This is a genomic window from Citrobacter sp. 50677481, from assembly GCF_001463265.1.
Taxonomy (GTDB): domain Bacteria; phylum Pseudomonadota; class Gammaproteobacteria; order Enterobacterales; family Enterobacteriaceae; genus Citrobacter_A; species Citrobacter_A sedlakii.
In genome coordinates this window covers 1-46,581 of sequence record NZ_LNHZ01000024.1, presented here as the reverse complement: position 1 = coordinate 46,581, position 46,581 = coordinate 1, and the positions used below count along the sequence as shown (strand labels likewise).

The 46,581-nt window shown below is 56.2% G+C and carries 34 protein-coding genes, 1 other RNA gene, 1 pseudogene and 1 other annotated feature; of the genes and pseudogenes, 17 read left to right on the top strand and 19 right to left on the bottom strand.

The genetic code is table 11. The features are described 5' to 3' along the window. Window positions 1-98 precede the first annotated feature (98 nt). On the top strand, window positions 99-653 hold the full coding sequence (locus APU02_RS05755) for a recombinase family protein (RefSeq protein ID WP_060569513.1): 555 nt from the start codon (window positions 99-101) through the stop codon (window positions 651-653). A gap of 47 nt (window positions 654-700) precedes the next feature. Here APU02_RS05755 and APU02_RS05750 read toward each other — a convergent pair whose 3' ends face one another. The 7 genes from APU02_RS05750 to smpB all read right to left on the bottom strand — a co-directional run bounded on the left by APU02_RS05750 (window position 701) and on the right by smpB (window position 20,516). Then, complete coding sequence (locus APU02_RS05750) at window positions 701-967, bottom strand: DinI family protein (protein ID WP_060569512.1); 267 nt, start codon at window positions 965-967, stop codon at window positions 701-703. A 271-nt stretch (window positions 968-1,238) separates the two neighbouring features. Next, window positions 1,239-1,602: a transfer-messenger RNA gene (gene ssrA / locus APU02_RS05745) on the bottom strand. Between the two features lie 72 nt (window positions 1,603-1,674). Continuing rightward, complete coding sequence (locus APU02_RS05740; protein ID WP_060569511.1) at window positions 1,675-2,865, bottom strand: HlyD family efflux transporter periplasmic adaptor subunit; 1,191 nt, start codon at window positions 2,863-2,865, stop codon at window positions 1,675-1,677. Further along, the gene (locus APU02_RS05735; RefSeq protein ID WP_060569510.1) at window positions 2,846-5,032 is read right to left on the bottom strand and encodes a type I secretion system permease/ATPase; all 2,187 of its coding nucleotides are present in this window, start codon (window positions 5,030-5,032) and stop codon (window positions 2,846-2,848) included. Before APU02_RS05735 ends, APU02_RS05740 begins: the two co-directional genes overlap by 20 nt. Continuing rightward, window positions 5,029-6,435, bottom strand: a complete 1,407-nt coding sequence (locus APU02_RS05730) for a TolC family outer membrane protein (protein ID WP_060569509.1) — start codon at window positions 6,433-6,435, stop codon at window positions 5,029-5,031. Before APU02_RS05730 ends, APU02_RS05735 begins: the two co-directional genes overlap by 4 nt. A 78-nt stretch (window positions 6,436-6,513) precedes the next feature. Then, complete coding sequence (locus APU02_RS26065; protein ID WP_060569508.1) at window positions 6,514-19,419, bottom strand: BapA/Bap/LapF family large adhesin; 12,906 nt, start codon at window positions 19,417-19,419, stop codon at window positions 6,514-6,516. A 614-nt stretch (window positions 19,420-20,033) separates the two neighbouring features. Then, window positions 20,034-20,516 carry an SsrA-binding protein SmpB gene (smpB, locus tag APU02_RS05720; protein WP_042289030.1) on the bottom strand — a complete coding sequence of 161 codons (483 nt, stop codon included), beginning with the start codon at window positions 20,514-20,516 and terminating at the stop codon, window positions 20,034-20,036. Between the two features lie 169 nt (window positions 20,517-20,685). Here smpB and ratA point away from each other — a divergent pair, with 169 nt between their 5' ends. Next, on the top strand, window positions 20,686-21,123 hold the full coding sequence (gene ratA / locus APU02_RS05715) for a type II toxin-antitoxin system toxin RatA (RefSeq protein ID WP_042288300.1): 438 nt from the start codon (window positions 20,686-20,688) through the stop codon (window positions 21,121-21,123). Next, entirely contained in the window at window positions 21,113-21,403 is a 291-nt protein-coding gene (locus tag APU02_RS05710; RefSeq protein WP_060569506.1) for an RnfH family protein, read from the top strand. The genes ratA and APU02_RS05710 overlap by 11 nt, the downstream gene beginning before the upstream one ends. Window positions 21,404-21,511: 108 nt before the next feature. Here the strand turns inward: APU02_RS05710 and bamE are convergent, their stop codons facing one another. The 3 genes from bamE to nadK form a co-directional block, all read right to left on the bottom strand. Further along, a complete protein-coding gene (gene bamE / locus APU02_RS05705; RefSeq protein ID WP_042288296.1) occupies window positions 21,512-21,856 on the bottom strand; it encodes an outer membrane protein assembly factor BamE in 345 nt (114 codons plus the stop codon). A gap of 149 nt (window positions 21,857-22,005) precedes the next feature. Continuing rightward, window positions 22,006-23,667, bottom strand: coding sequence for a DNA repair protein RecN (gene recN, locus APU02_RS05700; RefSeq protein ID WP_060569505.1), 1,662 nt, complete (start codon window positions 23,665-23,667; stop codon window positions 22,006-22,008). 85 nt (window positions 23,668-23,752) lie between these two features. After that, window positions 23,753-24,631 (bottom strand): NAD(+) kinase, encoded by an 879-nt coding sequence (gene nadK / locus APU02_RS05695; RefSeq protein ID WP_060569504.1) that lies wholly within the window; start codon window positions 24,629-24,631, stop codon window positions 23,753-23,755. Between the two features lie 122 nt (window positions 24,632-24,753). Here nadK and grpE point away from each other — a divergent pair, with 122 nt between their 5' ends. Beyond that, window positions 24,754-25,347, top strand: coding sequence for a nucleotide exchange factor GrpE (grpE, locus tag APU02_RS05690; protein ID WP_042288292.1), 594 nt, complete (start codon window positions 24,754-24,756; stop codon window positions 25,345-25,347). Between the two features lie 60 nt (window positions 25,348-25,407). Here grpE and APU02_RS05685 read toward each other — a convergent pair whose 3' ends face one another. Both APU02_RS05685 and APU02_RS05680 read right to left on the bottom strand, forming a co-directional pair. Further along, window positions 25,408-26,694, bottom strand: coding sequence for an HlyC/CorC family transporter (locus APU02_RS05685; RefSeq protein WP_131729031.1), 1,287 nt, complete (start codon window positions 26,692-26,694; stop codon window positions 25,408-25,410). Window positions 26,695-26,713: 19 nt separating this feature from the next. Further along, complete coding sequence (locus tag APU02_RS05680; protein ID WP_042288288.1) at window positions 26,714-27,505, bottom strand: inner membrane protein YpjD; 792 nt, start codon at window positions 27,503-27,505, stop codon at window positions 26,714-26,716. A 165-nt stretch (window positions 27,506-27,670) separates the two neighbouring features. Between APU02_RS05680 and ffh the strand changes: the two genes are divergently transcribed. The 7 genes and pseudogenes from ffh (at window position 27,671) to APU02_RS05645 (ending at window position 33,271) form a co-directional block, all read left to right on the top strand. Further along, window positions 27,671-29,032, top strand: a complete 1,362-nt coding sequence (gene ffh / locus APU02_RS05675; RefSeq protein ID WP_042288286.1) for a signal recognition particle protein — start codon at window positions 27,671-27,673, stop codon at window positions 29,030-29,032. Between the two features lie 257 nt (window positions 29,033-29,289). Beyond that, the gene (rpsP, locus tag APU02_RS05670) at window positions 29,290-29,538 is read left to right on the top strand and encodes a 30S ribosomal protein S16 (protein WP_012134698.1); all 249 of its coding nucleotides are present in this window, start codon (window positions 29,290-29,292) and stop codon (window positions 29,536-29,538) included. An 18-nt stretch (window positions 29,539-29,556) separates the two neighbouring features. Beyond that, window positions 29,557-30,105, top strand: coding sequence for a ribosome maturation factor RimM (gene rimM, locus APU02_RS05665; protein ID WP_042288279.1), 549 nt, complete (start codon window positions 29,557-29,559; stop codon window positions 30,103-30,105). 43 nt (window positions 30,106-30,148) lie between these two features. Beyond that, window positions 30,149-30,914 (top strand): annotated as a pseudogene (gene trmD / locus APU02_RS05660) (tRNA (guanosine(37)-N1)-methyltransferase TrmD). A 40-nt stretch (window positions 30,915-30,954) separates the two neighbouring features. Continuing rightward, window positions 30,955-31,302 (top strand): 50S ribosomal protein L19, encoded by a 348-nt coding sequence (rplS, locus tag APU02_RS05655; protein WP_000065254.1) that lies wholly within the window; start codon window positions 30,955-30,957, stop codon window positions 31,300-31,302. Between the two features lie 141 nt (window positions 31,303-31,443). Then, entirely contained in the window at window positions 31,444-31,848 is a 405-nt protein-coding gene (locus tag APU02_RS05650) for a DUF2946 domain-containing protein (protein WP_060569514.1), read from the top strand. Window positions 31,849-31,912: 64 nt separating this feature from the next. Beyond that, the gene (locus APU02_RS05645) at window positions 31,913-33,271 is read left to right on the top strand and encodes a PepSY-associated TM helix domain-containing protein (protein WP_060569503.1); all 1,359 of its coding nucleotides are present in this window, start codon (window positions 31,913-31,915) and stop codon (window positions 33,269-33,271) included. A 3-nt stretch (window positions 33,272-33,274) separates the two neighbouring features. On the opposite strand, the gene APU02_RS05640 is transcribed toward APU02_RS05645, so the two are convergent. The 3 genes from APU02_RS05640 to APU02_RS05630 are packed head-to-tail and all read right to left on the bottom strand — an operon-like array spanning window position 33,275 to window position 35,502. Further along, on the bottom strand, window positions 33,275-33,754 hold the full coding sequence (locus tag APU02_RS05640) for an OmpA family protein (protein ID WP_060569502.1): 480 nt from the start codon (window positions 33,752-33,754) through the stop codon (window positions 33,275-33,277). Window positions 33,755-33,767: 13 nt separating this feature from the next. Continuing rightward, the gene (dgcN, locus tag APU02_RS05635; protein WP_042288268.1) at window positions 33,768-34,991 is read right to left on the bottom strand and encodes a diguanylate cyclase DgcN; all 1,224 of its coding nucleotides are present in this window, start codon (window positions 34,989-34,991) and stop codon (window positions 33,768-33,770) included. Beyond that, window positions 34,984-35,502, bottom strand: coding sequence for a YfiR family protein (locus APU02_RS05630; RefSeq protein ID WP_042288265.1), 519 nt, complete (start codon window positions 35,500-35,502; stop codon window positions 34,984-34,986). Before APU02_RS05630 ends, dgcN begins: the two co-directional genes overlap by 8 nt. A gap of 385 nt (window positions 35,503-35,887) precedes the next feature. On the opposite strand from APU02_RS05630, the gene aroF reads away from it, so the two are divergent. The 3 genes from aroF to APU02_RS05615 all read left to right on the top strand — a co-directional run bounded on the left by aroF (window position 35,888) and on the right by APU02_RS05615 (window position 39,108). After that, a complete protein-coding gene (aroF, locus tag APU02_RS05625; RefSeq protein WP_060569501.1) occupies window positions 35,888-36,958 on the top strand; it encodes a 3-deoxy-7-phosphoheptulonate synthase AroF in 1,071 nt (356 codons plus the stop codon). 10 nt (window positions 36,959-36,968) lie between these two features. Continuing rightward, window positions 36,969-38,090 carry a bifunctional chorismate mutase/prephenate dehydrogenase gene (gene tyrA / locus APU02_RS05620; RefSeq protein ID WP_042288259.1) on the top strand — a complete coding sequence of 374 codons (1,122 nt, stop codon included), beginning with the start codon at window positions 36,969-36,971 and terminating at the stop codon, window positions 38,088-38,090. Window positions 38,091-38,235: 145 nt separating this feature from the next. Continuing rightward, window positions 38,236-39,108: an SMP-30/gluconolactonase/LRE family protein gene (locus tag APU02_RS05615; protein ID WP_060569500.1), complete on the top strand. Its 873-nt coding sequence runs from the start codon at window positions 38,236-38,238 to the stop codon at window positions 39,106-39,108. Here APU02_RS05615 and pheA read toward each other — a convergent pair. From pheA to bamD, 4 genes are all read right to left on the bottom strand, one after another. Beyond that, window positions 39,105-40,265 (bottom strand): bifunctional chorismate mutase/prephenate dehydratase, encoded by a 1,161-nt coding sequence (gene pheA, locus APU02_RS05610; RefSeq protein ID WP_042288254.1) that lies wholly within the window; start codon window positions 40,263-40,265, stop codon window positions 39,105-39,107. The two genes, APU02_RS05615 and pheA, sit on opposite strands and share 4 nt — an antisense overlap. Window positions 40,266-40,287: 22 nt before the next feature. Continuing rightward, window positions 40,288-40,412 (bottom strand) — a sequence feature (Phe leader region). Beyond that, window positions 40,364-40,411: a pheA operon leader peptide PheL gene (pheL, locus tag APU02_RS26665; RefSeq protein WP_187375663.1), complete on the bottom strand. Its 48-nt coding sequence runs from the start codon at window positions 40,409-40,411 to the stop codon at window positions 40,364-40,366. It overlaps the preceding feature by 48 nt. Window positions 40,413-40,514: 102 nt before the next feature. After that, window positions 40,515-40,853, bottom strand: coding sequence for a ribosome-associated translation inhibitor RaiA (raiA, locus tag APU02_RS05605; protein ID WP_042288251.1), 339 nt, complete (start codon window positions 40,851-40,853; stop codon window positions 40,515-40,517). Between the two features lie 272 nt (window positions 40,854-41,125). Beyond that, window positions 41,126-41,863 (bottom strand): outer membrane protein assembly factor BamD, encoded by a 738-nt coding sequence (gene bamD / locus APU02_RS05600; RefSeq protein ID WP_012906713.1) that lies wholly within the window; start codon window positions 41,861-41,863, stop codon window positions 41,126-41,128. Between the two features lie 132 nt (window positions 41,864-41,995). Between bamD and rluD the strand changes: the two genes are divergently transcribed. The 3 genes from rluD to clpB all read left to right on the top strand — a co-directional run bounded on the left by rluD (window position 41,996) and on the right by clpB (window position 46,407). Continuing rightward, window positions 41,996-42,976: a 23S rRNA pseudouridine(1911/1915/1917) synthase RluD gene (rluD, locus tag APU02_RS05595; RefSeq protein ID WP_042288245.1), complete on the top strand. Its 981-nt coding sequence runs from the start codon at window positions 41,996-41,998 to the stop codon at window positions 42,974-42,976. Beyond that, window positions 42,973-43,704, top strand: coding sequence for a purine nucleoside phosphorylase YfiH (gene yfiH / locus APU02_RS05590; RefSeq protein ID WP_060569499.1), 732 nt, complete (start codon window positions 42,973-42,975; stop codon window positions 43,702-43,704). Before rluD ends, yfiH begins: the two co-directional genes overlap by 4 nt. Window positions 43,705-43,833: 129 nt before the next feature. Then, window positions 43,834-46,407 (top strand): ATP-dependent chaperone ClpB, encoded by a 2,574-nt coding sequence (gene clpB, locus APU02_RS05585; RefSeq protein WP_060569498.1) that lies wholly within the window; start codon window positions 43,834-43,836, stop codon window positions 46,405-46,407. The last annotated feature ends 174 nt before the right edge of the window (window positions 46,408-46,581 follow it).

Genomic DNA, 46,581 nt, shown 5'->3' with positions numbered 1-46,581 from the left:
GACATCTCGTTTTGCCGCTTCTCCTAATTGAAGGTTTAAGAGAATGAATATTTCCTCCTTGTCTGGCATTGTTTCGGCTTTTGCCTGGAGGGAAAGGTGTGCTTATTGGCTACGTGAGGGTGTCAACAAATGACCAGAACACCGCATTGCAGAGAAATGCGCTCGATAGCGCAGGATGTGAGCTGATTTTTGAAGACAAGATGAGCGGTAAGGCATCCGAAAGGCCAGGACTCAAAAAGGTACTCCGGACGCTATCAGAGGGTGACACGCTGGTGGTCTGGAAGCTCGATCGGCTCGGCAGAAGCATGCGGCATCTTGTCGTTCTGGTGGAGGAGTTGCGAGAGAGAGGGATTAATTTTCGCAGTCTGACTGACAGCATAGACACGTCTACCCCGATGGGGCGATTCTTCTTTCATGTAATGGGCGCGCTGGCAGAAATGGAAAGAGAACTCATTGTTGAGCGTACCCGTGCCGGATTAGCAGCTGCGAGAGCAGAGGGGAGGATAGGCGGCCGCAGGCCAAAACTAACAGATGATCAGTGGGCGCAGGCTGGAAGATTGATCGCGGCAGGGGAAACGCGCCAGCGCGTGGCAATTATTTACGACGTAGGCGTCTCGACTCTTTACAGGAAATTCCCTGTGGGCAGTGCTTAGGCATGATGCAGGCTGCCGGAGCTATATTAGCTGGCAGCCTGTACAAATTAAAGCCCAACCTGGCGAACTGTCGGGAATTCGGACATCAGCCACATATCGGATTCTTCAAACATATCCTCCAGCATGCGGTTGAGCTTTTCCCGATCGCTTTTGCTGGCATCGCTATTCAAGCCGTTCGCCTGCATCGGCTTCACCCTCACTTCGGCATCAGGGAAGATCTGGTGCACTCGCTTCGTCAGCTCTGCCAGGATAATCTCTCTGGCCCCTTCAAGTCCCTCTACATTGCGTTTGTCATAAACCAGTTCAACGAACATAAAAGCCTCCGGAAAACCACTGTGGTTGTATACAGTATTTTTACTGTAAAAATAAACAGTGTCAAGGTGAGCGCAGCGCGAGGAAGGGGAGGGTTTTTGTTACCCTTAGTTACAAATAGAAAAACCCCAGACCGTGAAATCTGGGGTTCTTTTAAAGTGCACGTGCATTTCACGTGCATATTTTTGTCTTTTCTCGGTCTGCGCTCTGTCTGGTCAGAGTCCGTAAGTGGCTGTTTTTATTGCCGCTGTCCGGTTACAGTCCTATCAAAAGTGGTGGAGCTGGCGGGAGTTGAACCCGCGTCCGAAATTCCTACATCCTCGGTACTACATGCTTAGTCAGTCTTTACATTCGCCTGGCACCTGCGGACGGACACGCCACTACCAGACTAGCCTGATTAGTTTTAACGTTTCAACCCCAGGCAGGGCCTCCACGCGATCTCTTTTGGGTTTGACCTCTCTTTGATCCCCGTCTTAAGAGCGGAAGCTAGGGAGAGAGGGCTCTGAGCAGGTTATTAAGCTGCTAAAGCGTAGTTTTCGTCGTTTGCGACTATTTTTTTGCGGCTTTTTACGAGGCCAACCGCCCCTCGGCATGCACCTTGGGTTTCGCGAATCCCGTCGAATCCAGAATCAGCCCCAATGTGTGAAGATAAGTATAACAGACTTGTGACAGTCGTGACCAGCCCCTCATTTTGCTGTCCGTCAGGCAGTTAGCGTTCGCGCAGCGCTTCTTTGGCCCGGTTGAACGGTTTGATTAAATAGTCGACGATGGTTTTTTCACCCGTTTTAATGTCTACGGTGGCGATCATCCCGGGAACGATGGAAAAACGTCGACCCAACTTGTTCTGCAAATAGTCCTGTTCGGTGCGGATAAAGACGCGATAGTAGAAGATCTCCGGTTTGACCTCATCCTGAATGGTGTCCGGCGAAATGGTTTCTACGACGCCCTCCAGCCCGCCGTAAATGGCGTAATCGTAGGCGGTAATTTTCACCAGCGCGCGTTGTCCTGGGTGAATAAACGCGATATCTCGCGGCGACAGGCGGGTTTCAATCAACAGGTGATCGTCGACCGGCACAATCTCCATCATCTCGCCGTTTGGTGGGATAACCCCGCCAATGGTGGTGACCTGGATGTTCTTCACGATACCGCGAACCGGCGAGCGCACGGTCAGGCGCGTTACCGAATCTTCCCGCCCTTTGATGATCGCGGCAAGCATCGCGACCTCCGCGTTGGCTTTGGAAAGCGCCTCGCGCGCCTGGACGTAATATTGTGAGCGCAAGTCGGTCAGCTTCAGCCCGATATCGCTTTTTTGCCGCTGCAGGCGCAGTACTTCAACGTGGCTGGCGGCGCCGCTTTTTGCCAACCGTTCGGTAATCGCCAGCTCTTTATTCACCAGCGCCAGCGCCTCTTTCAGGTCTGACTGCGCATCGGCAAGCTGGGCGCGGCGGCTGTTATAAAGCCGCGTTTCCGAGGCGAGCAGTTCCGGCCAGTCTTTCAGCTCGTCGGAAAAGACCAGCGGTTTGTCGCTCACCTCTGCGGTCAGACGCTGGCTGGAGGCCAGCGACGCGCGATAGCGGGCGGCACTTTCGCCGACGTTGGATTCGGAACGTGTCGGGTCAAGGCGCGCCAGCACCTGACCGGCCTGCACCTGATCGCCCTCATGCACAACCAGTTCCGCGAGGATGCCGCCGTCGAGCGACTGCAATACCTGTTCACGGGAACTGGGGATCACTTTCCCGGTGCCGGTCGATACTTCATCCAGCACGCCAAACCATCCCCAAATCGCCAGCATCAGGCACAAAATGCCGGTTAGCCAGATGATCCGGCTGGCCCCTGAAAATTCTCGCTCGCGGCTGTCGTCGAGTGCGTCAAGCGTAGGATCAGGCTGACTGGTTTTCATTTTTCCACTCCCGTGCGTTAGCCTGTGCGGCCATTCGACTCTGTCCCAGCGCCTGGGCTTTAGGCGCATCCATGACCAGTTGCCCTTCTTTGAGCACGATCACCCGCTCCACCAGTTCCAGCACCGGTACGCGATGGGTGGCAACAACCAGCGTGCGATTGCCGAGCCACTGCCCCAGACGTTGAATAAACTCGCGCTCGGCATGCTCGTCCAGCGAGGCGGTGGGTTCATCAAGCAGGACGATATTTGGCGAACGCAGTAGCATCCGTGCGAGCAAAATCGACTGGCGTTGCCCGCCGGAAAGGCCCGTCCCCCCTTCCATAATCGGATGATCCAGTCCTTTTGGCAGACGTTTTACGAAGTTCGCCGCACCGCAGATCGCCAGCGCGGAAAAAATCTCGTCATCGCTGGCGTGCGGCGCACCCAGCGTCAGGTTCTCGCGCAGGGTGCCAAAGAACAGGCGGGCGTTCTGACTGAGCAGGCCAACGTTGCGGCGCAAGTCCGACATATCAATGTGCGGCAGGCTGATGTTGTCGAGACGGGCATCGCCCTCAACCAGATCCACGCCGCCCGCCAGCGCCTGTAGCAGCGTCGACTTCCCCGCGCCGTTGCGCCCCAGCACGGCAATGCGCTCACCGGCGGCAATCTCCAGCCGGTTAATGCGCAGCGGTACCCGCTGATCTTCGCTGTGATAGCGAAACTGCGCGTTCTCAAACAGATAATGGCCGTGGAAGATCTCCTGATGTACCAGCGTCTCGTCACGCTGGGTCTCGGTGGGCAGTTCCATAATGCTGTCCAGCCCCTTTTTGGCGGCCTTAACCTGCTGCCAGCGAGCCAGCACCCCACACAGATTGCCCATCGGGGCGATCATTCTGGAGGCGAGCATCGAGGCGGCCACGACCGAGCCGGTGGTCAGCGTGCCGTCGATCACCAGCGGCGCGCCGAACATGACCACCGCCGCGTACACCAGCCCCTGCACCGTCACCCCCCAGTTGATCAGCCCCTGCGACAGTTCACGGGTACGCAGGCCCGACTCGGCGGTGATGCGGATGTAGCTGTTCCACTGCTGCAGAAAACGGTTCTCAGCCTGCATCAGCTTAATATCTTCCAGCCCCTGCACGCTCTCCACCAGTACGGCGTTGCGCAGCGTAGCTTCGTGCGCCGACTGGTTCGCCAGCACCGCGAGCTTTTTTTGCAGCAGCAGGCCGGGAAGTATCATCAGTAGCGCCGCCACCGGGGCGATCCATGCCAGTGGCGGGGCGATGATCGCCAGAACCACAATAAACAGAAAGAAGAAAGGCAGATCGACGATCGTGGAAAGGGTAGAGGAGGTGACCATTTCACGGATCTGTTCCAGCTCGCGCAGTTGAGAAATAAAGCTGCCGGTCGAACGGGGGATCGCGCTGTTGCGCAGGCGCAGCGCGTGGCTGAACACGCGATCGGAAACCCGCATGTCGGCGCGTTTGCCCAACAGATCCATCACATGTCCGCGCGCGAGCCGCAGCAAAAAACCGAACAGCATTGCGATCAGCACGCCTACCGCCAGCACGTACAACGATGGCCACGACTGCGCCGGGATCACCCGGTCATAAACCTGCATGGAAAAAACGATCCCGGACAGAGACAAGATGTTGATCAACAGCGCCGCCAGCATCACCGGGCCGTAAGGACGCAGATCTTTCAGCACCAGGCTTTTCAGCCAGTCGGGACGAAAACGTGAAACATAGGCGTCTACCCGGCTGTCCTTCACTGCCGAAAGCGGACGTAGCGCGATGATAAAGCGGATGGTCGGCAGCAGTTCGCTCAGGGCGATCCGGTTACGTTGCAGGTCGCCATTAACAAAGCAGACATCGAGCTGGTTATCGCCATCAAACTGTTCCACCAGCACCAGTTCGCCATCCTGAAGCTGAATGACTACCGGCAATCGCCAGCGGCTGAGGGATTGCCCGGTTGGCGTCAGCGGCTGAAAAGAAAGGCCGGCCTGGCGGGCTAACTGGGTAAGCGCTTGTGACATCGCTTTATCTTTAAACCACGGCGCGCTGGCCTGTAACGCGCCAGGAGAACAGGCGATCCGATAATGGGCGGCGATATGGCTCATCGCTCGCGCCCAGTTGGCCAGCGCCTCTGCGCTAATCGGCTCATTGGCCGGAATGTCGGCATGGATCATGGCTGGATCTCCACGGACTGAATGGTGCGGTTTTCCAGGCCAAACGCCCGGCGCATCTGTCCGCTGTTGTACAGGCAGTTAAGCTGGAGCTGATGCAGTTGGCTTTCGGTCTGGATCTGCGCAAAGCGGGCCTGATACACCTCCTGTTCGGCATTCAGCACATCGAGCAGGGGGCGTGAACCGAGATCGAGATATTGTTGTTGATACAGTTCCCGCGTCCGCTCGCTCAGCGTCTGTTGGCGCTTTTGGATCTGTAACGATGTCGCCAGATTCATTGCCTCGCTGCGATCGGAAAGCAATTTCTGGCGGACATCCAGTCGGGTACGCTGAATGGCGGACTGGGCGGATTCCACTGCATGGCTGGCGGCGTTGCGACGCGCGGTTAAGCCCCCGCCCTGATAAATCGGCATCTCCACTTTCACCCATGCCGAATATTGGGTGCGGTCGATGGAGGCGCTGCCCGAATAGTTATCGTTCAGGTAATGACGCACTTCCGGCTCCAGCGAGACTGTCGGCGTCATTTGCGCGTTGGCATAGTCCAGATTCGCCTGAGCGACGTTGGCCTGCGCCCACGCGGCGAGCACTGAGGGCACCAGTTTGTCATCCGGCGTGGCCTGCTCGCAGCTGCGGTTGAGCATCGCCGGGAATTCATTGCTAATGGCGTTGAGGTTTTTCCAGCCCAGCCAGGTTTTCAGCGTCTCCTGCGAACTTTCGAGGTTGGCCTGATACTGGACAAGCTGGGCGCGCGCGCCTTCAATGCGCGCGTCGGTCTGCACCACATCGGAAAGCGAGCTGGCGCCTTCGTCGTTACGCTGGTTCGCCAGTCTGCCGATGCTGCTCAGGGCGTCGAGTTGCTCTTTAGCCACTTCCACCATTTGTTGCCAGGTTTGCACCTGCACAAGGGTGGAGGCGGTCTCAAGGCCGACGTTATCAATGCTCACCAGCACGTTCGCCTGCTCCTGCGCGACGCCTGCGTTTTCCGCCCGCACCTGGCTGGCGACTTTGCCGAAGTCGTAGAGCATTTGCGAGAGGGAAAGTACCAGCGACGGGCTGAATCCGCTGTCGGAGTAGCTGTTGGTGTACCCGTTATTCATCCCGGCATTAATCTGCGGATAATATTTGGCTTTGGCGACGTCCACCTGCTGGATTTGGGCATACAGTTTGCCGATCACTTCGGCGATCGACGGATGCCAGGAGACAGCGCGATTGACCGCCTGAGAAAGGGTAAGTTCGCCGGGCGCGGCGCTGTCGCCGGTGAGCGGCATTGGTCCATTCAGCGAGGGCAGTTCCTGCTGCTCAACCCATTGCTGTGAGGCGATGCGGGGCGGTTCCTCGGCGGCAATCGCCGGGAACGCGCACAGATGTCCCGCCAGCCACCAACCTGTTAGCTGTCGTTTTCCCATTTTTTTACTTCCCTAAGCTGCTTTTTGCCCCGGGCGAGCGTGCGCCCGGGGTCGTTGTGTTGTCGTTTTTTGTACTTATCAGGTCACAATATGGTTCTGTTCAATCAGCTCATTGAGCGTGGTCTGTACGTTCTCCAGGGTGACGAGTGCCGTTGACTGATACGTGCTCCCCGCGCCGTCGCGGTCGATGGATATCGTGGTGTTGCCGCCGCTGGTGCTGACGTTGAGATAACTGCCGAGCGTGGCGTTATCTCCGTTCCAGCCCACCAACAGGTCGCCAATGTCGATTTTGTCGCTCTGCGTCAGCGAGAAGTTTCTCCACGTATCCGTACCGTTTCCGCCCGTCGCGCTGCTGGCGTTAAGCAGGTTGTAGATCAACGTGTCGCCGTAGGCCGATCCCACCAGGACATCGTTCTGCGTGGTGCTGACGACCTGTGGAGCAATATCTACCGTCAGGGTGGCGGTGTCGGTATGACCACGGGTGTCATCCAGTTTGTAGGTAAAGGTCTCCTTCGTGGACATAGATGAGAGTGCGACGCCGTTGTTCAGCGTGTAGGTGTAAGAGCCGTCAGCGCGGATTTGCAGCGAGCCGTACTGCCCCTGAATGGTGGTCGTCCCGCTGGAATACGGATCCAGCGTCGCGGTACTGCCGTTAAAACCGGTTACCGTCAGACGCGTATCGACGGTGTTCAGTTGATCCAGCACGCCAGAGGCGTCGCTGCCGTCAAAGATATTGCCGTTGACGGTATGCGTACCGGAGGTTTCGAAATTATCCAGATCGACTGTGGTACCGGTAATGCGCGGCGTAATGGTCGCAGCCCCCACCAGAGTGTTGTTACCGGTGAAGTTAAGCGTATACGTGCCGCCGTCCAGCTCCAGCCCGGTGAGATTGACGGTTACCGTGGCGCCGCCGAGGGTGATATTGGAAACCGGTACGGTGCCGGTGCGAATCACTACGCCATTTTCCAGCACCGTCCAGGTGATGGTCAGGTTGCCGAGTGTGATCAGCGTGGAGACGTTAAAGACAATCGCTGCGCCTTTCAGAATTGTGCCAGCCGCGACGTCAAAGGTCCCGCTGCCGCTGCCGGTTCTGCCAAACGCTCCCCAACTTGCTGTGCCGACAGAGCTGTCCAGATAGCTCACCGTATCCTGCACCGACGGCGCAATCAGGGTGTCGCTGACATCGTTCACGGCATCCAGCGCGCGGGCGGTTGGCTGGATATTGAGTGAAGCGGTGTCAGTATCGCCGTTTGGCGCCCGGACCGTATAAACGAAACTGTCCGGCGTGGAGGTGCTGTCGGCTCCGAGGCCGCTTTTCAGGGTGTAGGTGTAGTTCCCCTGCGCATCAATGGTCAGCGTGCCCCAGGCACCCACAATCGTTGTGGTGCCGGTCTGTGCCACCGCGACGCCGTTCACCTGGGTCACCAGCGTTCCGTCTGGCGCGACGTCGTCGTTCAGCACGTTGCCCTGAGTGGTGGTGCTCAGGCTTTCTACGCTGTAAACATGATCCTCAAGGATGTTCAGCGTATAGCCAGTCAGCGCCGTGATGCCAAATGACGGGTTCAGCAGGAACAGGTATTCACCGCCCGGGAGGTTGAGGGTCAACGGATTGGACTGACCGCCCAGGAGCGGCGCGTTCAGCCAGTTTCGCTCTACCCGCCACTGTTCAAACTGCTGGGTGACATCATTAAAGCGATAGATATAGAGGTCAAAACTCGACGCCACCGCCACGCCGCCTATCGATGATTGCAGCGTCATGGTACGCGTCGTGCCTTCTTCAACGTCGAAGATTATCGGGTTACTCAGTCTGTCGAGCACCCCAACATCCAGCACGTTGCCGAGGCTAACGTTCACCACGGTAAAACCACCCTGCGAAGACGGACCATTGTTAACGGCGTCCACCAGCGTGTCATAGGGCAGGGTAGCGACGTTATCGACAGCCGTAACGCTGCTGGCCGGAGTCTCATTGCCCAGCGTGATCACCAGTTTCGCCGAGGTTGTATTACCGCCGCCGGTGATAGTGTAGGTGAAGCTTTCGGTTCGACCGACCACCGATGCCGGGCTGTTCGGGTTCAGCGCGTAGCTGTAGCTGCCGTCCGGATTGATGGTCAGTGTTCCGTAGACGCCCTGAAGGACGCTGCTGCCGGAGCCGAGCGTAACGCTGTTGCCGTTAGTGCTGGTAACCGTTGTCACTACGGTGTCCTGCGGCGCGCTGTCGTTGTTCAGTACGTTACCGGTTTGCGTTTCCGCGCTGGTGATGGCGCCTGCGCTGGTCTGCTCGACGTTGACGTTCAGCGCAGTGTAAGAGCCCGTCGCCAGCAGAGCGGTGTTATAGGTCAGCACCCGATAGGTTCCGCCCTCTAATCCGGTGACGTTCACCGTTACGCCGCTGCTGCCCAGCGTCAGCAGGTTGGCGAACTGTGCCTGAGCGGTGTCGATGACCGTTGTCCACGAGTTAGTGGCCGTATCGTATTTCTGGATCGCCACTTCCTGGGTATTGAGCAGCGAGAGCACCACCCCGGTGGTACTGGCGTCGATCACCAGATTGGCGCTTCCGCCGTCCTGGACGGTGAACTCGACCGCCGCCGTATCGTTGCCCAGCACGTTCGCCACGTTGCCGAGCGCGCCTACCAGCAGCAAACCGTAGTCGCTGTAGTCATTGGTGGTCACGGTGGCGTCGGTGGTGATGGTCAGGTTCTCCACGTTATCGCTGGCGGCGATGGGGAGCGTTGGCGCCTGAACCTGGGTGGTGGTTGAAACGTTGCCAACCGCATCAGTGGCGCTGACGCTGATATTTTCCCCGCTGGTCTGTTTGCGGTCGAAAGTCAGGGTGTAATTACCGCTACTGTTGGCAGTGGTGGTGAGTGTCTCGCCGGTACTGAGGGTGATCGTGACCGTACTGCCCGCTTCGGCGGTCCCGCTGATACTGGCGCCGTCAGCGCTGATGCTGCCGGTGGGCGCAGCCGTCACGGTGTCTATCGTGACGTTAAAGGTAGAAGAAAAGGTGCCGGTGCCGTTAGCGTTGGTTGCCGTGGCGGTCAGCGCGTGCGCCCCGTCGGCTATACCGGCAGGCGGGGTGAACGACCAGCTCCCCTGGGCGTTGGCAGTGGTGGTGCCAATCGCCACGCCGTCGCTGTAGATGGTGATGGTTGAGGATGGCTGTGCGGTGCCGTTGATCAGCGGTGTGGCGTCGTTAGTCGCCTGACCGTTGGCCACCAGCCCGGTGATTGAACCAACCTCATCGGTCAGTGAGACAATCACCGGTGCGCCTGGCAGACCGGTAAACGGCGCTTCGACGCTGCCTGCCGTACCGATGTTGCCAGCCCGGTCCTGGGCAACCACCTGCAGGGTTTCTCCGCCAACCTGCGCCGGCGTGATGACAATGGAGAAATTGCCGGAGCCGTCTGCGACGCCGGTACCCAGCACCGTGCCGTTGCTGCCGGTGATGGTAATCGTGCTGCCCGCTTCCGCCGTACCGGTTACGCTGGTGCCGTTGGCGACCACCGCCAGGTTCGCTGGCGTGGCAGGCGGCGTGGTATCGACAACAATGGTGGAGATTGCCGAGGCCGGGCTGACGTTGCCCGCCGCGTCGGTGGCCTGGGCCGTAAAGCTATGCGACCCTTCGCCCAGCGCAGTCGTCGGCGTAAAGCTCCACGCCCCGTTCGCATCCGCCTGAATCGGCGTCGGCGTAAGCAGGGTTGCGCCATCGTAGATATTGATAAACGCCCCCGGCTCACTGGTGCCGCGCAGTTCCGGCAGCGTATCGTTGGTGCTTTGCCCGCTGCCTACTGCGCCGGTGTTGTTGCTGACGTCATCCAGGATCGTGGTGATGACCGGTGCGGCTGGCGTTTGGGTGTCCACCGTCAGGCTGAAGCTGCTGGATGGGCCGACGTTGCCCGCCGTATCAGCGGCGCTCACGGAAAGCGTGTGCGGCCCGTTGCTGAGTGCCGTGGTCGGCGTAAAGCTCCATGTCCCGTTGGCGCTCACGACGACGCTGCCGATGACCGTTCCGTTATCGCTGAAGGTGAGCGTGGTGCCTGCTTCTCCCGTTCCGTTAAGCGTCGGACGGGTGTCGTTAGTGCTCTGATTGGGCGACAGGTTGCCGGTCTGCGGTGCGCTGTCATCCACCACCGAGGTGATCGCTGGCGCCAGCGGAGCGACACTGTCTACTGCCAGGGTGAAACTGGCCGCCGGACCCGTATTGCCCGCAGCGTCCGTTGGGGTAAAGGTTAGTGGATGCGTGCCCTGACCGAGATCGCTGGTTGGGGTAAAAGTCCAGGCGCCGTTGCTGCCTACTGTCGCCGTGCCGATAGGCACGCCGTTATCCGCAACGCTGATAGTGGTACCGGGCTCGCCCGTACCGGTAAAGGTGGGGCGCGTATCGTTGGTGGACTGACCGCTGGTCAGGCTGCCGGTCACCGGGCCTGCGTCATCGGTCACGCTGCTGATAACCGGAGCGACAGGCGCGGCGGTATCGACCGTCAGGGTAAAGTTTGCCGATGCCGGACCGGTATTGCCCGCGCTGTCGGTGGCTGTCACCCGTAGCGTGTGCGTCCCCTGCGCCAGCCCGTCTGGTCTGTAGCTCCAGCTACCACCTTCGTTGACTACCGCAGTGCCAAGCAGGACGCTGCCGTCGAAGACGTTAATGGTGCTACCCGGCTCGCCCGTCCCGGTGATGACGGGACGAGGATCGTTGGTGGTCTGGCCGTTAGTGAGATCGCCCGTACCCGGCGTGACGTTATCGGTCACGTTGACGATGGCGGGCGCCACGGGCGCGACGGTATCCACCACCAGGCTAAATCCCGCGCCGGGGCTGACGTTGCCTGCGGCATCGGTCGCGGTCACGTTAAAGGTATGCGAACCGCTGGCGAGTGCAGTAGGCGGCGTAAAGGTCCAGGCGCCTGTGCCGTCTGCCTGCACAGTGCCGAGCAGGGTCGTACCGTCAAAAATGTTGACGGTGCTGTTGGCTTCGGCCGTTCCGGACAACGTTGGGCGCGTATCGTTGGTACTTTGTCCGTTTGCCAGTGTGCCGCTGTTAGGGGCGACATCATCGGTGACCGCGCTGATGACCGGCGCCGATGGCGCCTGGGTATCGACGGTCAGAGTGAAGGATGCCGCCGGACCTTCGTTCCCTGCGGCATCCGTCGCCGTAACGGTCAGGTTATGCAGGCCGCTGCTTAACGGACTGTCCGGAGAAAGCGACCAACTGCCGTCTGTGCCAGCGACGACGCTGCCGATTTCGGTGGCGCCATCATAGAGGGTGACGGTTGCGCCTGGCTCCGCCGTCCCCTGGAAGGTCGGCTGGCTGTCGTTAGTGCTTTGCCCGTTCGCCAGTACGCCGGTGGCAGGAGCGGTATCGTCAGTAACGCTCTGGATCACCGGCGCACGCGGCGCGGCGGTGTCCACGGTAACGGTATATCCCGCAGACGGGGCGCTGACGTTACCGATCGCATCGGTGGCGGTGACGGTAATGACATGCGGACCGGCCGCGAGCGCCGGTGGCGTGAAGCTCCAGCTACCGTTGGTCACGGTCGTAGTGCCGATGTTTACACCGTTGTCGTAGAACGTAATGGTACTGCCTTCTTCACCGCTACCGGTAAAGGCTGGCGTGGTGTCGTTTGTGCTGCCGCCGTTGGCGATGATGCCGGTTTGCGGATCGCTGTCATCGGTAGCCGACGTGATCGCTGGCGCCAGCGGCGCGGTGGTGTCCACAACCACTTCAAACGCTGCTGACGGGGCACTGACGTTGCCCGCGGCATCGGTGGCGGTAATGGTCAGACTGTGGTTGCCTTCGCCCAGCGCCGTCGTTGGAGTAAAGGACCATACGCCGTTGACCACCTGCGTTACCCCGAGCAGTGTGGCGCCATCGTAAATCGATATTGTTTCGCCGTCGGTTCCGGTACCGTTGAGGGTCGGGCGCGCATCGTTAGTGGTGTCGCCACTGGTGAGCGTGCCGGTACCCGGCCCGACATCGTCCGTCACGCCGCCGATGACTGGCTGAGCGGGCGGGGTGAGGTCGAGGGTGATGGTAACCACCGCCGAGGCTTTGCTTGAATCTGCACTGTCGACTACCTGGAAGGTATGCTCGCCTTCACCGAGCGCCGCGGTGGCTGTCCAGACCCAATTGCCCGTGCCGTCGACAGTGACTGTGTCGACATTCACGCCGTCGACCAGAACATTGAGCGTTGAACCTGGCGTAGCGGAACCACGCAGGCCGGGCAACGTGTCATCGGTGGTCTCTCCGTCACGTACATCACCCTGCACGCCGCCTGCGTCGTCGACCACGGCGCTAATCACCGGCAGCCCCGTGCCGGATCCGGCAAAGTCAGCCGGAATACTGAGGTTACCTGCCGCATCCTGCGCGGTGGCTGTCAGGGTGTTGGTGCCGGTTTGCGCTGGGGTGATATCAATGCTGAAGTTGCCGCCCGTCGCCACGCCGGTGCCGATCACGTTGCCGTTATTGTCACGGATGATCACCGTGCTTCCTGCTTCCGCAGTGCCGGTTACCGTGCCGCCGTCGTCAGAAATCAGTACGTTCTGCGGTGTTGCCGGCGGGGTAAGGTCAACGTTTAAGGTGATCGGGGCGGAAGGCTGGCTCGCATTCCCTGCCGGATCGGTGGCGACTGCCGTGAGGGTATAGGAACCTTCGGTAAGCGGCGCGTCAGGGACAATTGTCCAGTTGCCGTCGCCATCAACTAGCGCCGTGCCGACCACGGTTGCGCCGCTGGAGAGGGTGACGGTGCTGCCCGGTTCGCCAGTGCCGCTGACGGGTTGTTCAGGCTGGTTAGTCGCCGCTGGGCTGGTCGGTGAGGTGATAAACGGCGCATCAGGCGCGCGGGTATCGACCGTTAAATCAAACTCAGCCGACGGCGGGCTGATGTTCCCGGCTGCATCGGACGCCGTGACGCTAAAGCTGTAGCTGCCCTCGGCAAGCGGAGTGGTCGGCGTGAAGTTCCAGGCGCCGCCAATGACTTCTGCCGTACCGATCGCCACGCCGTTATTCAGTATGGTGACGATACTCCCCGTTTCGCCCGTTCCGCTCAGGGTCGGGGTGGTATCGTTCGTCTGGCCGCCGTTGCTCAGCGGCCCGCCGTCCTCATTAACCGTGAGGGTTGGCGTGGTCGGCGCCTGGGCGTCCACGCGCACGATACGATCCGGCGATGTGGTGCTGTTTCCCGCTGGATCGGTGACGGTCAGCGAGATGACGTGGTCACCCGATGTCAGCGGCGTCGTCAGTTGATAGCTCCAGTTACCGGCGTTATCGATGATTAACGGCGGCAGCGCCACGCCGTCAAGGGTAATGATGATGGTGTCGCCTGCGGTGCCGCTTCCGCTCAGCAGCGGCAGCGTATCGTCGGTGAACTGCGCGTTATCCAGCGAGCCCGTCTGGCTGCCGACGTTATCAGTGATCGTCAGGTTCGGCGTTGCTGGCGCGGTTGTATCCACCACGATACCGGTTGGCGCGGAGGGAGCGCTGACGTTGCCTGCCGCATCGGTCACGGTGATGGTAAACACATGCTCACCCTCGCCCAGTACGGCGGAAGGATATTCCCAAGCGCCGTCGGCGATCGTGACGGTGGCCACCTCAACACCCTTGTCGTAAATGGTAACGCGCTCGCCGTTGACTCCCGTTCCGCTGAGAACCGGCTGTGTTTCGTTGGTCGCCTGGCCGTTGCTTAACGGCGCATCATCACCGTCGGCCACGGTCAGCGCCGGGGTGGCGGGGGCGGTGGTATCGACGGTAATGACGATTGCGGCGGAGTTCGCGCTGGTATTTCCCAGCGGATCGCTGGCGGTGACGCTGAGGGTATGGCTGCCTTCGCTGAGCGCTGGCGCCGGGGTAAAGCTCCACGTACCGGCGTTGGTGACTTCGGTTGTGCCAATCGCCGTTGTGCCGTCATACACCGTAATGATGTCTCCGGCGGTACCGCTTCCGCTCAGCACTGGCTGCGTGGCGTCGGTGACGGCGTTATTGGTCAGCTCGCCCGTAATTTCCCCGGTATTGTCGGTAATGGTCAGAACCGGCGCCGTAGGCGCGGTGGTATCGACCGTAATGACGACGGCATCGGACGCGGGACTGGTCTGGTCCTGTCCGTCGGTTGCCGTGGCGGTGAAGGTGTACTCACCATCAGGGAGAACGTCTGTGGTCAGCGTCCAGTTGCCATCAGGGTCTACGATAGCCGTACCCGACAGCGGCACGCCGCCGTTCAAAATGGTGATGGTCGCTCCCGGTTCACCGGTACCGCTGAAGGTCAGTCGGTTGTCATCGGTGCTTTGCCCGGTATCCAGGTTACCGTTGACCCCGCCGAAGTCATCGGCAATCGATACCACCACCGGCGCTTCCGGCGCGGTGATATCGGGTGCCTGCACGCTGGTGGGCTGACTGGTGTTATTTGATCCATCGGTGGCGGTCACCGTGAGGGTTTCGCCATTAATCACGGCAGGAGTGAGCGAAACGGTAACGGTGTCGTTCGCCGGAACCGGATCAGATACCGCCAGAGTATTGCCTTCGCTGTCTTTAACGGTGATCCGACTGCCCGGCTCGGCGGTGGCGGTCAGGGAACTGCCATCCGCGGACACCTCCACGTTCGATGGCGGCTGCGGCGCGGTGGTGTCGGGCGCGGTAACAGAGGCTGGCGTGCTCTCCAGGTTCGCCGGATCGGTGACCACAGCGGTTAAGGTCTCGCCGTTGGTCTGTGGCGTGTCGAGGTCGACACTGAAATTCCCCTGATCGTCCGTAGTGCCCTGGCCCAGCGGATTGCCATCGGGATCGCGAATGGTGACGGTGCTGCCCGGTTCGGCAGTGCCGGTGACGGTGGCGCCGTCATCGGAAACGTCAAGATTACCGGCTGGCTGCGGCGGAGTGATGTCCGGCGCGATGGTCGTCGACGGTGGGCTGGTCAGATTCACCGTGTCGGTGACGACAGCCGTTAAGATCTCGCCGTTAGTTTGCGGTGTGTCGAGCGTGACGGTAAAGGTACCGTCGGGCTGAACCAGCGCGGAACCGAGCGGCGTATTGTCGCTGGCGTAGATGGTCACGGTAGTACCGGCTTCGGCGGTCCCGGTGACGGTGGCGCCATCATCGGAAACGTCCAGGTTACCGGCTGGCTGCGGCGGAGTGGTGTCCGGCGCGGTGGCTGTTGCCGGAAGACTTTCCTGGTTCGCGGGATCGGTGACAATTGCGGTCACAATCTGACCGTTGGTCTGCGGCGTGTTCAGGGTAACGGTGAAAGTACCGTCGGGCTGAACCAGCGCGGAACCGAGCGGCGTATTGTCGCTGGCGTAGATGGTCACGGTAGTACCGGCTTCGGCGGTCCCGGTGACCGTGACGCCATCATCGGAAACATCAAGATTACCGGCAGGCTGCGGCGGAGTGGTGTCCGGCGCGGTGGCTGTTGCCGGAAGACTTTCCTGGTTCGCGGGATCGGTGACAATTGCGGTCACAATCTGACCGTTGGTCTGCGGCGTGTTCAGGGTAACGGTGAACGTACCATCATCCTGAACCACTGCGCTACCCAGCGGTGCGCTGTCGCTGCCGTAGATGGTCACGGTGGCGCCTGCTTCGGCTGTACCGGTGACCGTGAGGCCATCATCGGAAACATCCAGGTTACCGGCTGGCAGTGGCGGAATCGTATCCACGGTGATGGTGTACGTCCCGGAAGGGGCGCTGATGTTACCTGTCGCGTCGGTAGCGGTGACGGTTATGGAGTGTGTTCCGTCGCTGAGCGTGGAGGGGGTAAAGCTCCAGCTACCGTTGGTCACGGTGGCCGTGCCGATCCTGACGCCGTTGTCGAAGATAGTGACTATGCTGCCATTTTCACCGCTGCCGCTAAAAGTCGGTGTGGTGTCGTTGGTGCTGCCTCCGTCGCTGATGATGCTGGTCTGCGGATCGCTGTCATCGGTGGCGGAGGTAATGGTGGGTACGAGCGGCGCGGTGGTATCCACAACCACCTCAAACGCCGCTGACGGCGCGCTGACGTTGCCTGCGGCATCGGTGGCGGTAATGGTCAGGCTATGGCTGCCTTCACCCAGCGCTGTGGGCGGCGTAAAGTTCCACACGCCATTTTCCACCTGTACCTGCCCGAGCAGCGTGGCGCCATCGTAAATGGAGATCGTTTCGCCGTCGGTGCCGGTACCGCTCAGGGCCGGGCGTGAATCGTTGGTGGTATCGCCGCTGGCAAGCGTGCCGGTGCCCGGCGCGACATCATCCGTTACGCTGCCGATGACTGGCTGAGCGGGCGCGGTGAGATCGACGGTGATGTTCACCACCGCCGAGGCATTTTCCGCATTCGCACTGTCAACAACCTGGAAGGTATGTGTACCTTCACCCAGCGCCGCGGTTGCCGTCCAGACCCAGCTCCCGGTGCTGTCAACGGTTACCGTGCCGACATTTACGCCGTCGACCAGTACATTGAGCGTTGAATCTGGCGTGGCGGTACCGCGCAAGCCGGGCAGGGTGTCATCGGTGGTTTGCCCGCTTCTCAGATCGCCCAGGATGCTACCCTCATCATCGACCACAGCGCTGATAACCGGCAGTCCGCTGCCGGAGCCGTTGAAGTTTGCCGCAGGGCTGGTATTGCCCGCCGTATCCTGGGCAGTGGCCGTCAGCCCGGCGTTGCCGGTTTGCGCAGGCGTGATCGCAATGGAGAACGTGCCGTCTGTCGCTACGCCGGAACCAATGACATCGCCGTTGGCATCACGAATAATCACCGTGCTGCCGGTTTCCGCCGTACCGGTCACCGTGCCGCCATCCTGAGAAATGACCACGCTTTCGGGAGTCGCAGGTGGGGTGGTATCAACTTCCAGAACAATCGGCGCAGAAGGCTCACTCTGGTTACCCGCCGGATCGGTGGCGACCGCGGTCAGCGTGTACGAACCTTCCGTTAGCGCCGGAGCAGGCGTTATTGTCCAGTTGCCGTCGCCATCAACCACCGCCGTGCCGACAACCGTATTACCATCAGACAACGTAACGGTGCTGCCCGGTTCGCCGGTGCCGATAATGGGTAATTCTGGCTGATTGGTTGCCGCCGGAGTGGTCGGCGAGGTGATAAACGGCGCATCGGGTGCGCTGGTATCTACCGTAAGCGTGACAGAAGGGGACGGTGTACTGGTTTGGTTATTCGCGTCGGTCGCCGTAACGGTAAAGTTATGGTTGCCGTCTTCAAGGACGGGGGTCGTGAGCGTCCATGTACCGTCGCTGCCGACAATAACGCTCCCCGGCAACGCCGTCCCTCCGTCCAGAATGGTAATAGTCGCGCCAGGCTCACCGGTCCCGCTGAAGGTTAATTGATTATCATCGGTGCTTTGCCCGGCGGTCAGATCACCTTTCACATCGCCTGCATCATCAACAATCAATACCACTACCGGAGCTTGCGGCGCGGTGATATCGGGCGCCTGTACGTTGGCTGGTTGACTGGTGTTATTTGAACCATCGGTGGTGGTCACCGCGAGCGTTTCGCCGTTTTTTTGTGGCGTGTTCAGATCGACGCTGAAGTTCCCTTGCTCATCCGTTACGCCCTCACCAACGGGATTGCCATCCGAATCGCGAATGGTAATTGTGCTGCCCGGCTCTGCGGTGCCGGTGACGGTGGAACCGTCATTGGAAATGTTAAGATTACCGGCAGGCTGCGGCGGGGTGGTGTCCGGCGCGACGGCGGTTGCCGGAGGGCTGGTCAGGTTTGCCGTGTCGGTGACGACAACGGTCACCGTTTCACCGTTGGTCTGCGGCGTATCCAGCACGACGTTGAAGTTCCCCTGGTCATCCGTTTTGCCCTGACCAATGGGATTACCCGCCGGATCGCGAATAGTGATCGTACTGCCCGGCTCTGCGGTGCCGGTGACGGTGGTGCCGTCGTCTGAAACGTCAAGATTACCGGCAGGCTGTGGCGGGGTAGAGTCCGGCGCAGTAACCGTGCCGGAAGGTCCGCTATTCCCTGCTTTATCCATCGCGATAGCCGTCAGCGCTTCTCCGTTCTGTAACGCTTGCGTGAGCGTTAAAGTAAATTTGCCATTGCTGTCTGCGGTTACCATACCCAGCGCCGTACCATCGCTATTGGTAATGGTTACCGTACTGCCAGCCTCCGCGTTCCCGGAGATCACAAGCCCGTCTGCGGAGATCGCCAGATCTGTTATCGCGCCGGGAGCCTGGGTATCCACAACAAAAGTAAAATCGCCGGACACGACGCTGGTATTGCCCGCCTTGTCTGTTGCGGTAACCGTCAGTTCATGTTCGCCATCGGCGAGCGAAGACGGTGGTTTGAAGCTCCAGTTGCCCGAGGCGTCTACAGTTGTTGTACCGAGAACCTGACCATTGTCATAAACGGTAATAACGGCCCCAACTTCGCCAGTACCGGAGAGCACAGGCTGGTTGTCGTTTGTGGTTTGGCCATTTTGAATGGCGCCGGTGATGCCAGCAACGGCATCCAGCGCGCTGGTGATCAGTGGCGCTGCGGGCGGGGTGGTATCAACACTTCCCGGTGGAGGGTTGGTGGTGCCTCCGCCGCCATTGTCTGTACCGCCGCCCGGGTTACCGCTGCCATTGTCGCCGTCATCGTCCCCACCACCGCCGCCCGATGCGGCGATTGCCGCGATCCCGCCAGCAGCGACTACGCCGCCAAGTACCCAGGGCCAAATAGCGGCGCCTTCATTTGCGCCGCCTGCGGTGATTAACAGCTCATCGATGGATGAGATCTGCTCAAACTGCAGTCCTGCTTCCGGGTTCTCTACCCACCACAAGGCTCCGTTGTCGTCTTCCAGCACCAGCTGGCTCGCGCCCTGATCGTTAGTGACGTAGAAATTTTTAATGGTCACCTTTTCACCGGAATGAAAAGTAATGACCAAATCCTGATTAACGCGAGCAAGCTGGCTGATTTCTTCACGTTGCGCGCTTAACTTCACTATGGAAGGGGTATTAAGTGTGACTTCAGAGGCTTCGACATTGGTGGAAACGCCCGTCAACTTGGATACAACGGCGAGAAGACGCATATATTCACTCCTGATAGCTTGCGCAGTGCGTTATTTTTTAAAATCACCCATCAGGAAAATACGCAGACGAGCGCCCTCGTTCATCGTTATGATGAATTCTCGTGGATGATTTCTGTTTACTGGTCGTTCGGATGGCGGCTTGTTGTGTGCTGAATAACCTTTTGTTTTTATGTACTGGTACTTTCGTATTAGATGATATAGCCAGAAAGATCTCTTTCTGCAACTTAAGTAATATTAACGATTTGCTTAGGTTCACTAAAATATATTCTCATAGACGGACTTTACTGGATGGAAAACGGTTAAAGCAAAGCGGCATGACAATTTATGTAATTGTAATATAAGGTTTTAAAGGGAGGGTTGTTGTGCAAGGGGAAGTCATTACAAGCATAAACTGTAATGTTATTCAGACGATTAAGAAGAAGAAAAAATATTTATTTGAAGTATTGGGTTCTTCGGCTATGCAATAACTGTAAATATATCTAAAGATATATTCTTGTTATTTTAACGATTCAGCAAATATATTTATACGATCAGGGAGAATATATTTTTGTGATTTCAGGGAGTCATTAAAGGTGACCAGCCTAAAATGTCGGGCTGGTCACATTCTGCAGGCGTCAGCGCCCGGCATTTTTCATAATGCGGGCTTTATCAAGCTGCCATTCGCGCTCTTTCACATCTGAACGCTTATCGTGCTGTTTCTTACCTTTCGCCACGCCGATTTTGACTTTGCACCAAGCATTTTTCCAGTACAAAGAGAGCGCGACCACGGTATACCCTTCGCGGTTAACACGGCCATACAGCGAGTCGAGTTCGCGCTGATTAAGCAGCAGCTTACGGGTGCGGGTAGGATCGCAAACCACGTGGGTCGATGCGACAGCCATTGGCGTAAAGTTGGCGCCAAACAGGTACGCTTCGCCGTCGCGTAACAAGACATAGCTGTCGCCGATGTTAGCTTTACCGGCACGCAGGGATTTCACTTCCCATCCTTGCAGGGCGAGTCCCGCTTCGAATTCTTCTTCGATGAAGTATTCATGTCGCGCACGTTTGTTAAGCGCGATGGTGGCTGAGCCAGGTTTGTGTGCTTTTTTCTTCGTCATAGTGCCGCTCAGTATAGGTAAACTGGAATCGAAAAACACCCCATTTCGTCCTCAGGGGGGTAAGGGATTATCTTAGCATGAACCGGGTTGTACCCTGTTGCGGGATAGAGTTTTTTTTACCGTAGGATAAATGCTATTATTTGTTCGATTTTTGTTGATGGAAATAGCTATGCCGCAGATTAGTCGAACCGCGTTAGTCCCTTACAGTGCGGAACAGATGTATCAGTTAGTGAATGACGTACAGTCCTATCCCCAGTTTTTACCGGGTTGCACCGGCAGCCGCGTTCTGGAGTCCACGCCGGGGCAGATGACGGCTGCAGTTGATGTCTCCAAAGCAGGGATCAGTAAAACATTTACCACGCGCAATCAGTTAACCCGTAACCAGAGCATTCTGATGAATCTGGTCGACGGTCCGTTTAAGAAACTGATTGGCGGCTGGAAATTTACCCCACTGAGTCAGGAAGCCTGCCGGGTAGAATTTCATCTCGACTTTGAGTTTACCAATAAGCTCATTGAGCTGGCGTTTGGTCGTATCTTTAAAGAGTTGGCCGCCAATATGGTGCAGGCATTCACTGTGCGCGCAAAAGAGGTTTACAGTGCCAGCTAAGATTGTTGTCGAGGTGGCTTATGCGTTACCGGAAAAACAATATCTGCAGCGCGTCACGCTGCATGACGGGGCGACGGTGGAAGAGGCCATTCGCGCTTCCGGTCTGCTCGAGCTACGCACCGATATTGATCTTGCGAAAAACAAAGTGGGTATATACAGCCGCCCGGTGAAGTCGAGCGATACGCTGCAGGAGGGTGATCGGGTTGAAATTTATCGCCCTCTGATTGCCGACCCGAAAGAGTTGCGCAGACAGCGGGCGGAGAAGTCTGCCAATAAGTAGGCTATATACGGCGGGGCGCGATACTTTCAGTCGGCAAACGCTGCAAGTGACAAAAAAGGTGCTCATTGAGCACCTTTTAACATTTAGATTTACGTTCTCAAGCCTGGTTTAGGGGTTTTTGGTCAATGCCGGCTTGTTATCAATGTTGGTCAACACGCCGCTGCTGTTAAAGGTCAGCGTTAGCGTTTGTTGCGTTACGCCTTCATGTCCCGGCTGTTGGCGGAACACGTAGAACCAGGTATTTGTGCCAAACGGATCGGACATCATTGGCGTTCCCAGCGCATAGGCAACCTGTTGCTGAGTCATGCCGACGCGCACTTTCGATACGTCGTTAGCGGTCAGGTAGTTCCCCTGGTTGATATCAGGGCGGTAAACCACTCGCTCCAGAGTGGAACAGCCTGCGGTCAACATCAATAATACTGCTGCGGCAGCAGTCAGCGTTTTACAGCGCATAGTGATTTGATTCCTTTTCGGGCCCGAGCAGTACGTGGCTCATATGTAATATGCCGATGATAATAGACCTTTCACCACTTTAAAACCTTTTGCTTACGGGTCTGTCGGCGTTTTTGTTGTCTACTCTGACCGTTAAGGGGCCAAAAAGTTTATGCCGCCAGCAGTTCTTTCGCGTTTGCGAGGGTATTGCGGGTCACTTCGCTACCACCCAACAGTCGCGCCAGTTCCTGCAGACGCGCACGTTTGTCCAGCGGCTGCATATGGGTTTCGGTCATTTCACCGTCAGTGTCTTTGCTGACATAGAAATGCTGATGACCACAGCCGGCCACCTGTGGAAGGTGCGTTACGCACATCACCTGGGTGGATTCTCCCAACTGGCGCAGGAGCTTGCCGACGACGGCGGCGGTTGGTCCGCTGATCCCGACATCCACTTCATCAAAAATCAGCGCCGGGGTTTCCATCTTACGGGCGGTGATCACCTGGATCGCCAGCGCGATACGCGACAGTTCGCCGCCGGAGGCGACTTTTGCTATTGCCTGCATGGGCTGTCCGGGGTTCGTCGTGACCCTGAACTCCACGCGATCCGCGCCGTCAAGGCTCAGATGATGTTCGTCAAAATTCACGGCAATAGTGAACTGGCCATGCGGCATAGAGAGTGAGTGCATACTCTCGGTAATTAACGCGCTTAGCTCCTGTGCATAGTGCAAACGCTGTTGATGTAGCGCCTTCGCGGACTCAAGCGCCTGCTGATGATGCTTGTTAACGGCCAGCGTCAGCGTTTCCAGCGAGTCAGCCTGATCGTCAAGCTGCTGCTGTTCTTCCAGCAGAGACTGATAATACTGCGGTAGCGCCTCCGGACTGACGTGATGCTTACGCGCCAGCGAGATTTGTTTTGAAATACGCTGTTCAAGTTCAAACAGGCGATTAGGATCTAAATCCAGACGATCGCAGTAATGGCGTAGCTCGTCGCTGGCCTCGGTTAACTGAATGGTCGCTTCTTCCAGCATATCCAGCACGCCGGAAAGTTTGCTGTCCATGCTGACCAGTTCGCCGACCAGTTGCTTCGCGGTATACAGCTGGCTTTGCAGGTTAACATCATCGCCATCCGCCAGCAGCGCCAGCGCATTCTGGCTGGTAGAGAGAAGCTGGCCGCTGTTGGCCAGCCGTTTGTACTCTTCATCAATTTGCTCAAATTCACCCGCCTGCGGGTTAAATTCGTTAAGCTCTTTGAGTTGATATTGCAGCAGCTCGGCGCGCGCGGCGCGTTCCTGGCTCTGCTGTTGATGATGCGCCAGATCGCGGCAGCTTTGATGCCACAACTGGTAGCGCGAAGCCATGTCCTGCACCAACTGGGATTCATTGGCATAGCCGTCGAGCAGCGATTTCTGGTGCTCAGGTTTGATCAGCAACTGATGGGCATGCTGGCCGTGAATCTGAATTAACAATTGGCCCAGCTCGCGAAGCTGAGAGAGGGGAACGGCAGTGCCATTGATAAAGCCGCGGGAGCGTCCGTCGCTGCTAATGACGCGGCGAAGTAAACACTCACGTCCGTCTTCGAGCTGGTTGGCCTCCAGCCAACGCAGGGCGGCAGGCGTATCTTTCAGAGAAAAGCGAGCGCAGAGGTCGGCTCGTGCGGCGCCGGTTCGCACCATGTCGGCGTCAGCCCGGCCTCCGAGACACAGGCCGAGTGCATCAATCGCAATGGATTTACCCGCCCCGGTTTCCCCGGTAATGACGGTCATTCCGCTCTGGAAATCGATCTCAAGTTCACGAACGATTGCAAAATTGCTGATGGTCAGTTGTGCCAACATAGCCGTTTTCCTGTATGAAAAACCATAACTGTAATTACATACAGTATAAACAGGTTTTTTATCCAGTAAAGAGGCTGACGTGAAATTAAAATAATTTTTTTGACCAACCCAGCTTGGTGCTTAACGTATTGAAATAGCTATAATCTTTTGGGTGTATTAAGTTCAGGTGATAGTCGCAACGCCGAATCAGCACATCTTCGCCTTCCTGGATAGGCAGGGCGATCTGGCTATCACAGCTAATCTCAAGGTCGTTACGACGATGAGAAAAACGCAGCCGAATGGTACTGCTGCTGTTAATCACCAGCGGACGAGCCGAAAGGGTGTGCGGGAACATCGGCACCAGAGTGATCGCATCTAAAGAGGGGGTCAGAATCGGGCCGCCTGCCGAAAGCGAGTAGGCGGTAGAACCGGTTGGGGTCGAGATGATTAGCCCGTCTGAACGCTGTGAAAAGGCGAAGTTCTCGTCAATATAGACTTCAAACTCAATCATGTGCGCGACTTTACCGGGGTGCAGCACCACTTCATTGATCGCCGTGCTGATGCGCTTCTGGCAATCCTGCTGGCAGACCTGCGCTTCCAGCAAAAAGCGCTGTTCCGCAATGTAATGGCCTTCCAGCACGTCGGCGAGCTGCTGCTGGGCGTTGTCAGGATCGAGATCCGTTAAAAACCCGAGATTGCCGCGGTTAATGCCAATCACTCTGATGTCATAACGCGCGAGGGTGCGCGCCGCGCCGAGCATGTTGCCGTCACCGCCAACCACTACCGCCAGATCCGCCTGCTGACCAATTTCGGCCAGGGTGCCGGTTTTAACGTTTTTCAACTGCAGCTCGTGCGCGATTTGCTGCTCAACAATGACTTCATAGCCCTTCGTGCATAACCATCGATAGAGCATTTCATGTGTTGTCAGAGCAGTGGGGTGACGTGGATGTCCCACTATGCCAATACACTTGAAATGATTATTCATTTTTCGAGGTCCTTGTAACGAAGATTGATGACAATGTGAGTGCTTCCCTTGAAACCCTGAATCCGATCCCCATAATAAGCGAAGTTAGCGAGATGAATGCGAAAAAAAACGCGGAGAAATTCATGAGTAGTAAAGAACAGAAAACGCCTGAGGGGCAAGCCCCGGAAGAAATTATCATGGAACAGCACGAAGAAGTTGAGGCGGTTGAATCAGACGCTTCTGCTGAGCAGGTGGATCCGCGCGATGAAAAAATTGCGAATCTGGAAGCGCAGCTTGCTGAGGCCCAGACGCGTGAACGCGACAGTCTGTTGCGCATGAAAGCGGAAATGGAAAACCTGCGTCGCCGCACCGAGCTGGACGTTGAGAAGGCGCACAAGTTCGCGCTGGAAAAATTCGTCAACGAGCTGCTGCCGGTGATCGACAGCCTGGATCGTGCGCTGGAAGTGGCTGATAAAGCTAATCCGGACATGGCGGCGATGATCGAAGGTATTGAACTGACGCTCAAATCCATGCTGGATGTGGTGCGCAAGTTTGGTGTTGAAGTGATTGCCGAGACCAACGTCGCGCTGGACCCGAACGTGCATCAGGCCATTGCGATGGTCGAGTCGGAAGAGGTCGCGCCGGGCAACGTGCTGGGTATTATGCAGAAAGGTTATACGCTGAACGGTCGTACGATTCGTGCGGCAATGGTCACGGTAGCGAAAGCCAAAGCGTAATGCGTGATCTGTAGCGCCGGGTGGCGGCTTGCGCCTTACCCGGCCTATCTATCCTGCGTCTTATTCCGCCACGCTCTCCCGCAGGGGCTTCACCGGCACCACTTTGACCTGCTTAATCATATTCTCCTGAACGTCGAGAATATCGATATCATACTGACCGATGCGCACCCGGGTGCCGGCGATCGGGATCTCTTCCAGCGCTTCCAGAATCACGCCATTTACTGTCCGCGCGTCATCTTCCGGCAGATGCCAGTTAAAGGCTTTGTTGATTTCACGCACGTTGGCGCTGCCGTCAATGATGACCGAGCCGTCATTCTGCGGTGTGACCTCTTCGGCCAGCGTTGGCGACATGGAGGTCGTAAAGTCACCGACGATCTCCTCAAGAATGTCCTCCACCGTCACCAACCCCTGAATATCGCCATACTCGTTGACCACCAGACCGACTTTCTTTTTGTTGCGCTGAAATTTAATCAGTTGGGTACTCAGCGGTGTGCCTTCCGGGACGTAGTAAATCTCATCGGCGGCGCGCAGCATGGTTTCTTTAGTGAACTCTTTTTTCTCGGACATCAGCCGCCAGGCTTCGCGCACCCGCAGCATGCTGATGGTGTCGTCCAGCGAGTCGCGATACAGCACGATGCGTCCGTGCGGCGAGTGCGACAGTTGACGCACAATCGATTTCCAGTCGTCGTTGATGTCAATACCGATAATTTCATTACGCGGGACCATGATGTCATCGACAGTCATTTTTTCCAGGTCGAGCACCGACAACAGCATATCCTGGTTGCGACGAGAAATTTGCGAGCGGGATTCATTCACAATGGTGCGCAGTTCGTCTTTGCTCAGCGAGCCGCTGACCACGATATCGGTTTTAATGCCCATCAGACGCATCAGCAACCGGGTAATGGTGTTCAGTAACCAGACCAGCGGCATCATTAGTACTTGCAAGGGCGCAAGCAGGAAGCTGCTCGGATAAGCCACTTTTTCCGGATAGAGCGCGGCGATCGTTTTTGGCAGCACTTCGGCAAACACCAGCACGACAAAAGTCAGCACGCCGGTGGCAATCGCCACGCCCGCATCGCCATACAACCGCATACCGACAATGGTCCCGAGGGCGGAGGCGAGAATATTGACCAGGTTGTTGCCGATAAGCACCAGGCTAATCAGGCGATCCGGCTTACGCAGCAGTTTTTCCACCCGCTTTGCCGCCCGGTTTCCCTGCTTGGCCATGTGGCGCAGCCGGTAACGGTTAAGGGTCATCATTCCGGTTTCAGAACCGGAAAAATAGGCTGAGATGACCACCATGATGAGTAACGTGATGATCAGCGTGGTGGTTGAGATGTGTTCCAGGGGAGACTCCTTTTAGGGCTTAACTTACGACCTGCTGCAAAATCCGGCTGCCGAAATAGGCCAGCGTCAGAATGCCTGCGCCTGCGACGTTAAACCACACCACGCGGCGGCCGCGCCAGCCCTCATGATAATGTCCCCATAACAAAACAATATAGACAAACCACGCCACAATAGAGAGAACGGCTTTGTCGATGTTTTCCATGCTGAACAGGTTGTGCATGTAAAACAGGCCGGTACACAGCGTGAGCGTCAGCAACACCACGCCGATTTGCGTGATATGAAACATTTTGCGCTCAATGCTCATCAGCGGCGGCATTTCGTTACTGAACGCCAGCTTTTTGTTTTTCAACTGGTAGTCGATCCAGGCCAGCTGCAGCGCGTAAAGAGCGGCGATGATGAGCGTCGCATAGGAAAACAGCGACAGCCCGATATGGATCATCATGCCCGGAGTGGCTTCAAGATGCGTTATGTATTCGTTTGGCATAAAGGTCGCGAAAGCCAGATTGATGAGCGCGAAAGCGTACACGATCGGCAGCAACAGCCAGCCGCGGTTGCGTGAGGCGACAATCGTCATCACCGTACAGATCATCAGGCTCACCAGCGACCCGACGTTAAGCAGGCTCAGATTTTGTCCGCCTTCACCTGCGGGAAGGATACGGGCTTCCAGCGCAAAAGCGTGGCACACCAGCGCGACGACCGCAGAAAGAATAGCCATACGCCGCCAGCCGCTGTTTTTTTGCAGCAGAGCGGGAACGATCAGCGCGAGGCTGACGGAATAGGCGACAAGGGCGAGCAAAGCAAAAACGGGCATAGTGATGTCGACAATTAGCCAGTGAGAAAGAGAAGCAGTATAACGTTACGTGACCGCTGCTCCAACCGTTGCATAACAACAAAGGCGGCTTCATGTTATACTGCGACAAAATTCTGTTCCTGTGTCGCATGAGCGACCAACCGTTTCCACCCCAGGCGAGAGACAATGTTTGATAATTTAACCGATCGTTTGTCGCGCACGCTGCGCAATATCAGTGGCCGTGGACGCCTTACTGAAGACAACGTTAAAGAGACGCTGCGCGAAGTGCGCATGGCGCTGCTGGAGGCTGACGTTGCGCTGCCGGTAGTGCGTGAGTTTATCAATCGCGTAAAAGAGAAAGCGGTTGGCCACGAAGTCAACAAGAGCCTGACGCCGGGGCAAGAGTTCGTCAAAATTGTTCGTAACGAACTCGTCGCGGCGATGGGCGAAGAAAACCAGTCCCTGAACCTGGCCGCGCAGCCGCCCGCCGTGGTGTTGATGGCGGGTTTGCAGGGGGCGGGTAAAACCACCAGCGTCGGCAAACTGGGTAAATTCCTGCGTGAAAAGCACAAAAAGAAAGTGCTGGTCGTTTCTGCGGACGTGTATCGTCCGGCGGCGATCAAACAGCTGGAAACGCTGGCCGAGCAGGTTGGGGTGGATTTCTTCCCGTCTGACGTCGGCCAGAAGCCCGTCGATATCGTTAACGGCGCGCTGAAGGAAGCGAAGCTGAAGTTCTACGACGTGCTGCTGGTGGATACCGCTGGTCGTCTGCACGTTGACGAAGCGATGATGGACGAAATCAAGCAGGTTCACGCTTCTATCAATCCGGTAGAGACCCTGTTTGTGGTCGACGCCATGACCGGTCAGGATGCGGCGAACACCGCGAAGGCGTTTAACGAAGCGCTGCCGCTGACCGGCGTGGTGCTGACTAAAGTCGACGGCGATGCCCGTGGCGGCGCCGCGCTCTCTATTCGTCATATCACCGGTAAGCCGATCAAGTTCCTCGGCGTGGGCGAGAAAACAGACGCGCTGGAGCCTTTCCACCCGGATCGTATTGCTTCACGTATTCTCGGTATGGGCGATGTGCTGTCGCTGATCGAAGATATCGAAAGCAAAGTTGACCGCGCGCAGGCCGAGAAGCTGGCGACCAAGCTGAAAAAAGGCGACGGTTTCGATCTCACCGACTTCCTTGAGCAGTTGCGCCAGATGAAAAATATGGGCGGCATGGCGAGCCTGATGGGCAAGCTGCCGGGCATGGGCCAGATTCCCGATAACGTTAAATCGCAGATGGATGACAAAGTGCTGGTGCGCATGGAGGCGATCATCAACTCGATGACGTTGAAAGAGCGCGCGAAGCCGGAAATCATCAAAGGCTCCCGCAAACGCCGTATTGCAGCCGGCTGCGGCATGCAGGTGCAGGACGTTAACCGCCTGTTGAAACAGTTCGACGACATGCAGCGCATGATGAAGAAGATGAAGAAGGGCGGGATGGCGAAGATGATGAGAAGTATGAAGGGCATGATGCCGCCAGGCTTCCCGGGCCGCTGATCTTTTCCGGCCTGGCTCATTTGCCATTTCGGCGCCGGGGTGTGCTCGCCATCCTCACGTACTGCGTGTACGCTCCGGTAGCTGCGCGCACGCCGACGCCAAACTGGCTGCACCGGTTACGCCCTGGCATCGTGCGGTAAAGAACAGATGCTGATTGCAATTTCCCCAGAAATCAGTAAAATTTTCGGGCTTTTAATATGACGCCGGGCTCCGTTCCTCGATGGGGCCCGGTTGTTTTATTCACACAAGAGGATGTTATGGTAACTATTCGTTTAGCACGTCACGGCGCTAAAAAGCGTCCGTTCTACCAGGTTGTTGTTACTGACAGCCGTAACGCACGTAATGGTCGCTTCATTGAGCGCGTAGGTTTCTTCAACCCAATCGCCAGCGAAAAAGAAGAAGGCACTCGCCTGGATCTGGATCGCATCGCTCACTGGGTTGGCCAGGGCGCGACCATTTCCGATCGCGTAGCAGCGCTGATCAAAGCAGCAAACAAAGCAGCTTAATCTGTCACGGTGGTCATGATGAGCAAACAACTCACCGCGCAAGCGCCCGCAGACCCTATTGTTTTAGGGAAAATGGGGTCGTCTTACGGTATTCGTGGGTGGCTCAGAGTGTTTTCCTCCACTGAAGACGCTGAAAGCATTTTTGACTATCAGCCCTGGTTTATCCAGAAGGCGGGTCAGTGGCAGCAAGTCCAGCTGGAAAGCTGGAAGCACCACAATCAGGATTTGATCATCAAGCTGAAAGGCGTTGACGATCGCGATGCGGCGAACCTGCTGACCAATTGTGAAATTGTCGTGGATTCTTCGCAATTGCCTGCGCTGGAAGACGGTGACTATTACTGGAAAGACCTGATGGGCTGCCAGGTAGTGACCACCGAAGGCTACGATCTCGGTAAAGTCGTCGATATGATGGAAACCGGATCGAATGACGTCATCGTCATTAAGGCAAACCTGAAAGATGCGTTTGGTATCAAGGAACGCCTCGTGCCGTTCCTCGATGGGCAGGTTATCAAGAAAGTCGATCTCACTACGCGTACTATCGAAGTAGATTGGGATCCTGGTTTTTAAACCACCGGATAAGCGGTAAATGACGGCGTGATGGGGATTGGCTGTGTTTATAGGTATCGTTAGCCTGTTTCCAGAAATGTTTCGTGCAATTACCGATTACGGGGTAACTGGCCGGGCTGTAAAAAATGGCCTGCTGAACATCCAGAGCTGGAGTCCGCGTGACTTCACGCACGACCGGCACCGTACCGTGGACGATCGTCCTTACGGCGGCGGACCGGGGATGTTAATGATGGTGCAACCTTTGCGGGACGCCATTCATGCAGCAAAAAGCGCAGCGGGTGAAGGCGCTAAGGTGATATATCTGTCACCTCAGGGACGCAAGCTTGATCAAGCGGGCGTCAGCGAACTGGCAACGAATCAAAAGCTGATTCTGGTGTGTGGTCGCTACGAAGGCATAGACGAGCGCGTGATCCAAACCGAAATTGACGAAGAGTGGTCAATCGGCGATTACGTTCTCAGCGGTGGAGAGCTACCAGCGATGGTACTGATTGACTCCGTATCCCGGTTCATTCCGGGAGTTCTGGGTCATGAGGCGTCGGCAACGGAAGATTCCTTTGCGGATGGATTGCTGGACTGCCCGCACTATACCCGGCCTGAAGTGTTAGAGGAGATGGAAGTACCGGCAGTATTGCTGTCAGGAAACCATGCTGAGATACGTCGCTGGCGTCTGAAGCAGTCGCTGGGCCGCACCTGGCTTAGAAGACCTGAACTTCTGGAAAACCTGGCTCTGACTGAAGAGCAAGCAAGGTTGCTGGCGGAGTTCAAAAAAGAGCACGCACAGGCAACATAAACATGATGGGATGGCATAAGCCCCCGAATATCAGTTTACCCAGGATAAGAGATTAAATTATGAGCAACATTATTAAGCAACTTGAACAAGAGCAGATGAAGCAGGACGTGCCTTCCTTCCGTCCGGGTGACACCGTGGAAGTGAAAGTATGGGTTGTTGAAGGTTCCAAAAAACGTCTGCAGGCATTCGAGGGCGTGGTTATCGCTATTCGTAACCGCGGTCTGCACTCTGCATTCACTGTTCGTAAAATTTCCAACGGCGAAGGCGTTGAGCGTGTCTTCCAGACTCACTCTCCGGTTGTTGACAGCATCACTGTCAAACGTCGTGGTGCCGTTCGTAAAGCTAAACTGTATTACCTGCGTGAGCGTACTGGTAAGGCTGCTCGTATCAAAGAGCGTCTTAACTAAGATATCGCTCAGGCGACATCCTGTTAGAAGGGGCTGGCCAGATGGCTGGCCCTTTTTTTATCCCCGAAAGCTCGTAGCGTTAACCATTAATTCATAAATCATTTACAATGCCTGCCGTGTCTTGCGGGAGGGATCGTGGTTATCGGGCAATTTCGTCAGCCAGGTGTTCAGCGCAACGCGGCATGGCTCGCGCTGTTTGCGATCCTGCTGATAATCATCTCACCGCCGATCTCCATCGCGCTGCAAAAAGATCCGATGCGCGCTATGCCGGGCATGCACCATGAAATGGACATGACGGCGGACCACGCGCCGCATCACGATGTTTCGTCTTTCACCCCGCTTACTGTCGATCACGGTGAAGCGTGCGGTTACTGTGTGCTACTGGCGCATGTGCCGGGCCTGCTCCTGGCGCGGGTGATTCTACCCGGTGACCTGTTGCTCAGGCAGATGAACCGGCCATCACGCCCATCGGTAAACCACTGGCACTTTTTCCCCTGGCTGTATCCTGATACTCGCGCGCCTCCGTACTGCTCTACTGCTTCCTGACCCTGAAAAATAAGATTGTGCGCGCAAGCGTCACGACACCTTTTTGCTTTTTCTGAGGAAAAGTATGACAACCTGCACACCGCGCGCGGCATGGCTTACCCTGCTGCGGCGTCTTCATTTCTACATTGGTCTGTTCGTTGGGCCTTTTATCTTTATTGCCGCGCTGACCGGCACGCTTTATGTCGCGACGCCACAGCTGGAAGCGTCGCTCTACGCGCAGGCGCTTACAGGGACTGCGCAAGGTCAGCCGCAGTCGCTGGCGGCGCAAATTGACGCCGCTCAACGGTTCGCCGGAAACGCACAACCCCTGCACGCCGTTCGTCCCGGACTCGAGCCGGGGAGGACGACACGGGTCATGTTTGCGGATCCGCGCCTTGCCGCCTCGGAGCATCGGGCTATTTTTATCGATCCCGTTACCCTGGCGATAAAAGGGGATATGACGGTTTATGGCACCAGCGGGATTTTACCGCTGCGTCAGTGGATAGATTACGCCCATCGATCGTTGCTACTGGGGGAGGTTGGACGTATTTACAGTGAGTTGGCCGCCTCATGGATGTGGGTAGCGGCACTGGGTGGGGCAATGCTCTGGTATCTCACGCGGCCAAAGCGTCGCCTGAACAATCCGCGTCAGAAATACCGTCGTCTGCACGTTTCGCTCGGATGGCTGCTGTTGGCTGGAATGCTGCTTTTTTCTGCCACTGGCCTGACGTGGTCGCAATGGGCGGGCGGTAACGTGGATCGGATGCGTACGGCGTTTGGCTGGCTGACGCCGCAGGTGAATACGCAGCTTCACGGGCACAGTCCGGCGCAGAATGAACATGCGGGACACCATGGCGCGATGAGCATGTCCGCGGGGCCTGTCGATATGCGCTTGTTTGATCCTGTGTTGCAGGCGGCGCAGGCGGCGGGAATTGACGCCAGCGAAGTGGAAATTCGTCCGGCGAAAGACACGCAGCATGGCTGGACGGTCAGCGAAATCGATCGTCGCTGGCCCACCCAGGTCGATGCCGTTTCCGTCAACCCGACCACATTGCAGATTATCGACAGTATCGACTTCACGCAGTTTCCTCTGATGGCAAAACTGACCCGCTGGGGCGTGGATTTTCATATGGGCATTCTGTTTGGCCTGCCTAATCAACTGCTGCTGATAGGCTTTGGCGTGGGGCTTTGTGTGATGATTGCGCTGGGCTACCGGATGTGGTGGATACGTCGCCCTGCGCGCCCTGCGGTCAGCCCGGCGCAAACATTGCTGGAAAGCTGGCTAATGCTGAACGGCGGGGGACGCGTCGGGTCAGTGTTGCTGGCGGTTACGTTGGGCATGGCGATGCCGGTTCTGGGGCTAAGTTTGACGCTGTTTATGCTGGTCGACTGGCTACGCTGGTATAGCGCCTCGCGCAGGGTTCTGGCGCAGTCAGCCGACTAAGACTTAAGGCGTGCTGATGACTACGGCGACGCGGCGGTTTTCAGCACGGCCTTTTGCGGTCTTGTTACTGGCGACAGGATATTTTTTGCCTAATCCCTGCGTTGTCAGATGACTACGCGGGATCTGCGCGCCTTCCGCCCATGCATCGGCCACAACGTTGGCGCGTTTCAGGGACAGGGCTTCGTTGTAGCTGTCTTCGCCATAATTATCAGTATGTCCGTCCATGCGCGCATGTTTCAGGCCAACGGAGGCCAGACGGGCAGCCATTGTCTGGATCTGTCGTTGACTTTCAGCACGCAGCTTATAGTCATTTTTATCAAACAGGATGGTGTCCGACATACCCAAAGACCAGCTCCCCGCCGACTCGGTAAACCCGTATGACTGCATGGCAGCGACCTGCTGCGGGGTAAACGTTCCCTGCGGCGCCTGACAGCCAGTCAGGAGGAGAGCAACAACAAAAGGCGATAAAAGACGTTTCAGCATGGGGGAATCCTTATTATTTGATCACGCGTTCGACACGCTGATGTTTGGCCAGATACATATTGCGGTCGGCCAGTTCTTGTAATTTTTCGGCTGAGGCGTGCTCCCACGTCAGGGCATAGCCCATACTCAGCGTCATGCTGGTCAGATGGCCGTTGTGCAGGTCAAAAGGCCGATTAAATTCCTGCGCCAGCGCGGCGCATATGCGCTGCACTTCGTATTCGGAATGTACGCCGTAGAGGACCATCGCAAACTCGTCCCCGCCAAGACGATAGGGCTGGTGGCGGTTGCCGCCAAATTCCGCGAGTCGCTTAGCCACTTCGATCAAAACCCGGTCTCCCGCCGCATGGCCCCAGGTATCGTTAACGAATTTAAAGTTGTCGCCGTCAAGGAACAGCAGCGCTGAGCTACTGCGGGCGGCGTCATCATTCATGAGCGCGTTGATCGTGCTGCGAAAAGCAGCGCGGTTAGCCAGTCCGGTCAGCGGATCGTGCAGTGCCGTGCGTAGCAGTTGGGCGTTCCTCGCCTGGAGACGCAGTTGCCACTCCTCCATTTCATCCAGCAGGCTGTTGAAGTCCTGGGCAAAGCGGTGAAACTCCTCAATTCGCTCCTCTGATACGCGACGGGAAAAATTCCGGTTGGTACGCACATCGTGCACGACGTCGGTGATATTTTGCAGCGCTACGACGACGCCGTTGTGCAGATGGCGCGTCAGGAGGATGGCGATACCGGACGCCAGCAGGATCGAGCCGGTGAGGACAGCCAGCGACAGCCAGAGAAAATGGCTGATTAAGCTGTCACGGGCGGTTATCCGCACTTCGCCAATGATTTCCCCGTTATGCCAGACAGGTTGCGCGACCGGCAATGGAAAAAGCCACTGGCTGATGTAACCACTGAGTTTGTCGTCAGTTTCCTGTGCGTTATAGCGCCAGCTGGCGATGACGTTCTCATTTTTATCGCGTACATCGGCGGCAGAAAACTGACCCTGCTGGCCGAGCGCCGCCAGCGTTTCGGTCGCTGCGGCATCGTCTGCGAACACGAGCGCGGCCTCCAGACTGTGGGTCATGGTGGCGGCGGTCAGTTCCAGATTTTTTTGCGCATACTGTTTCAGCGTCAGCACAGAGGCGACGCTAAGCAACAGCCAGATCAACGTCATGGTCACCACCACACTGATCATGCTTATGCGTCTCAAGGCTCGCTTAAACGTTGGACGCGTCGTGCGGGAAAGATCCTTATCCATGCTTTTTATTCCGTGCGAGCATCAGTACATCCGGATTGACCCTGACGCCGCTGTGCGCCAGAGAATCCAGATTTACGGCGAATCTGACATCATTATTTTGAATAATAAGACAAAAGGCGCTGCCAATAATGCATTCGGCATTTTGTTCCGCAATTAATAACAAAGCCTTAGAGGGATATTTATTGGCTAATTCAACCTGAGCGGCCGGAGATTCGTTGCCGAAATAAACGCCATCACAACGTGCGACCAGCGCCTCTTGTTCGTTACGAATAATAACAGGTTGATAGGGCAGGGAGGTATCGTCACTGTCACCCAATACGCTAACGAAACGGGATGAAGTGAAAATGCATAGCCTGGGCGGCGCGGAGAGCGCAGGCCAGCGCGTATAGCTCACAATGCCTGAGACAATTGCACGCACATTTTTGGCGTCATCGGGTAATTCCTGAGCATAAACCGGCGATCCTGCCAGCAATAGCATCAGCAGCACCAGAAGTCGGTGAGAATAGAACATGAGCGGCGTCCTCACCCTTATCTTTCGTAACGCATTAAATACATCCTTGATTGTTTGCAGCAAAATAACATTATTTTGCATAGGCGTCATTACGCCAAAGATATTTATGTTTTGTCCTTAAGTTAAATCTTATTAATCAATATTGCCGGGACGGTTTTTTTTATCTTTCTTGCTGTAATCGTACAATTTTATTTAAGTTTAAAATCCGCGACAGAATTGCATGTAAAGTAAAGTGTACGAATCTGTGCGCGTCATAATCAGTATTATAGGTGCTTGTACAATAAACTTTACGTATTTTGGATTGATATCTTTACTCTTTGTGTTATCGTTACGTCATCCTCGCTGAGGACAACTATCGCAAACGAGCTAAAACAGGATCGCCATCATGCAAAAAGACGCGCTGAACAACGTACACATCACCGACGAACAGGTTTTGATGACCCCGGAACAACTCAAAGCGGCATTCCCGCTGAGTCAGGCGCAAGAGGCGCAGATCGCCCAGTCGCGCAAAACCATTTCTGACATTATCGCCGGGCGCGATCCGCGTCTGCTGGTGGTGTGTGGTCCATGTTCTATTCACGATCCTGATGCCGCTCTTGAATACGCCCGTCGATTTAAAGCCCTTGCCGCAGAGGTCAGCGATAGCCTCTACCTGGTGATGCGCGTCTATTTTGAAAAACCCCGTACCACCGTCGGCTGGAAAGGGTTAATTAACGATCCTCATATGGATGGCTCTTTCGACGTTGAAGCGGGTTTGAAGATTGCGCGTCAGTTGCTGCTTGAACTTGTTCATATGGGACTGCCGCTGGCGACAGAAGCCCTGGATCCAAACAGTCCGCAGTACCTCGGGGATTTGTTTAGCTGGTCGGCTATTGGCGCGCGCACCACGGAGTCGCAGACTCACCGTGAAATGGCGTCCGGCCTGTCGATGCCGGTCGGGTTTAAAAACGGCACTGACGGCAGTCTGGCGACGGCGATTAACGCCATGCGCGCCGCCGCCCAGTCGCACCGCTTTGTAGGGATCAACCAGGCCGGGCAGGTTGCGCTGCTGCAAACGCAGGGCAACCCGGACGGACATGTGATCCTGCGCGGTGGTAAAGCGCCAAACTACAGTCCGGCTGATGTCGAACAGTGCGAAAAAGAGATGGCGCAGGCGGGACTGCGGCCTTCACTGATGGTAGATTGCAGTCATGGTAACTCCAATAAAGATTACCGCCGTCAGCCTGCCGTGGCGGAGTCTGTGGTTGCGCAAATTAAAGATGGCAACCGTTCCATCATTGGCTTGATGATTGAAAGTAATATTCACGAAGGTAATCAGTCTTCTGAGCAACCGCGCAGCGATATGAAATACGGCGTGTCCGTTACCGATGCCTGCATTAGCTGGGAAACGACGGATGCGCTGCTGCGTGAAATTCACAAAGACCTGAACGGCCAGCTGGCGGCGCGCAAGGTTTAAGAGGTTTGTTATGGTGGCTGAATTGACCGCATTACGCGATCAAATTGATGAAGTGGATAAGGCGCTGCTGGACTTACTGGCGCGTCGCCTGGAACTGGTGGCGGAGGTCGGCGAAGTCAAAAGCCGCTTTGGGCTGCCGATTTATGTCCCCGAGCGCGAGGCCGCTATGCTGGCTTCGCGCCGTGCGGAAGCGGAAGCGCTGGGCGTACCGCCGGATCTGATTGAGGATGTGCTGCGCAGGGTGATGCGCGAGTCCTATTCCAGCGAAAACGACAAAGGGTTTAAAACGCTTTGTCCGACGCTGCGTCCGGTGGTCATCGTCGGCGGTGGCGGCCAGATGGGACGACTGTTTGAAAAAATGCTCACCCTGTCGGGCTACAAGGTGCGTATTCTGGAACAGCAGGACTGGGATCGCGCGCCGGAGATCGTCGCGGATGCCGGGATGGTGATTGTCAGCGTGCCTATCCATGTCACTGAACAAGTGATTGCTCGACTGCCGCGTTTACCGTCCGACTGTATTCTGGTGGATCTGGCCTCAGTGAAAAATGGGCCGTTGCAGGCAATGCTTGCCGCCCATGACGGGCCAGTGGTGGGTCTGCACCCGATGTTTGGTCCGGACAGCGGTAGCCTGGCGAAACAGGTGGTAGTCTGGTGTGACGGGCGAAACCCGGAGGCCTATCAATGGTTTCTTGAGCAGATTCAGGTCTGGGGAGCGCGACTGCACCGCATCAGTGCCGTAGAACATGACCAGAATATGGCGTTTATCCAGGCGTTGCGCCACTTTGCGACCTTTGCTTACGGGCTGCATCTGGCGGAAGAAAACGTGCAGCTTGAACAACTCCTGGCGCTCTCTTCGCCGATCTATCGCCTCGAACTGGCAATGGTCGGGCGGCTGTTTGCCCAGGACCCGCAGCTGTACGCCGACATCATTATGTCGTCGGAAAGCAATCTGGCGCTGATTAAACGCTACTACAAACGCTTTGGCGAGGCGATCGGTCTGCTTGAACAGGGAGATAAACAGGCGTTTATTGACAGCTTCCGCAAAGTCGAGCACTGGTTCGGGGACTACGCGAAACGCTTCCAGCAGGAAAGCCGTACCTTACTGCGACAGGCCAACGATAGCCGACAATAATCCTCACGCTGGTCTGATTCGGGCCAGCGTGTAACGCCCTTTGGCCTACGAATGCGCTGGTGGTTTTTCCGCATCGTTAGCGTCAGGAGGGTTATACTGAAAAACCAGCGGGACTACCGCTGGTTTTTTTATTTGGGGATTCGTCATGGCTGAACCACGCGTGTTATTTGACTATACCGGACAGTTGCCGGAATGCCCGACCTGGAGTGCGGGCGAGAATGCGCTCTACTGGGCGGATATTCTGGAAGGAGAGATCCATCGCTACCATTTGACGACAGGAGAACACATCGTTCTGGCGTTCCCGGAAGAGGTTGGATGCTTTGCGCTGCGCGAGCGTGGCGGATTTATTGTTGCGTTGCGTAATGCTATCTGGCTGACCGATAAAAACGGTCTGCTTCAGCGAAAAGTGTGCGATAACCCGTCGAACCCGCAGCTGGCGCGTTTCAACGATGGCGGCACCGATCATGACGGACGTTTTTACGCCGGGACCTTCTGGGGCCCCGGAGACTATAACGGCGCGATGTTGATGCGCATCGATAACGACCTAACGCCAAAGGTGATTCAGTGTGATATCCACGGGCATAACGGGCTGGCGTTCAGTCCGGATAAGCAATGGATGTATACCTCTGATACGCCAAACGGCGTGATCTGGCGTGCGCCGCTGGACGCGCAGGGCGAGCCGGGAAAACGTGAGGCGTTCCGTCGTTTTCAGGCCGGGGAGGGGATCCCGGACGGTGCGGCAATGGACGAGGAAGGCTGCTACTGGAGCGCGTTGTTCGACGGCTGGCGGATTGCCCGCTTTTCTCCCCTGGGCGAACAGCTTGAGGAATACCGGTTGCCGGTGCGTTGTCCGACAATGGTCTGCTTTGGCGGCGACGACATGAAAACGCTGTTTATCACCACCACGCGGGAAAACATGCGCGAAGAAGAGGTGGCGGAATATCCGCTTTCCGGGGCGATCTTCACCCTGCCGGCGAGGGTGGCAGGGATGAAGAAAAAGCCGTTTATCGAACGTTAAGAAGGATCGACCGGAACAACGTTTTCGCTCGGATAGCAACCCAGCACCTTCATCGAGCGGGTAATTTCGCCCAGCTCTTTCAGCGCCTTTTGCATTTCCGGCGCTTCCAGGTTGGCCTGAATATCAAGATAAAACATCTCTTCCCATGGGTTGCCGTGGATAGGGCGGGACTCCAGGCGAGTCATAATCAGATGATGATTACGCAGAACCAGCAGCGCTTCCACCAGGGCGCCGGCCTGCTGGCCCGTCGCCATCAGGAGCGTGGTTTTCGCCGGAACCTGATCGGACACGTTAATCGCTTTACGTGCCAGTACGATAAAGCGGGTGATATTCTGCGTCTGGTTCGCCTCAATACGTTCCAGTACTTGCAGGCCATGCAGCACGCCGCCCGCCTCGCTGCCCAATGCCGCCACGCGCGGAGAATTCGCCTGCGCAACTTTTTCCATCGCTGCGGAAGTACTTTCGGTGTATTCGATTTTCCAGTGCGGGTAACGATTGAGGAATTTGCTGCACTGCTGGAACGGTTGCGGATGGCTGTACACCGTGTCGATGGTGTCGAGATCGGTGGTGCCGGAGACCAGCACACAATGGTCGATCACAATCGTCATCTCGCCCACAATGGAAAGGCTGGTATGCTGCAGGAGATCGTAGACATCGTTAATGCCGCCTGAACTGGTGTTTTCAATGGGCACCACCGCGTAGTCAGCCTGTCCTGTTTCGACCTGATTAAAGATATCGGCAAACTTCGCGCAACCACTTTCAATGAACTGTTCGAAATGACGCGCGGCGTACTGACGGGCGGCGAGATGGGAGTAAGAGCCTTTTGGTCCCAGAAACGCCACGCGGGCAGAATGGGGATTGATCTTATTCAGATGCTGCTGGAGCAGCGCCTGCTGGGTAAGAACCGAGTCTTCAATAATAAGCTGAAAAAGGCGGGTGATATAATGGGCATCCAGATGGTGCGCTTTGCCAAGCTGAATCAACCGGTCCAGAAGGTCGCGCTCGCGGTCGATATCGCGTACCGGTCGATGGGATTCAAGCTTTGCTTTACCCACTTCGACCGCCAGCCCGCGCCGTTCGGCCAGTAACGCCAGCAGTTTTGCATCAAGCGCACTGATTTTGTCACGCAGCGCCAGTAATGGATTTTCCGATGTCATAGTGTTGCCTTTCTTGTTATCAATAAAAAAGGCCCCCCGGAGTGGGAGGCCTTGTTATTCGTCTTCGCATTCTTTTTCACACGACGAAAGCCTCCCGTTCAGGGGAAGGTAAAAAAGAAGGCGAAGAAGAACGGCGTAAGTTGCATATCAGTTTCCTTAAGTGACGCTAGTAAAGTACCCGCACTGTTTTCATGCTGTCAACAAAAAACGCGCCCGAAGGCGCGTTGGCGATACACTCAATGTAAGGGACTATTCTTCGTCTGCTTCAGCGAAGTTTGCGTCTTTAACTGACGCGGTTGCGCGACGCGCTTCGCCTTTGTGCTGCACTTTATTGAGCTGCCGTTCCAGCTTGTTGATCAAATCGTTAATCGCGGTATACATATCTTCATGTTTTGCGCTGGCGACCAGATGTCCGTTTGGTGTATTGATGGTGGCATCAGCGGTGAAACCCTGTGGCTCCTTGGACAGAATGATATGTGGGTTAATCAGGTGTGTTTGCCATTTTTCCAGTTTGGCGAGACGGTCTGCGACATGTTGGCGAATTGCCGGAGTAATTTCCATTTGTTTACTGGTAATGTTCATTGTCATAAATTTTACCTCTTGTCTTTCCCGTCTTGGTGATTTCAGCATACCGTTCCTAATGTCAAAATGTGTGATTTGAATCACATTATTTTGTCACTTTTTGTCAAGGAAGCCTTTTTGTGAGGCATCGCAGGAGAAGGTGATATTTCACTTGAGGAAAGGGGAAAAGCGGGCCATAGTTGATGAGTTAGGTTACCGGGAAAACGGGCCTGACGTGATGCGAAACGAATAAAAAAACGGCAGCCCTTGGGCTGCCGTTTTGCTTGCGAAATCGCGGTTCAGGTGTTGCTGCTGTTGGCGGCAATGATTTTTGCCACTTTCTCAGCCTGGGTCGTCATCTGCATTTCGCGGTAGGCGTTTTCCATTAGCGGCAGAGCGTCGCGTGTGGCCTGGGTATCCGGGAAATCACGCAGCATACCTTCCACACGATTCACCACGGCGACCCATGCGCCACGCTTGGTGTAGTATTCCGCCACGGAATATTCGTATTTCGCCAGACGATCTTTCAGGAACACGAGACGTTTAGTGGCGTCTGTGGTGTACTGGCTGTTCGGGTAGCCGCGCACCAGTTTGGAAAAGTCATTAAACGCAGCGCGTGCGTGCTGCGGGTCGCGGTCACTGCGATCGACGCCGAAGAAGCCCTGTAGCGCGCTGTCATCTAACGCCATATTGGTCAGGCCACGCATATACATGACATAATCAATATTGGGATGTGTCGGATTCAGGCGGATAAAGCGATCGATAGCGGCCTGAGCCAGCGGCAGATCGGCGTTTTTGTAGTAGGCGTAGATGAGATCCAACTGCACCTGCTGGGAATACGGGCCGAATGGATAGCGGTTATCCAACGCTTCTAATTGCGTTATTGCCTGTTTCCAGTTACCGTCCTGCAGCTTTTGCTGAGCAGTCGCGTAGATTTCATTAGGCGGATTATCGGGCACCTCTTCCTTTGAACCAGAGCAACCCGCCAAAAACAGGCTCAACGTGGCTGCTGCCACCAGATATTTCATGCGCGTCATGACGTTTTGACTTTCCTCAAAATGTTTTTGCGGGAGATTCTCTGTTCCTGCTCCCGGTTAAGACCAGCTACAATAGCACACTATATTAAACGGCAAAGCCGTAAAACCCAACGTTAAACGAAGAAGCTGTATATGGCACAACGAGTACAACTCACCGCAACGGTATCCGAAAATCAACTCGGTCAACGCTTAGATCAGGCTTTGGCCGAAATGTTCCCGGATTATTCACGTTCGCGCATAAAAGAATGGATTCTCGATCGGCGCGTGCTGGTCAACGGTAAAATTTGCGACAAACCGAAAGAAAAAGTCTTAGGCGGTGAACAGGTCGCTATTGACGCGGAGATCGATGAAGAAATCCGCTTTGAGCCTCAGGATATCCCACTGGATATCGTTTATGAAGACGATGACATCATTGTTATTAACAAACCTCGCGATCTGGTCGTGCATCCGGGGGCCGGGAATCCCGATGGCACCGTATTAAACGCCTTGCTGCATTACTACCCGCCGATTGCCGACGTGCCGCGCGCGGGTATTGTCCACCGTCTGGATAAAGACACTACCGGTCTGATGGTGGTGGCGAAAACCGTTCCGGCGCAGACGCGTCTGGTTGAGGCGCTTCAGCTGCGCGAGATCACCCGTGAATACGAAGCCGTCGCTATCGGTCATATGACCGCGGGCGGCACGGTGGAAGAGCCTATCAGCCGTCACCCGACCAAGCGTACCCACATGGCGGTGCATCCGATGGGAAAACCGGCGGTCACGCACTATCGCATCATGGAACACTTCCGTGTGCACACGCGTCTTAGGTTGCGTCTGGAAACCGGGCGTACCCATCAGATCCGCGTGCACATGGCCCACATTACCCATCCGCTGGTGGGCGACCCGGTATACGGCGGTCGCCCGCGTCCGCCGAAAGGCGCCTCGGAGGCGTTTATCTCCACGTTGCGCAAGTTTGATCGCCAGGCGCTGCATGCCACTATGCTGCGCTTGTATCACCCGATCTCCGGTATCGAGATGGAATGGCATGCGCCAATTCCGCAGGATATGGTTGAGCTTATCGACGCCATGCGCGCGGATTTTGAAGAACATAAGGATGACGTGGCCTGGTTATGAGTATGCTCATTGTCCCGCAGTGGCCACTGCCGGAAGGCGTGGCGGCATGCAGTTCGACCCGTATCGGCGGGGTAAGTTTACCGCCTTATGATGCGATGAACCTGGGCGCCCACTGTGGCGACAACCCGACGCATGTTGAAGAGAACCGTAATCGGCTGTTTGCTGCGGGCAATTTGCCTTCAATGCCCGTCTGGCTGGAACAGGTTCATGGTAAGGATGTGCTGAAACTGACTGGTGGCCCTTACGCATCCAGACGTGCGGATGCCTCATACAGCAACACGCCGGGCACGGTATGTGCGGTAATGACGGCAGATTGCCTGCCGGTACTGTTTTGCAACCGGGCAGGAACAGAAGTCGCGGCGGCCCATGCGGGCTGGCGCGGATTATGTGCAGGGGTGCTGGAAGAAACGCTCGCCTGCTTTGCGGATAAACCTGAAAATATTATGGCGTGGCTGGGTCCGGCCATCGGCCCGACAGCCTTTGAAGTGGGGGCTGAGGTGCGTGAGGCGTTTTGTATTAAGGACGCCCGTGCGCACGAAGCCTTTGCGCCGCATGGCGAAAAATATCTGGCGAATATTTATCAGCTTGCCCGTCAACGGCTGGCAAATGTCGGCGTTGAGCAAATATTCGGCGGCAATCGCTGTACTTTTAGTGAAAATGAGACTTTCTTCTCTTATCGTCGCGACAAGACCACGGGGCGTATGGCAAGTTTTATTTGGCTGATATAACCTAAAGAATCAAGACGATCCGGTACGCGTAATTTTCTTTTCACATAATTCAGGTCATTAACCTTGAATAATTGAGGGATGACCTCATTTAATCTCCAGTAGCAAATTTGACCTGTTATGGGAGGAGTTATGCGTCTGGATCGTCTTACCAACAAATTCCAGCTTGCTCTTGCCGATGCCCAGTCGCTCGCACTGGGGCACGACAACCAATTCATCGAACCTTTACATTTAATGAGCGCCTTGCTGAATCAGGAAGGGGGCTCGGTTCGTCCTTTATTAACGTCTGCGAGTATTAACGCAGGACAGTTACGCACCGCCATCGATGAAGCGCTGAGCCGTTTACCGCAGGTGGAAGGCACCGGCGGCGACGTGCAACCGTCGCAGGATCTGGTGCGCGTCCTTAACCTTTGCGATAAGTTGGCGCAAAAACGGGGCGATAACTTTATTTCGTCGGAACTGTTCGTTCTGGCGGCGCTTGAGTCTCGCGGCACACTGCCCGATTTATTGAAATCGGCTGGCGCAACAACCGCCAATATCACTCAGGCAATTGAACAGATGCGCGGAGGTGAAAGCGTGAACGATCAAGGGGCGGAAGACCAACGTCAGGCCTTGAAAAAATACACGGTCGATCTGACCGAGCGCGCCGAACAGGGCAAGCTCGATCCGGTGATCGGTCGTGATGAAGAAATTCGCCGTACCATTCAGGTACTGCAACGTCGTACCAAAAACAACCCGGTTTTGATTGGTGAGCCGGGCGTCGGTAAAACCGCAATTGTGGAAGGACTGGCGCAGCGGATCATTAACGGCGAAGTGCCGGAAGGATTAAAAGGTCGTCGCGTACTGGCGCTGGATATGGGCGCGCTGGTGGCGGGGGCGAAATACCGCGGTGAATTTGAAGAACGTTTAAAAGGCGTATTGAACGATCTCGCGAAACAGGAAGGCAACGTCATTCTGTTTATCGACGAACTACACACCATGGTTGGCGCAGGTAAGGCGGACGGCGCGATGGACGCCGGGAACATGCTGAAACCGGCCCTGGCGCGTGGTGAACTGCACTGCGTGGGGGCAACCACGCTTGATGAATACCGTCAGTACATTGAAAAAGATGCCGCGCTGGAGCGTCGTTTCCAGAAGGTGTTTGTTGCTGAGCCTAGCGTTGAAGACACCATCGCGATCCTGCGTGGTCTGAAAGAGCGTTATGAACTGCACCACCATGTGCAGATCACTGACCCGGCTATCGTGGCGGCGGCGACATTGTCACACCGTTATATTGCCGATCGTCAGTTACCGGATAAAGCCATCGACCTGATCGATGAAGCGGCTTCCAGCATTCGTATGCAAATTGACTCCAAACCGGAGGAACTTGACAGACTCGACCGCCGTATCATCCAGCTCAAACTGGAACAGCAGGCGCTGATGAAAGAGTCTGATGAAGCGAGCAAGAAACGTCTCGACATGCTTAATGAAGAACTGGAAGACAAAGAGCGCCAGTATTCTGAGCTGGAAGAGGAATGGAAGGCGGAAAAAGCCTCGCTTTCCGGAACCCAGACCATTAAAGCTGAGTTAGAGCAGGCGAAGATTGCGATTGAGCAGGCGCGTCGCGTGGGCGATCTGGCGCGGATGTCTGAACTGCAGTACGGCAAAATTCCGGAGCTGGAAAAACAGCTTGAAGCGGCCACCCAGTCTGAAGGCAAAACGATGCGTCTGCTGCGTAATAAAGTGACAGATGCGGAAATTGCCGAAGTGCTGGCGCGCTGGACCGGTATTCCTGTCGCGAGAATGCTGGAGGGCGAGCGCGAAAAACTGTTGAGAATGGAACAGGAGCTACACAGCCGCGTTATTGGTCAGAACGAAGCGGTAGAAGCGGTATCGAATGCTATTCGCCGTAGCCGCGCGGGGCTGGCGGATCCGAATCGTCCTATTGGCTCTTTCCTGTTCCTCGGGCCAACCGGGGTGGGTAAAACCGAACTTTGCAAAGCGCTGGCGAACTTTATGTTTGATAGCGACGATGCGATGGTGCGTATCGATATGTCCGAGTTTATGGAGAAACACTCAGTGTCTCGCCTGGTCGGTGCGCCTCCGGGATATGTCGGATATGAAGAGGGCGGGTATCTGACCGAAGCGGTTCGCCGTCGTCCTTACTCCGTCATCTTGTTAGACGAAGTGGAAAAAGCGCATCCGGATGTATTTAACATTCTGTTGCAGGTTCTGGACGATGGACGTCTGACTGACGGGCAGGGGAGAACGGTCGACTTCCGCAATACGGTTGTCATTATGACCTCTAACCTGGGTTCCGATCTGATTCAGGAACGCTTCGGCGATCTGGACTACAGCCATATGAAAGAAATGGTGCTGGGCGTGGTGAGCCATAACTTCCGTCCGGAATTTATTAACCGTATCGATGAGGTGGTGGTATTCCATCCGCTGGGTGAACAGCATATTGCCTCGATTGCTAAAATCCAGCTGCAGCGTCTGTATAAACGTCTGGAAGAGCGTGGATATGAAATCCATATCTCTGATGACGCCCTGAAGCTGCTTAGCGCAAATGGTTATGATCCGGTGTATGGCGCACGTCCGTTGAAACGCGCTATTCAGCAACAGATCGAAAACCCGCTGGCGCAACAGATTCTGTCCGGCGAGTTAATTCCAGGCAAAACCATTCGTCTGGAAGCGAATGGCGATCGGATCGTGGCAGTGCAGTAAGTCACAAAATACAAAAACGGGCCGCTTGCGGCTCGTTTTTGTTTAAAAACCAGGCGAAAATTCAGGTTCGGGGAATGATTTGCCTGGAAAGTGAGCGGTTGGTAAATAATTTTCACTTTCTCCTTGCAGCTTCAGAATTACTCCCTATAATGCGCCACCACTGACACGGAACAA

Bases quoted from the DNA above. Each gene is read 5' to 3' on its own strand.
- APU02_RS05750 (WP_060569512.1), bottom strand. From the start codon at position 967: ATGTTCGTTGAACTGGTTTATGACAAACGCAATGTAGAGGGACTTGAA.
- APU02_RS05740 (WP_060569511.1), bottom strand. From the start codon at position 2,865: ATGAAAACCAGTCAGCCTGATCCTACGCTTGACGCACTCGACGACAGC.
- APU02_RS05735 (WP_060569510.1), bottom strand. From the start codon at position 5,032: ATGATCCATGCCGACATTCCGGCCAATGAGCCGATTAGCGCAGAGGCG.
- APU02_RS05730 (WP_060569509.1), bottom strand. From the start codon at position 6,435: ATGGGAAAACGACAGCTAACAGGTTGGTGGCTGGCGGGACATCTGTGC.
- APU02_RS26065 (WP_060569508.1), bottom strand. From the start codon at position 19,419: ATGCGTCTTCTCGCCGTTGTATCCAAGTTGACGGGCGTTTCCACCAAT.
- smpB (WP_042289030.1), bottom strand. From the start codon at position 20,516: ATGACGAAGAAAAAAGCACACAAACCTGGCTCAGCCACCATCGCGCTT.
- ratA (WP_042288300.1), top strand. From the start codon at position 20,686: ATGCCGCAGATTAGTCGAACCGCGTTAGTCCCTTACAGTGCGGAACAG.
- bamE (WP_042288296.1), bottom strand. From the start codon at position 21,856: ATGCGCTGTAAAACGCTGACTGCTGCCGCAGCAGTATTATTGATGTTG.
- recN (WP_060569505.1), bottom strand. From the start codon at position 23,667: ATGTTGGCACAACTGACCATCAGCAATTTTGCAATCGTTCGTGAACTT.
- nadK (WP_060569504.1), bottom strand. From the start codon at position 24,631: ATGAATAATCATTTCAAGTGTATTGGCATAGTGGGACATCCACGTCAC.
- grpE (WP_042288292.1), top strand. From the start codon at position 24,754: ATGAGTAGTAAAGAACAGAAAACGCCTGAGGGGCAAGCCCCGGAAGAA.
- APU02_RS05680 (WP_042288288.1), bottom strand. From the start codon at position 27,505: ATGCCCGTTTTTGCTTTGCTCGCCCTTGTCGCCTATTCCGTCAGCCTC.
- ffh (WP_042288286.1), top strand. From the start codon at position 27,671: ATGTTTGATAATTTAACCGATCGTTTGTCGCGCACGCTGCGCAATATC.
- rpsP (WP_012134698.1), top strand. From the start codon at position 29,290: ATGGTAACTATTCGTTTAGCACGTCACGGCGCTAAAAAGCGTCCGTTC.
- rimM (WP_042288279.1), top strand. From the start codon at position 29,557: ATGAGCAAACAACTCACCGCGCAAGCGCCCGCAGACCCTATTGTTTTA.
- rplS (WP_000065254.1), top strand. From the start codon at position 30,955: ATGAGCAACATTATTAAGCAACTTGAACAAGAGCAGATGAAGCAGGAC.
- APU02_RS05645 (WP_060569503.1), top strand. From the start codon at position 31,913: ATGACAACCTGCACACCGCGCGCGGCATGGCTTACCCTGCTGCGGCGT.
- APU02_RS05640 (WP_060569502.1), bottom strand. From the start codon at position 33,754: ATGCTGAAACGTCTTTTATCGCCTTTTGTTGTTGCTCTCCTCCTGACT.
- dgcN (WP_042288268.1), bottom strand. From the start codon at position 34,991: ATGGATAAGGATCTTTCCCGCACGACGCGTCCAACGTTTAAGCGAGCC.
- APU02_RS05630 (WP_042288265.1), bottom strand. From the start codon at position 35,502: ATGTTCTATTCTCACCGACTTCTGGTGCTGCTGATGCTATTGCTGGCA.
- aroF (WP_060569501.1), top strand. From the start codon at position 35,888: ATGCAAAAAGACGCGCTGAACAACGTACACATCACCGACGAACAGGTT.
- tyrA (WP_042288259.1), top strand. From the start codon at position 36,969: ATGGTGGCTGAATTGACCGCATTACGCGATCAAATTGATGAAGTGGAT.
- APU02_RS05615 (WP_060569500.1), top strand. From the start codon at position 38,236: ATGGCTGAACCACGCGTGTTATTTGACTATACCGGACAGTTGCCGGAA.
- pheA (WP_042288254.1), bottom strand. From the start codon at position 40,265: ATGACATCGGAAAATCCATTACTGGCGCTGCGTGACAAAATCAGTGCG.
- raiA (WP_042288251.1), bottom strand. From the start codon at position 40,853: ATGACAATGAACATTACCAGTAAACAAATGGAAATTACTCCGGCAATT.
- bamD (WP_012906713.1), bottom strand. From the start codon at position 41,863: ATGACGCGCATGAAATATCTGGTGGCAGCAGCCACGTTGAGCCTGTTT.
- rluD (WP_042288245.1), top strand. From the start codon at position 41,996: ATGGCACAACGAGTACAACTCACCGCAACGGTATCCGAAAATCAACTC.
- yfiH (WP_060569499.1), top strand. From the start codon at position 42,973: ATGAGTATGCTCATTGTCCCGCAGTGGCCACTGCCGGAAGGCGTGGCG.
- clpB (WP_060569498.1), top strand. From the start codon at position 43,834: ATGCGTCTGGATCGTCTTACCAACAAATTCCAGCTTGCTCTTGCCGAT.